The 57,671-nt window shown below is 52.2% G+C and carries 45 protein-coding genes (2 of these 45 running past the window's edge); 22 read left to right on the forward strand and 23 right to left on the reverse strand.

The features are described from left to right. The 4 genes from ACYVIY_RS20175 to pgi all read right to left on the reverse strand — a co-directional run. Nucleotides 1-621 carry the 5' portion of a hypothetical protein gene (locus ACYVIY_RS20175; protein ID WP_460978205.1) on the reverse strand. 285 nt of this gene lie to the left of the window's left edge, so the window shows 621 of its 906 coding nt (coding positions 1-621); its start codon is at nucleotides 619-621; its stop codon lies off the left edge, out of view. 172 nt (nucleotides 622-793) lie between these two features. Beyond that, a complete protein-coding gene (locus tag ACYVIY_RS20180; protein WP_460978206.1) occupies nucleotides 794-1,714 on the reverse strand; it encodes an outer membrane beta-barrel protein in 921 nt (306 codons plus the stop codon). Nucleotides 1,715-1,851: 137 nt separating this feature from the next. Then, nucleotides 1,852-2,718, reverse strand: a complete 867-nt coding sequence (locus ACYVIY_RS20185) for an outer membrane beta-barrel protein (protein WP_460978207.1) — start codon at nucleotides 2,716-2,718, stop codon at nucleotides 1,852-1,854. A 169-nt stretch (nucleotides 2,719-2,887) separates the two neighbouring features. Continuing rightward, nucleotides 2,888-4,543 carry a glucose-6-phosphate isomerase gene (gene pgi / locus ACYVIY_RS20190; protein WP_460978208.1) on the reverse strand — a complete coding sequence of 552 codons (1,656 nt, stop codon included), beginning with the start codon at nucleotides 4,541-4,543 and terminating at the stop codon, nucleotides 2,888-2,890. Between the two features lie 195 nt (nucleotides 4,544-4,738). On the opposite strand from pgi, the gene ACYVIY_RS20195 reads away from it, so the two are divergent. Further along, nucleotides 4,739-6,403 carry an ArnT family glycosyltransferase gene (locus ACYVIY_RS20195; RefSeq protein WP_460978209.1) on the forward strand — a complete coding sequence of 555 codons (1,665 nt, stop codon included), beginning with the start codon at nucleotides 4,739-4,741 and terminating at the stop codon, nucleotides 6,401-6,403. Nucleotides 6,404-6,432: 29 nt separating this feature from the next. On the opposite strand, the gene ACYVIY_RS20200 is transcribed toward ACYVIY_RS20195, so the two are convergent. Next, nucleotides 6,433-7,011, reverse strand: a complete 579-nt coding sequence (locus ACYVIY_RS20200; RefSeq protein ID WP_460978210.1) for a glycosyl-4,4'-diaponeurosporenoate acyltransferase CrtO family protein — start codon at nucleotides 7,009-7,011, stop codon at nucleotides 6,433-6,435. A 384-nt stretch (nucleotides 7,012-7,395) separates the two neighbouring features. On the opposite strand from ACYVIY_RS20200, the gene ACYVIY_RS20205 reads away from it, so the two are divergent. After that, nucleotides 7,396-9,771 (forward strand): PAS domain-containing protein, encoded by a 2,376-nt coding sequence (locus ACYVIY_RS20205; RefSeq protein WP_460978211.1) that lies wholly within the window; start codon nucleotides 7,396-7,398, stop codon nucleotides 9,769-9,771. A gap of 58 nt (nucleotides 9,772-9,829) precedes the next feature. Here ACYVIY_RS20205 and ACYVIY_RS20210 read toward each other — a convergent pair whose 3' ends face one another. Both ACYVIY_RS20210 and ACYVIY_RS20215 read right to left on the reverse strand, forming a co-directional pair. Beyond that, nucleotides 9,830-11,545: a GMC oxidoreductase gene (locus ACYVIY_RS20210; RefSeq protein WP_460978212.1), complete on the reverse strand. Its 1,716-nt coding sequence runs from the start codon at nucleotides 11,543-11,545 to the stop codon at nucleotides 9,830-9,832. A 168-nt stretch (nucleotides 11,546-11,713) separates the two neighbouring features. Next, nucleotides 11,714-13,033 carry a glycosyltransferase gene (locus ACYVIY_RS20215; protein ID WP_460978213.1) on the reverse strand — a complete coding sequence of 440 codons (1,320 nt, stop codon included), beginning with the start codon at nucleotides 13,031-13,033 and terminating at the stop codon, nucleotides 11,714-11,716. A gap of 211 nt (nucleotides 13,034-13,244) precedes the next feature. Here ACYVIY_RS20215 and ACYVIY_RS20220 point away from each other — a divergent pair, with 211 nt between their 5' ends. After that, nucleotides 13,245-13,679, forward strand: a complete 435-nt coding sequence (locus ACYVIY_RS20220) for a hypothetical protein (protein ID WP_460978214.1) — start codon at nucleotides 13,245-13,247, stop codon at nucleotides 13,677-13,679. Between the two features lie 77 nt (nucleotides 13,680-13,756). Here the strand turns inward: ACYVIY_RS20220 and ACYVIY_RS20225 are convergent, their stop codons facing one another. Then, on the reverse strand, nucleotides 13,757-14,167 hold the full coding sequence (locus ACYVIY_RS20225; protein ID WP_460978215.1) for a Dabb family protein: 411 nt from the start codon (nucleotides 14,165-14,167) through the stop codon (nucleotides 13,757-13,759). A 192-nt stretch (nucleotides 14,168-14,359) separates the two neighbouring features. On the opposite strand from ACYVIY_RS20225, the gene ACYVIY_RS20230 reads away from it, so the two are divergent. After that, nucleotides 14,360-15,694, forward strand: coding sequence for a GntP family permease (locus tag ACYVIY_RS20230; RefSeq protein WP_460978216.1), 1,335 nt, complete (start codon nucleotides 14,360-14,362; stop codon nucleotides 15,692-15,694). Nucleotides 15,695-15,818: 124 nt separating this feature from the next. Beyond that, nucleotides 15,819-16,301 (forward strand): ankyrin repeat domain-containing protein, encoded by a 483-nt coding sequence (locus tag ACYVIY_RS20235; protein WP_460978217.1) that lies wholly within the window; start codon nucleotides 15,819-15,821, stop codon nucleotides 16,299-16,301. A 191-nt stretch (nucleotides 16,302-16,492) separates the two neighbouring features. Here ACYVIY_RS20235 and ACYVIY_RS20240 read toward each other — a convergent pair whose 3' ends face one another. Then, nucleotides 16,493-17,740: a DUF819 family protein gene (locus ACYVIY_RS20240; RefSeq protein ID WP_460978218.1), complete on the reverse strand. Its 1,248-nt coding sequence runs from the start codon at nucleotides 17,738-17,740 to the stop codon at nucleotides 16,493-16,495. Nucleotides 17,741-17,934: 194 nt separating this feature from the next. Here ACYVIY_RS20240 and ACYVIY_RS20245 point away from each other — a divergent pair, with 194 nt between their 5' ends. Then, nucleotides 17,935-19,569, forward strand: a complete 1,635-nt coding sequence (locus ACYVIY_RS20245) for a Na+/H+ antiporter (RefSeq protein WP_460978219.1) — start codon at nucleotides 17,935-17,937, stop codon at nucleotides 19,567-19,569. Nucleotides 19,570-19,839: 270 nt separating this feature from the next. Here the strand turns inward: ACYVIY_RS20245 and ACYVIY_RS20250 are convergent, their stop codons facing one another. Continuing rightward, on the reverse strand, nucleotides 19,840-20,556 hold the full coding sequence (locus ACYVIY_RS20250) for an SDR family oxidoreductase (RefSeq protein WP_460978220.1): 717 nt from the start codon (nucleotides 20,554-20,556) through the stop codon (nucleotides 19,840-19,842). A 263-nt stretch (nucleotides 20,557-20,819) separates the two neighbouring features. Here ACYVIY_RS20250 and ACYVIY_RS20255 point away from each other — a divergent pair, with 263 nt between their 5' ends. Next, complete coding sequence (locus ACYVIY_RS20255; RefSeq protein ID WP_460978221.1) at nucleotides 20,820-22,043, forward strand: heparan-alpha-glucosaminide N-acetyltransferase domain-containing protein; 1,224 nt, start codon at nucleotides 20,820-20,822, stop codon at nucleotides 22,041-22,043. Nucleotides 22,044-22,135: 92 nt separating this feature from the next. Here ACYVIY_RS20255 and ACYVIY_RS20260 read toward each other — a convergent pair whose 3' ends face one another. From ACYVIY_RS20260 to ACYVIY_RS20275, 4 genes are all read right to left on the reverse strand, one after another. Beyond that, nucleotides 22,136-22,987: an endonuclease/exonuclease/phosphatase family protein gene (locus ACYVIY_RS20260; RefSeq protein ID WP_460978222.1), complete on the reverse strand. Its 852-nt coding sequence runs from the start codon at nucleotides 22,985-22,987 to the stop codon at nucleotides 22,136-22,138. A 126-nt stretch (nucleotides 22,988-23,113) separates the two neighbouring features. Then, the gene (locus ACYVIY_RS20265; protein WP_460978223.1) at nucleotides 23,114-23,764 is read right to left on the reverse strand and encodes a sensor histidine kinase; all 651 of its coding nucleotides are present in this window, start codon (nucleotides 23,762-23,764) and stop codon (nucleotides 23,114-23,116) included. Between the two features lie 15 nt (nucleotides 23,765-23,779). After that, nucleotides 23,780-25,759, reverse strand: a complete 1,980-nt coding sequence (locus ACYVIY_RS20270) for a PAS domain-containing protein (protein WP_460978224.1) — start codon at nucleotides 25,757-25,759, stop codon at nucleotides 23,780-23,782. 214 nt (nucleotides 25,760-25,973) lie between these two features. Continuing rightward, a complete protein-coding gene (locus ACYVIY_RS20275) occupies nucleotides 25,974-28,118 on the reverse strand; it encodes a M3 family metallopeptidase (protein WP_460978225.1) in 2,145 nt (714 codons plus the stop codon). A 332-nt stretch (nucleotides 28,119-28,450) separates the two neighbouring features. On the opposite strand from ACYVIY_RS20275, the gene ACYVIY_RS20280 reads away from it, so the two are divergent. From ACYVIY_RS20280 to ACYVIY_RS20320, 9 genes are all read left to right on the forward strand, one after another. After that, nucleotides 28,451-29,416, forward strand: a complete 966-nt coding sequence (locus tag ACYVIY_RS20280) for a YihY/virulence factor BrkB family protein (protein ID WP_460978290.1) — start codon at nucleotides 28,451-28,453, stop codon at nucleotides 29,414-29,416. 220 nt (nucleotides 29,417-29,636) lie between these two features. Next, nucleotides 29,637-31,220, forward strand: a complete 1,584-nt coding sequence (locus ACYVIY_RS20285) for a hybrid sensor histidine kinase/response regulator (RefSeq protein WP_460978226.1) — start codon at nucleotides 29,637-29,639, stop codon at nucleotides 31,218-31,220. Nucleotides 31,221-31,245: 25 nt separating this feature from the next. After that, complete coding sequence (locus tag ACYVIY_RS20290) at nucleotides 31,246-34,836, forward strand: response regulator (RefSeq protein WP_460978227.1); 3,591 nt, start codon at nucleotides 31,246-31,248, stop codon at nucleotides 34,834-34,836. Between the two features lie 50 nt (nucleotides 34,837-34,886). Continuing rightward, nucleotides 34,887-35,252: a response regulator gene (locus ACYVIY_RS20295; protein ID WP_460978228.1), complete on the forward strand. Its 366-nt coding sequence runs from the start codon at nucleotides 34,887-34,889 to the stop codon at nucleotides 35,250-35,252. A gap of 10 nt (nucleotides 35,253-35,262) precedes the next feature. Beyond that, complete coding sequence (locus ACYVIY_RS20300) at nucleotides 35,263-36,072, forward strand: CheR family methyltransferase (protein ID WP_460978229.1); 810 nt, start codon at nucleotides 35,263-35,265, stop codon at nucleotides 36,070-36,072. Continuing rightward, a complete protein-coding gene (locus ACYVIY_RS20305) occupies nucleotides 36,054-36,635 on the forward strand; it encodes a chemotaxis protein CheB (RefSeq protein ID WP_460978230.1) in 582 nt (193 codons plus the stop codon). Before ACYVIY_RS20300 ends, ACYVIY_RS20305 begins: the two co-directional genes overlap by 19 nt. 141 nt (nucleotides 36,636-36,776) lie before the next feature. Next, nucleotides 36,777-37,568: an NIPSNAP family protein gene (locus ACYVIY_RS20310; protein WP_460978231.1), complete on the forward strand. Its 792-nt coding sequence runs from the start codon at nucleotides 36,777-36,779 to the stop codon at nucleotides 37,566-37,568. A 204-nt stretch (nucleotides 37,569-37,772) separates the two neighbouring features. After that, a complete protein-coding gene (locus tag ACYVIY_RS20315; protein WP_460978232.1) occupies nucleotides 37,773-38,483 on the forward strand; it encodes a 3-keto-disaccharide hydrolase in 711 nt (236 codons plus the stop codon). A 246-nt stretch (nucleotides 38,484-38,729) separates the two neighbouring features. Continuing rightward, nucleotides 38,730-39,011, forward strand: coding sequence for a hypothetical protein (locus tag ACYVIY_RS20320; RefSeq protein ID WP_460978233.1), 282 nt, complete (start codon nucleotides 38,730-38,732; stop codon nucleotides 39,009-39,011). Between the two features lie 35 nt (nucleotides 39,012-39,046). On the opposite strand, the gene ACYVIY_RS20325 is transcribed toward ACYVIY_RS20320, so the two are convergent. The 3 genes from ACYVIY_RS20325 to ACYVIY_RS20335 all read right to left on the reverse strand — a co-directional run bounded on the left by ACYVIY_RS20325 (nucleotide 39,047) and on the right by ACYVIY_RS20335 (nucleotide 45,205). Further along, nucleotides 39,047-40,273, reverse strand: coding sequence for an exo-alpha-sialidase (locus tag ACYVIY_RS20325; protein ID WP_460978234.1), 1,227 nt, complete (start codon nucleotides 40,271-40,273; stop codon nucleotides 39,047-39,049). A gap of 199 nt (nucleotides 40,274-40,472) precedes the next feature. Next, the gene (locus ACYVIY_RS20330) at nucleotides 40,473-41,996 is read right to left on the reverse strand and encodes a RagB/SusD family nutrient uptake outer membrane protein (RefSeq protein WP_460978235.1); all 1,524 of its coding nucleotides are present in this window, start codon (nucleotides 41,994-41,996) and stop codon (nucleotides 40,473-40,475) included. An 89-nt stretch (nucleotides 41,997-42,085) separates the two neighbouring features. Then, nucleotides 42,086-45,205 (reverse strand): SusC/RagA family TonB-linked outer membrane protein, encoded by a 3,120-nt coding sequence (locus tag ACYVIY_RS20335; RefSeq protein WP_460978236.1) that lies wholly within the window; start codon nucleotides 45,203-45,205, stop codon nucleotides 42,086-42,088. 383 nt (nucleotides 45,206-45,588) lie between these two features. Here ACYVIY_RS20335 and ACYVIY_RS20340 point away from each other — a divergent pair, with 383 nt between their 5' ends. Both ACYVIY_RS20340 and ACYVIY_RS20345 read left to right on the forward strand, forming a co-directional pair. After that, on the forward strand, nucleotides 45,589-46,524 hold the full coding sequence (locus ACYVIY_RS20340) for a sterol desaturase family protein (protein ID WP_460978237.1): 936 nt from the start codon (nucleotides 45,589-45,591) through the stop codon (nucleotides 46,522-46,524). A 62-nt stretch (nucleotides 46,525-46,586) separates the two neighbouring features. After that, entirely contained in the window at nucleotides 46,587-47,342 is a 756-nt protein-coding gene (locus ACYVIY_RS20345) for a cupin domain-containing protein (RefSeq protein WP_460978238.1), read from the forward strand. 48 nt (nucleotides 47,343-47,390) lie between these two features. Here ACYVIY_RS20345 and ACYVIY_RS20350 read toward each other — a convergent pair whose 3' ends face one another. Together ACYVIY_RS20350 and ACYVIY_RS20355 are read right to left on the reverse strand one after the other, a co-directional pair. Next, nucleotides 47,391-48,044, reverse strand: a complete 654-nt coding sequence (locus ACYVIY_RS20350) for a hypothetical protein (protein WP_460978239.1) — start codon at nucleotides 48,042-48,044, stop codon at nucleotides 47,391-47,393. 124 nt (nucleotides 48,045-48,168) lie between these two features. Further along, a complete protein-coding gene (locus ACYVIY_RS20355; protein ID WP_460978240.1) occupies nucleotides 48,169-49,464 on the reverse strand; it encodes an alpha/beta hydrolase family protein in 1,296 nt (431 codons plus the stop codon). A gap of 193 nt (nucleotides 49,465-49,657) precedes the next feature. On the opposite strand from ACYVIY_RS20355, the gene ACYVIY_RS20360 reads away from it, so the two are divergent. Together ACYVIY_RS20360 and ACYVIY_RS20365 are read left to right on the forward strand one after the other, a co-directional pair. Further along, nucleotides 49,658-52,120 (forward strand): TonB-dependent receptor, encoded by a 2,463-nt coding sequence (locus ACYVIY_RS20360; RefSeq protein ID WP_460978241.1) that lies wholly within the window; start codon nucleotides 49,658-49,660, stop codon nucleotides 52,118-52,120. A 197-nt stretch (nucleotides 52,121-52,317) separates the two neighbouring features. Further along, the gene (locus tag ACYVIY_RS20365) at nucleotides 52,318-53,031 is read left to right on the forward strand and encodes a hypothetical protein (protein WP_460978242.1); all 714 of its coding nucleotides are present in this window, start codon (nucleotides 52,318-52,320) and stop codon (nucleotides 53,029-53,031) included. A gap of 96 nt (nucleotides 53,032-53,127) precedes the next feature. On the opposite strand, the gene ACYVIY_RS20370 is transcribed toward ACYVIY_RS20365, so the two are convergent. Both ACYVIY_RS20370 and ACYVIY_RS20375 read right to left on the reverse strand, forming a co-directional pair. Then, on the reverse strand, nucleotides 53,128-54,015 hold the full coding sequence (locus ACYVIY_RS20370; RefSeq protein ID WP_460978243.1) for an alpha/beta hydrolase: 888 nt from the start codon (nucleotides 54,013-54,015) through the stop codon (nucleotides 53,128-53,130). Nucleotides 54,016-54,407: 392 nt separating this feature from the next. Next, nucleotides 54,408-54,947 (reverse strand): carboxymuconolactone decarboxylase family protein, encoded by a 540-nt coding sequence (locus ACYVIY_RS20375; RefSeq protein ID WP_460978244.1) that lies wholly within the window; start codon nucleotides 54,945-54,947, stop codon nucleotides 54,408-54,410. Between the two features lie 185 nt (nucleotides 54,948-55,132). Between ACYVIY_RS20375 and ACYVIY_RS20380 the strand changes: the two genes are divergently transcribed. Then, nucleotides 55,133-56,008, forward strand: coding sequence for a helix-turn-helix domain-containing protein (locus ACYVIY_RS20380; protein WP_460978245.1), 876 nt, complete (start codon nucleotides 55,133-55,135; stop codon nucleotides 56,006-56,008). A gap of 38 nt (nucleotides 56,009-56,046) precedes the next feature. On the opposite strand, the gene ACYVIY_RS20385 is transcribed toward ACYVIY_RS20380, so the two are convergent. Together ACYVIY_RS20385 and ACYVIY_RS20390 are read right to left on the reverse strand one after the other, a co-directional pair. Continuing rightward, entirely contained in the window at nucleotides 56,047-56,436 is a 390-nt protein-coding gene (locus ACYVIY_RS20385; RefSeq protein WP_460978246.1) for a DUF983 domain-containing protein, read from the reverse strand. Nucleotides 56,437-56,677: 241 nt separating this feature from the next. Further along, nucleotides 56,678-57,292: a CGNR zinc finger domain-containing protein gene (locus tag ACYVIY_RS20390; protein WP_460978247.1), complete on the reverse strand. Its 615-nt coding sequence runs from the start codon at nucleotides 57,290-57,292 to the stop codon at nucleotides 56,678-56,680. 103 nt (nucleotides 57,293-57,395) lie between these two features. Between ACYVIY_RS20390 and ACYVIY_RS20395 the strand changes: the two genes are divergently transcribed. Further along, nucleotides 57,396-57,671: the 5' portion of an EamA family transporter gene (locus ACYVIY_RS20395; RefSeq protein ID WP_460978248.1), read on the forward strand. It continues 648 nt past the right edge of the window; only the first 276 of its 924 coding nucleotides appear in the window; it begins with the start codon at nucleotides 57,396-57,398; its stop codon lies beyond the right edge, outside the window.

Below are 57,671 nucleotides of genomic sequence, written 5' to 3' on the forward strand. Positions count from 1 at the left end.
CGGAATGTGCAGATACTGCTGATCGACATTCGACGTAATGTCTTTTACGCCATTGACCTGCCCATCACCCGCCCGGAAAAAATCAGAACTTGACGTTAAATACTCCGCACCGATCTGGCCATATACCCGGCCACCGCCCCGCACAAAAAAGCCTAGTTGGTAGCCGAGCCGCCCGGCGAGCGTATTGCCCTCTACATCTTCGCCCTCAAAGCGGGTTGAATTGGCTCCGGCGTATAAACCAAACGTAAAGTTTTTGTAGTTCTCCCGCCGTTCCCGGCGCTGCTCTACCTCCACGCTCCGTTGCCCGTCTTCAAAACCTTCATCATAAGCCTGGCTCAAATCGCGTTCATCATACATACGATCATTCCGGCGGCTGTTGCCCATTCGTTCTTCGTACCGATTGTCGTAGCGTCGGTTTTCTTCGCTTCGGAGCCTATATTCCCGGCGCTCATCGAAGCGGTCATCCATACGCCGATCGTCCCGGCGTTCTTCGCGACGTGACGGACGATTATCCCGATCATTACGGTCGTACCGGTCGTCGTACGAATTGGTTTGGCCAGATACGTAGCCAGTGCTGCCCAAACCCAGCAGGAAGAGGAGCGTTTTTAGTGATTTTTTCATAACGTGTTGCGTTGAGTAAACCGAATCCGGCATTCGCTTGTACAACCCTTCGCATACGACTAATGTTTGCGTATTTAACTCTAGAGCCTGTTTTTAGAAGTCAGTACCGCCACCAAACAAAAAAGCTGCCTTCGTTGGAAAGCAGCTCATAAGGTTGATTCACTGGTATGGTTTAGAATCGGAAACCCAGGTTCAGGGCTAACATATTACGTTTTGTATCAGCGCCCTTATCAAATACATTCGCAAAACCATGGTTGTACAGCGCATCGAGTGTCAGCGGTCCGAGGTTAATACCAGCGCCCACCAGACCATTCAGGATAGTCCGGTTCAGGTCATCTTTTCCTAAGTTGAAGTTGTTTTTACCAACCGCAACCAACGAAGCTAACTCAGCACCAGCCTGGATACGTAGACCCAGCGCGCTACCTACACGAACCCCTACATAAGCCGGAATCGCCAAGAAGTGCTGGTCGATCTGGCCGCGAACTTCACCAGCGGTTGGCGTGGTTTGGCCAGATCCGGTGCGTACTAAGTTCGACGTCGAATTCCGGTATTCCAGACCAATCTGTCCGAAGATCGTACCCCCTGTACGGCCGTATAAACCAGCCTGCCAGCCTGCACGGTAAGCGCCATCGGGAATGGGTTCGTTAACAAAACGCGAGAAGTTAACCCCGGCATAAATACCGAACTTACCTTCTTTACCCCAGGGCTGGTCACCATCATCGCGCCGGTTCGTTTGAGTCGACATACCACCGTTGTTATCGCTGGTAGTCATAGTAGTGGTGGTAGTCGTAGTGCCGTAAACGGGTGCCGCCGTACTGTTCGTCATCGTGCCATTAGTGGTACTATTACTATTGTCCATAGTGCCACTGCTGTTGGTCATTGCCCCGTTGCTCATCGTCGATCCATTATTCATGGTCGAACCGTTGTTCATGTTCGATGTTGTTGAGCGGTTCGAGCTGTCGGTGGTTACCGGCGACGCACTGTAGGTAGAATTGGTGGTCGTAGTCGATGTCGAGTACGAGTTGGTGGTTTGCGCATTCACGATGCCGAAACCACACAGGCCCAGGGCCAGAAGTGAAAGTTGCTTTTTCATAACGTTTATCATTTCATTGAGTTGTATAAAAAAAGGGCGTGACCGAAATCACACCCCAATAACAGGCCACTAGAGCACTTTGTTTTTAACTATTCCAATTTTGTCTGTAGCGACATCAGTTTAATACATTCAGCTTACTAGAACTTAAAGCCTACACTAGCGCTCAGAATCCGACGTTGCGAACCAGCAAAACCGGTTGAATTTACGGCGTTTATGCTATTACTAAAGCCATAATGGTACGTCAGATCGATCAGCAGCGGACCTATGTCAAAACCAAGCTGACCCAGTCCGTTGAACGTCCCACTTTTAATCTCTGCGTTCGTCAGATTAAAATCACCACTGTTGGCGCTGATGCGGTTTGCGTACTCAACACCCACCTGGAGCCGCACCGCCGAAATTCCCCGATCCGATTCAACTAGCTTGTAACCAATGTAAACCGGAATCTGTACGTACTGGATGTTGATCTGATCCCGAATGCTCTGGGCAGACTGGCCCGAACCAGCGGTGAAATAGTTGGAACTTGATGCAAAGTATTCAGCCCCTAACTGGCCATACAGCCGACCACCACCCCGTACGAAGAAGCCCGCCTGATAACCCAGTCGACCCGTCAGAGCGTCACTGTTGCCGTTCACGTCAAGCGCTTCGCCCTTAAACTTGGTCGTGTTTAAACCCGCGTAAATACCGAACACAAAATTTTTGTAATCCTTGGCGGCTTTAGCGGGCTTCGTGCTGGTGCTATACGTATCGGTGGTCGTCATCGTACTGGTCGTACCGGTACTGTTGGTCGAATACGTCCCCGATGAACCATTACTGTCTGATCCGGTCGACGGCGTGGTCGAATACGTACTGTTGCTGGTTGCGTTCGTGCTGTCGGTGGTTACCGGTGACGTATACGTTGGATTTGTAGCTGTACTGGTCGTCGAATACGAATTTGTCGTGGTTTGGCCATACGCTAGTGCCGCACTGAGCATGCAGACCGAGAGCATTGTAACTTGAGTTTTCATAACGTTTAAAAGGTATTCGTTGAGTTATAAAAAAATGGGGTGTATACGTCTCCGCATATACCCCATTAACAGGCCCTACCGGGCTTTGTTCAGCAATATTCTAATTATCCTATAAATTTACTATATTATTAAGGTTTTACCGTTTTTACCCTTGAATATTGGGGGTGGTTTACTGGTTTCGGAGTGCCTTAAAGGCGTTCATTAATCCATTGGTCGAACTATCGTGCGTATTCACATCGGCATCATCCTGTAGCTCCGGTAAAATTCGGCTCGCCAGTTGTTTGCCCAGTTCAACACCCCACTGGTCGAAGCTGAAAATGTTCCAGATAACGCCCTGCGTAAAAATTTTATGCTCATAGAGTGCAATCAGGCTGCCGAGCGTGCGGGGTGTCAGTTTTTTGAACAGAATGGAGTTAGTTGGCCGGTTGCCCGAAAACATTTTGAACGGAGCCAGCGCCTGTACGTCGGCTTCGCTTTTGCCGGATTTTCGCAGTTCTTCAGCGGCTTCTTCTTCGGTTTTGCCGTTCATCAGCGCTTCGGTCTGCGCGAAGAAATTGGCCATCAGAATTTTATGGTGCTCACCGATGGGCCGCTGGCTGATGGCAGGTGCCAGAAAGTCGCAGGGGATCAGCTTTGTTCCCTGGTGAATCAACTGATAGAACGCGTGTTGTCCGTTCGTACCGGGTTCACCCCAAATGATTGGTCCGGTCTGGTAATCAACCGGGTCGCCGTTGCGGTCGACCGATTTACCATTGCTTTCCATGTCACCCTGCTGGAAATAAGCCGCAAACCGATGCATGTATTGGTCGTACGGCAAAATGGCCTCCGTCTGTGCGCCGAAAAAATTGTTGTACCAGATACCAATGAGGGCCAGGATCACCGGCAAATTCTGCTCCAGGGGCGTATCGCGGAAGTGCTGGTCCATCGCGTGTCCACCGGCCAGCAGTTCCTCGAAGTTGTCGAAACCAATGTACAGGGCGATTGACAGACCAATGGCCGACCAGAGCGAGTAGCGTCCGCCTACCCAGTCCCAGAACCCAAACATATTTTCGGGATCGATGCCAAATTTCTCTACCTCCTTGCGATTGGTCGACAGGGCGGCAAAATGCTTGGCGATGTCCTCTTCCGAGCCACCGTTTTCCAGAAACCACTGCCGGGCGGTTTGAGCATTGGTCATGGTCTCCTGCGTCGTAAACGTCTTTGAGGCAATCAGGAACAGGGTCGTTTCGGGCTGAACCGTTTGCAGCGTTTCGTAAATATGCACCCCGTCTACGTTCGATACGAAGTGAACGCGCAGGCCGTCTTTTGCGTAGGGTTTCAGCGCTTCGGTCACCATGACCGGTCCCAGGTCAGAGCCGCCAATGCCAATATTCACGACGTCGGTAATGGCTTGACCGGTGTACCCTTTCCACTCGCCCGACCGCACCCGCTCCGAAAACGATTTCATTCGGTCCAGCACGGCGTTGACCTCCGGCATTACGTCCTCGCCATCGACCAGAATTGGCGTGTTCGATCGGTTACGCAACGCTACGTGCAGTACGGCCCGGTCTTCGGTCTGGTTGATTTTATCGCCCGAAAACATTTTTCCGATGGCGTCGGTCAAGCCAGCCTGCTCGGCCAATTGCAGCAGTAAGCCAAACGTTTCTTCGGTAATCCGATTCTTCGAGAAATCGAGCAGAATCTCGTCAAATCGGCGCGAAAACTTGGTGAACCGATCCGGATCTTCGGCAAATAAGTCGCGCAGGTGACGGTCTTTTAGGGCATCGTAATGCGCCTGAAGCTGCGCGTAGGCCGGCAGGTCGGTAAATCGATGAGTAGCGAGCATAAGCAGTTTTCGGTTAACGAATCTTGGGTTTTCGTTTAGTTCATAGCTCCAGCAAACCAGCCAGTGTCGGTAAACTGAAGACTCTCTTCGGTTGTCGGCGCGAATATCGCCAATCCCCCACAATCTTTTTTCCTCTATTTTTACGCCCCCGCACATAAACGTGTGCCAGGTCTGTCAGCGTTATCGTAGCCGCTAATGAATCAAAAATTATTTTATTCGTTACTATTCGCCGGTGTGGGCGCCTTATTGTTCATTCCCTTTCTGGGGGGCGTTCGCCTGTTCGACTGGGACGAAATCAATTTTGCGGAATGTTCGCGGGAGATGCTGCTGTTGCAGGACTACCTCCGCGTACACATCGACTTCAAACCGTTTTACGAAAAGCCGCCGTTTTTTTTCTGGTGCCAGTCGCTGATGATGAGCCTGTTCGGCACCAACGAGTTTGCGGCCCGGCTACCGAACGCCATCTGCGGCATCATTACGTTGATCTACCTGTATAACCTGGGCGCGAAACTGCACGGCCAGCGCTTTGGCGTTTTGTGGGCTTTGGCCTATTTAGGGTCCGTTACACCCCATCTGTACTTCCGGTCGGGCATCATCGACCCTTTTTTCAATTTGTTCATTTTTATTGGACTGGTCAATCTGATTTTTGCGTCCTGGAAACGCGAACGACTCAGCAGTACGTTACTGGTGCCAAAATCGGAATGGACGTATCTGGCGATTGGCGGATTTGTGCTGGGTCTGGGCATTCTGACCAAAGGGCCCGTGGCGTACCTGATCGTTTGTCTGGTGATGCTGGTGTACTGGATACTCAGCCGGTTTCGGTGGTTCATTACACCCCTGCAATTTATTCTGTTTTCGGCGGCTGCTTCGCTGGTGTCGCTGGCCTGGGGAGGGCTGGAAACGTACCTGCATGGTCCGGCCTTTGTGAATGAATTTTTGACGTATAACATCCGGCTGTTCAGCACGCCCGACGCGGGCCATGCCGGATTTACGGGCTACCACTTCATTGTGTTGCTCGTGGGTTGCTTTCCGGCGTCTATTTTCGCCCTGCGGGGATTCGGTGCGCTCTTTCTCGAACGTAACTACCAACGCGAGTTCCGGCGCTGGATGCTAATTTTGTTTTGGGTCGTGCTGATTCTGTTCAGCGTGGTACAGTCTAAAATTGTGCATTACTCGTCGCTCTGCTACTTCCCGGTAACGTATCTGGCGGCTCTGACGCTGCTCCAGTTAGAAGAGCGTAAACTTCCGTTTACTAACTGGTTCCGGGCGGGGTTACTCCTGGTCGGCGGAATCTACGTACTGGCCACGATTGGCCTGCCCATTCTGGCGCATCGGATGGACCTGGTCAAATCCGTTGCCGATCAGGACGCGTTTACGCAAGGTAATCTGAACGCCAACATCAACTGGACCGGCTGGGAGGTTTTGCCGGGCGTGTGGCTGCTGATTACGTTGATCCTGACGCTTTGGTGGTTCAGCAAACGAGAGACAAGCCAGGCGATGTTTGCGCTGTTCGGCGGCATGGCGGTGTTCATTACGCTGACGCTCTGGTTTTTTATTGGTCGGATCGAAGGCATTTCGCAGGATGCGGCCATGCGCTTCTTCGAGCGGGCACAGGGACAGGATGTATACGTAACGACCTACGGCTACCGGAGTTACGGGCCGTATTTCTACACGCAGAAACCGCCCGTCACCAACCCCAACTATTACAATATGGACTGGCTGCTCCGGGGCAAAATTGATAAAGATGTCTGGTTCATCAAGAAAGCCAGTGAACTGCACACGCCCCTCGATTCGCTGCCCGACATCAAGAAAACCGGCGAAGAAAATGGCTTTGTGTTCTACCGGCGCGCGGCTCGTTAGATCGCGTGTAGAGACGTTTCTTACGAGCGTCAGTTTTTAGTTACGTCTCTGGACAGCCGACGCTTTTTCAGCGACTCGAACCGCAAGCGATTGTATTGCTGCAGTAGAATTGGGTAGCCATTGTAAAGCGCATTGATACCCGTTAGAAGGAGCGCCCAGCCCCAAAAGCCGTTTGCAAGGGCGTATAGAGCGGTTAAGGCAAAAAACAGCAGGCAGATTAGGTGAAACCGTTCGTAAACAACTGATTTACTCAGGTGCGTTTTGATGGACACTGTTTGCCCAGACTTGTAGTCAGGGAACCGACGACGGATCAGCGCATTGACGAAATCGCCATCCTGCGTGTATTTCCGAATTACCCGAATACCTAGTTTATGATACGGCACAAGCGTACTTCCCAGCCGCAGCCGGTTGAAAAAAGAAGCGGGCAAAAAGCCTACTGTTAGGCTAATGAATAAGAATACGTATAGCCACCTCAGTTCCATAGCGACCACGCAGAAGTAAACCAGGGGGCCGAAGCTTAGTACCGACCAGAAGCCGTTGACCAGCTGATTATATAAAGTGGCCGTCCGGCGGATTTTAGTCCGTTCCTGATTCGTTTCTGAACGCATAGAGTAAAGTAATTTTTCGGCAGTGACTCAGCCCGGCGATCAGAAATGCGCGGGTTCAGCCTATAGCCATTTATCCGTTAAAAGTGAATAAAGGGTTCTGTCTATCTCAACAATCGCATTATTTTTACAGCGCAAAGAGTTGATATGGACCGGAATAGTCATCTGAATAATTTTGTCACCCATCAGGCGCGAAAAAACAACAGTAACTAATCAGCTGTTAGTTTTAGTGTTTCTTAGTCTGATATGCGGATCGAAATGGTCCTGTTCATTTGACGGCGGGCGGCAAGTTGAAGGCCACTGCTATATTTTACTCCCTCCGACTCTGGTTTTAGCCACCAATACCAACTTAATTCGTAGCCGTTCATCAACCAACTAATCTGATTAATGATTGACCCACCCATGCCCGTAACTGACAAAGCACTCACCGAGCGGCTAGACATCGACTTTGCTTTAAAAGCTGCGCGGCTTGGCGTTTGGGAGTTGGACCCGGTCACAAAGCTGGTCAAATGGGATGACCGATGCCGTGAGTTATTCGGGCTGACGCAAAACCGATTATTGACCTATGAAGAGGCCATTCGCTTTATTCACCCGGACGATGCAAGCCGGGTAGATGAAGCGGTTCAGCAGGTTCTTAGCCCTACATCGAACGGCCAGTATGACGTTACGTACCGAACCATTGGGGCCGACGATGGCGTATTGCGGTGGGTACGGTTTATTGGTCAGGGCTACTTCAACGAAGCCGGGGAAATATACAGGTTTTCGGGGGTAGCTCAGGACGTAACGAAGGATGTGGAATTGCAGCTGCATCTCAAAACCAACGAACAGCGGTTTCGAAGCCTGCTGGAAGAAGCTGCTATAGCGACCTGCCTGTTAACCGGGCCAGAAATGACCATTGCAGTTGCTAATGATATTATGCTTCAGTACTGGGGGAAAGGCCGGGATGTTGTCGGAAAAACCCATTCCGAAGTGCTGCCTGAGTTGAAAAACCAGCCGTTCGGCAGCCTGCTGGACAACGTCTATTCGACCGGTAACACGTACGAGGCCAAGGCTGCTGCCGCCAACCTGGAAGTTGACGGTTCGCTGCGAACGTACTATTTTGACTTTTCGTACAAAGCGTTGCGGAATACCGCCGGTTCGGTGTACGGCATTCTGGTCACCGCCATTGATGTAACGGAACAGGTACTGGCTCAGCAGCAGGTAGAAGCCAGTCAAATGCGTTTTGAGTTGATTGCCAAAGCCACCCACGACATTGTCTGGGACTGGAATCTGGAAACGAACGAAATCTGGTGGAACGAAGGCTACCAGACCCTGTTAGGCTACCGGAAAGAAGATATGTTACCGGGCGTTGAATCCTGGTCAAATTTCATCCACCCCCACGATCGGGAGCGGGTTGTGCAAAGTATTCACGCCATTATTGACCACGGTGGCGAGAACTGGGCCGATCAGTATCGCTTCCGGAAGGCCGATGGTACCTACGCGTATATGCTGGACCGTGGCTACACCATTCACCGGGACGGAAAACCGATTCGGATGGTCGGCTCTATGGTTGATCTGTCAAAGCAGAAACAGGTTGAAGACGAGCTAATTCATCAGAATGAGGTGCTTGAGGATATGGTCAACCAGTTCAAGTTCGTCACCGACTTTATGCCCCAGATGGTCTGGGCCACGTACCCCGATGGCACCCATGACTTTTTCAACCAGCAGTGGTACGAGTTTACCGGGCTAACCTACAACGAGTCGAAAGGCCAGGGCTGGGCTAAAGTGCTTCACCCCGACGACTGGAATCGGACAAAGCAGATTTGGGGGCATTCGCTGGCAACGGGTTCGCTCTATCAGATTGAGTACCGGATGCGTCGTCACGATGGGGTGTATCACTGGTTTCTGGCCCGTGCGCTTCCTCTGCGCAATGAGCAGGGGGCCATTGTGAAATGGTTCGGCACCTGCACCGATATCGACGATCAGAAAACGCAGGCCCAGACGCTGGAACAGATGGTTAACCAACGTACTGCGGAGCTAACGGCGGCTAATCAGGATTTGCAGCGCTCGAACAGCAATCTTCAGCAGTTTGCCTACGTAGCGTCGCATGATTTGCAGGAGCCACTCCGCAAGATCCAGTCGTTCGGCGACCTGCTTAAAAACGGCTACGCGGATCAGTTGGGCGACGGCGTTCGTTATCTGGAACGCATGCAGGTAGCCGCCCATCGCATGTCGACGCTGATTAAAGATCTGCTCATGTACTCTCGCATTTCGACCCGGCAGGATGCTTCCAAAGCGGTGTCGCTTGCGCAGGTACTCAGTATTACGCTGGCCGATCTGGAACTGTCGATTCAGGAGACCGGCGCGATCGTAGATATGGATCCGTTGCCAACCGTTCAGGGCGACGACTCACAGTTGGGTCAGCTATTTCTGAATTTACTAAGTAATGCGTTGAAGTTTCAACGGCCGGGCGTTCCCCCGGTTATCCGCATTCAAACCCACCTAGTATCGGCAGAGGACTTACCCCCTTCAGTAACCCCAGCACGACAGGTGCCAACGTATCACCGCATCGATATTGTGGATAATGGGATAGGGTTCGAGCCGAAGTATCTCGACCGTATTTTTCAGGTGTTCCAGCGGCTGCACAACTCGTCTCAGTTTGCCGGTACGGGTATCGGGTTAGCTATCTGCGAAAAGGTTGTGGCGAATCACGGCGGAGCCATAACCGCAATGAGCCAACCAGGCCAAGGCGCTACGTTCAGTATTTACTTACCCCATTCCTAGACGGCACGCTACGCCCCTAAATAGCTCAGGGTCAGCCAATATGATTCACCTGACAACACTACAGATTTCCCTTCTTCAGTTCCCGAACGGCATAGTCTGCCGCCCGCGCCGAAAGTGCCATGTACGTTAGCGACGGATTCTGGCAAGGTGATGAGGTCATACTTGCTCCATCGGTGCAGAATACATTCTTGACCACATGGTGCTGATTCCACTTGTTGAAGACTGAGCTCTTAGGATCGTGACCCATACGGGCCGTACCCATTTCGTGAATGCTCAAGCCTGGATGCGCCTGGCTATCGAACCCTTCTATATTCGAAAAACCGGCTTTCTCCAGCATTAGAACGGCCTGTTCTTTCGCATCGCTTCGCATCAGCGATTCGTTCTCGCGGTAATGCACATCCATTTTCAACACGGGCTGGCCCCATTTATCTGTAACAGCATCGGTCAGCGTTACCTTGTTGTCGTAGTAAGGCAGACATTCACCAAAAGCGTCGAGGGTGATTTTCCAGTCGCCAAACTGAGTTGCCTGCTCCTTGAAGTCTGCCCCGAAGCCGTCTGTTCCGTAGGCGTGTTCCCAGTTCTGCCGACCCGTATAGACTTCAAACCCGTATCCCCGAATAAACGGCTGCTTATCCTGCCCCACGTTCCGGAATCGGGGAATGTACAGCCCGGCCGGATGCCGGCCGTAGTAGACCTTGTCCAGATCATGTTTATAATCAGCCGTAGCGCCGACGTGGAAGTGATGATCCATCAGGTTATGACCCAACTGCCCACTATCGTCCATCCCGTTCGGAAACCGGTTCGATTTGGAGTTCATCAGGATGAACGTCGAACCCAGCGCCGACGCATTCAGAAAGATGATCTTCGCCTGAAACTCGTGCCATTGGCTGGTCTGCTCGTCAATGACCCGAACGCCTGTAGCCCGCCCTTTCCGCTCATCGTAAATAAGCGAGTTAACAATGGAGTGCGGCCGCACGGTTAATTTACCCGTTCGTCGGGCTGCGGGCAATGTAGCCGACTGCGTACTGAAATAAGCGCCATACGGGCAACCGCGCATGCAGAGATTGCGGAACTGGCATTTGGCGCGGCCCAGCGCCATCTGTTCTTTAGTCGGAGCCGTTAAGTGAGCCGCCCGCGCCGAAATCACTTTTCGGTCGGCATACTGTGCGTTTACGGTTTTCCGAAAATGCTGCTCAACGCAGTTATCGGGTAAAGCCGGTTGAAACTGCCCATCGGGTAAATGCGGCAGCCCGTCGCGGTCACCGGCAATACCGGCGAACTTTTCCACGTAGTCGTACCAGGGCGCTATGTCTTTGTACCGAATGGGCCAGTCGACGGCGATTCCCTCTCTGGCATTGGCCTCAAAGTCGAGGTCGGAGAAGCGAAACGAATACCGGCCCCACATCAGCGACTTTCCGCCTACCTGATAGCCCCGAATCCAGTCGAACGGTTTCTCTTCGACGTACGGGTTTTCCAGATCGTTCACGAAATGGTGGTGCGTAGCTTCGGTGATGGCAAAGCCGGTGCGGTTCTGGACGGGATAGTTTTTTAGCAGATCATCGGGCATCTGCTGGTTGCGATGGGGAAACTCCCAGGGTGCTTTCGTCGCTGTATGGTAGTCAGAGACGTGCTCAATCATCCGCCCCCGCTCCAGCAGTAATACGTTCAATCCCTTTTCACACAGCTCTTTAGCCGACCAGCCTCCGCTGATACCCGATCCGACAACAATGGCATCGTAACGTGTTGGGGGCGGAGTGTGCTGTGCGTCGGTCATTTCGTTTCGAGAGTCAATTGGTTAAAAAGAAACGAATTTAACCGATTCTGAGTGTTTATTCACCTCTTTCCTCTACCTCTGTGAAATGATTTTACCCCTTAAAAATCCACGTTCGCGCCGAAGCAGATTTTTAAAGGGTAAAGGACTGATGGTTAACGGAACAGCGCCTTACGCTACAGCGTCGAGTAGGGCCGTTTTACCTTGCTCCATCAGCAGGTTGTTGATATATTGTTCACACAACTCGTTCGGGTGGTATTCGCTGAACTCCTGGCTAAGCTGGGTTACGTTACGTTTGTACTGATTATGTTTCAGGACCTCTTCAACGGCTTTTCTGATCTGGGCAGGTTTTGGCGTTTCGGTTTTCAGGTTGACTCCCAGCTTGAAATAGCCGATACGGGCCGCAATTTCGTTTTTACCCTCGTGTACGCCCGCCACAACCATCGGCAGTCGGTTCTGAACACTTAACAACACCCCGCCATAGCCGCCGTTGGTTACAAATACGTCGACTTTGGGCATGATCGTGTTAAAGTCGATGAAGTCTTCGATCACTATGTTCGCCTGCGGATAACGAGCCCGGAGAGCTGCGGTGCCCGAACCACCAGTCGTTACGATCACTAACGTATCGGTGTCTTTATACGCTTCAAGCGTCGGTACGAGCAGCTTTTCCGCATCGCGCTCGATGGTGCCCTGCGTAACCAGAATCACTTTTTTGTATTGATTGAGTTTGGCCGGATACGCAAACGTTCGTTTTGCCCCCGAAGCGTACGGCAGTAACGGCCCAACAAAACGCACATTCAAACTCAGGTCGCTCCGTTCGTATTCAAAGCTTGGTGTTCCGCTTTGCAAATACACATCCGGAATACGTACGGCGATGTCGAAAATACTGTCCTGCTGCGGCTCAACCCCAAACTGGCCCACGACTTCATTGTACGTTTGCGTTGGTCCTTTCATAAGCTGGTTGGTAACAAACCGCAGAATGGATTGCTTCAGCCGCCCCAGTACGCTCTTATCCGGGGTTAAGCCCAAACCATTGGGCGGCAGATCGCGGGATGTCTGCGGAATCGGCATGATGCCCATTCCTACTACCGGTACGTTAAACACGTGCTTTACCACTTGCATAGCGCTGAAGCCAACATCGCTGACCATCATATCGAAGGCAAATTCCTTACGGATCGCCGTCAGGTCGGCCATGTAATTGGTAATTGGCAGCACAAATACATGCTTGATGTCAAAGCTGATCTTTCCGATTGCTCCTTTGATGGCAGCCCGTTCCGGAAACAGTTCCTCCAGGTTATCCTGGTTGATGACCTGCGCCTGCTGAAAGCGATACGTAGGAATACCAATTCGTTCGGCTTTGTCAGCATAGTCACCACCCGTGTACCAGCGGACATCGTAGCCTTGTTGTTTCAGGTGAACGGCCAGGCCCGTTAACGGATTGAAATGCCCGTCCATGGGCATGGTAGCGAACAGAATTTTGGGGGTGTTCATGAGTTTAGTTGTTCAAAGAGAAAGATTACGCAACGAAAGTAGCGGACGCGCCTAGGCTCTCTAGTAGCTGTCCCGATGAAGTGCGGCTTCCTGCTCTTGAACCGACAAAAGGAGCCAGTAGAACAACGTAGCGTCAGCCATCGTCGGGCGAGTGTGAGCTGACCGTTCAGGAGCATAAAAAACTTTGAACCAACCGGCTCGTTATGAGGGTATGAAAACACGATATGCCTCCTTCACTCCGTCAAATTCCCAATCGACGTTCAGCCCTGCGTGGGCGATCCGATTCACCATATGTATAGTTTTGATCAGCGTAAGCGCCTGTAGCCGAACCGCCCAAACCGGTCCGCAAAGCAAGCTCCGACTCGAAGTTGGCCAGATAAAAGAAGTGACGCTATCGGCTTCAGGGGACGGATCGACCCAGCTCGTTGGTACATCCGACAATCAGGAAGTGGTCGACGTAACGCGCAAGCAGCCCGGTCCGGAATCCACTGCAACTATCCAGACGGGCGATTCGGGACCCATTGTGTTCCTGATCAAAGGGGTGACCGTGGGAAAAGCCAACGTAACGTTTTCGGAGAAGAAAACTGGCGAAGAAGGCAGCGGTCAGGCAAAAAAAACCTACGTAGTAGAAGTACGTGCCAAATAGAAAGTGGTTGGTATTGGTAAACCAGTTTACCAATACCAACCACTGGCTGTAATCAACGTGAATGCTAGATGAGTTGCTTAGCGCTTGGGACCAATTGAGTCGTAGATAACGACTTTTTCCCACAGCGAGGCATAGTTATTCCGAAACTCGTCGTGGATTGGGTGCTTCTGATAGATCTCTTCATCAGCCGCACTGTCGAAGAAGCACAACCACGAAAATGTATAATTCCGCTCGATAACCGCGCGCGTGGTGCCGGCTGGCTTGCCAATATGCACCAGCTTGATCGTCGGCACTTTAGCCAGTTTGTTCAGCCCTTCCAATAGCTTGGCCTCGTCGGCTTTGTTGCCCGGATTTTTTAAATAGAATAAAACGTGGTGAACGAACAGTTCTTTGGATGCGCCCAGGGGCAGTGTGCCAACTGGCAGGCCAGCACCTAGTCCGGCTGCGACACTACGTTTAACGAACGCCCGGCGTGATTGCTCTTTCATATAGAATTGTGTACAGGTTGCTTAGGGCCACAAAAATGGATGACAGTTGCACACAAAGCAAATTTGGTTGACAATCAACCACGTTTACTCATTCACAATTCACTGTTTCTAACCGACGGCTGGCAGAAAATAACCGGCCTGTAGGTAGCGCTTAGCGGGGTTTGCCTTTACTGAACAATCCCTGCTCCTGCCATGCTTCTTATCGCCACCGTCTTAATTGCCATTCTGTTCATTGTCGTTAGCTCCACCGTTTTCAAGCTGCATCCGTTACTGGCCCTGCTGCTGGCCGCGTTTGGCGTTGGGTTAGCAGCTGGAATGCCTCCGGCTCAGATTGCCGACACGATTGGCAAAGGGTTTGGTGAATTGATGACCAAGATTGGCCTGATGGTTATTCTGGGCTGCATTATCGGTGCTATCCTCGACCGGTCCGGAGCGGCCCTAACCGTTGCGGATACAATCTTACGCGTGTTTGGCAACAAACAGCCCGCGCTGGCCATGTCGGTCATTGGTGCCATTGTCGGCATTCCGGTTTTCTGCGATTCAGGTTACATTATTCTGGCCCGGCTGGCGCAGGTGGTGGCCGAGCGCACAAAAACGGCCGTCGCAACGACTAGTCTGGCGCTGGCGGGTGGTTTGTTTGCGACGCATACCCTGGTTCCACCCACACCCGGCCCGGTTTCGGCCGCGGGTAATCTGGGCATCACAGAGTCGCTGGGGCTGGTGATCGGAATCGGGTTAGTGGTTAGCCTGCCCAACGTCCTGCTGAGCCAGTGGTTCGGTCGCCGTTTCGGAGCGGCCATTGTCGTTCAGCAGGAATCCCACCTCAAACCTGTTCCGAAAATCGAACAGCCGTCAACTGGCCTAGCCTTCAGCCCCATCGCCATCCCAATTCTGCTGATTACGCTAGCGTCTATCGTTAAAACCCTGTTTCCTGAGGCCACTACGGGCGTGGTGGCCGCCTTTATTACGCTCGGTAATCCGCTGGTGGCCCTACTGTTGGCTGTGTTCTGGTCGTATCTGCTGTTTCCGCACAACCGGGCCGAGCAGCTCCTGACCTGCGTTCGGGAAGGTGTAGCGCACTGCGGACCAACGCTGGTTCTGGTTGGAGCCGGTGGCGCGTTTGGCGCGGTGTTAAAAGCAACTCCCCTAACGGCGCTGGTCAGCGGCTGGCTTCAGCAAAGTCAGGTGTCGGGCTTAGGGTTTCTGGTACTCGCATTTGGTATTTCGGCCTTTTTCAAAACAGCGCAGGGATCAACAACGTCGGCGATGGTGCTTACAACCTCCATGCTGGCTCCGCTGCTGACCGCGGTAGGATTCACGCAGCCACTTGACGTTACGTTGGTGGTGATGGCGGTAGGCAGTGGAGCGATGGTCGTCTCCCACAGTAACGACGCGTACTTCTGGGTGGTGTCGCAGTTCAGCGGGATCGCCCCCGCCGATGCTTACCGAAGTCTGACGGTACTGACGGCCCTACAGGGGCTGGTTAGTTTGCTAACGACCCTGCTGCTGTACGTTATATTCGGTTAAAGGCGTCGGGTTTGGGCGGGGTTACCGTTACGTCCGTAAAAAACTGGGTTGGCGGCAAGAAACAATCCACGTTACATTGTTATGGTTGTAGTCACCATTTTTTTTACACAAACAGAACCCGTTCATGTCGTTTTCTTCCACTCAGCCCGAAGACTTATTTTTTGATGCCGCCCGCAAAGGCGATACGGCCTACATTCAGCAACTCATTGACGCCAACATCAACGTAAACATTCAGAACGGCAAAGGCTTCACGCCCTTGATTGTGGCAGCCTACGACGGTCATCTTGAGGCTACGAAAACGCTGCTGGATGCAGGAGCGGATGTCAATGTGCAGGATGTTAGCGGGAATACGGCGCTGATGGGCGTTTGTTTTAAAGGATACGCCGAGATTGCCCGGCTGCTGATCGAACGCGGGGCTGATCTCAACCTCCAGAATGGAAACGGTGGCACGGCCCTCATGTTTGCTACTTTATTCGGCCGCAATCAGCTCGTTAAGATCATGCTCGATGCGGGTGCCGACGTGTCGGTTCGTGATGTCCGGGGCTTAACCGCCCGTGATCTGGCCATACAGCAAGGCAACGAAGAAGCTTTAACCCTGTTCCCTTGAGTTGCTCTAGTCAATTGGCTGCCGCATAGCCCTATAACGACGTACCGCTTCGACTTCGCTCAGAGTGATATTGACTACTAGGTGTCTACTTAAATTATAACTCGGTAAGCTGTCTCACGGAGCAGAGTTGAAACGGTTCGCACGAAGTAGCGAGACGTAGCGCCAGTCTCTTATACATACTTCACACTCCGTTATTCAATCAGTTGCATCAGCCAGCCGCAGGCGATACCCCCGTAAGTTCCCAATACGTGGCTGAGTACGGCCAGTAATACGCCTACGGGAGCAAGTGATGGGTGAAAAACGCTCGCTACGGCCGGAGCCGTTGCCACACCGCCAATGTTGGCCTGACTGCCTACAGCCACGAAAAAATACGGTGCACGTATGGCTCGGGCGGCCACAAACATAATCAAGACGTGAATGAGCATCCAGATGATGGCGACAAACAGCAGGCCGATGTTGCCGCTAAGCGCCGTTACGTCCAGCCGCATCCCGATGGTCATAATCAGGAAGTAAATGAACAAGGTAGCGAAGTCGGTGGTGCCTAGTTTTTCGAAGTTCCGAACGCGGGTAAACGAGAGCAGGATGCCTAAGGTCGTCGATACGAGCACGATCCATAAAAAATTAGACAGAAAGGGTTGTAGCCCGTTAGCCTCCAGGAACGACTGGTAACGCGTCAGAAAAGAAACGATACCAGCGGCTGCAGCATGGGCAACGGCGGCCCCACCAAACCCTAACGCCAGTATGCTCGTAATATCGCTTAACGTAGCTGGTTTGTCGATTTGCTGGTGGTACGCTTTCACGCGCTGCTTTACGTCTTCAATACTGGATGTGTCGGCTTTCAGAAACGAATCAATGCGGGTTGTGAACGCAGCGCCGTAGATCAGACAGGCCGTCCAGGTGTTCGCCACAACGGCATCGATCACCAGCACGATGGTAAACAAAGATTCGCTGCTGCCATAGATCTCTTTCAGGACTAACTGGCTGCTGCTGCCGCCAATCCAACTACCCGACAACGTAACGAGCCCTTTCCAGTACTGCTGGTCAATAGCCTGCTGGTGGAAATTATCGGAACATTGCTCCACCACCCAAAGAGCAATCGGCCCGCCAATAATGACCCCAAACGTACCGGCCAGAAACACAATCAGCGCTTTGGAACCGAGCTTCCAGATGGAACGCAGATCGGCGGTAGAGGTGAGCATGACTAGCGCGGCTGGCAGCAGATACTGCGACGCAACGGTATACAGCTTCGAATCTTCGCCCGATACGAGATTAAAACTGTTCAATAGTGCCGGGAAGATGTAGCACAAAAGCAGGGCCGGTACTACGGTATAAAACTTCTGCCAGAACGGATTTGGCGATTTGGCGGTCTGAAAAATGAGCGCCAGCAAAACCAGTAAAATGCCCAGAATAATGGCGTCATGCGTAATCAGTGGTTCCACAGGTCAGGACGATAAAGGAGACGATACGTTAAGAGCGACTGGCAGTCAACGGCCTCGTTTCCGCCAAGCGCGCGCGCCATTGTCTGGCAAGCTAAACCAAATCGATTAAGTTTTATGAACAGCAGGCTTATTGGGCCGTTATTGATACAGGGATACTCGTTAAGGCTCATCTTGTTCCCTTGTTACGTCTGTGTATGGCAAATCTTGAAACCATCATTTTTATTCTGGCTATATTAATTGGTCTCTCTGCCGTAGCCGATAAAATTAAATTACCCTACCCAATTCTTTTAGTAGGAGCGGGTCTAGTTATTGGGTTTGTTCCGTTCCTGCCCAACCTGGCGCTGGAGCCCGATATTGTGTTCCTGCTCTTCCTGCCCCCACTGTTGTATGATGCAGCCGCCAAAACATCGTGGCAGGAGTTTACTACGTCGATCCGAACCATCAGCACACTGGCCGTTACGCTGGTCTTTTTTACGGCTACGGCGGTGGCTATTGTGGCCCACTATCTGGTTCCGGGCTTTAGCTGGCCACTGGCGTTTGTGCTCGGGGCCATTGTTTCCCCACCCGATGCGGTTGCCGCCACCAGTATCATCAAAGGTTTAGGGCTTAATAAACGCGTCATAGCCATACTAGAGGGTGAAAGTCTGCTCAACGATGCGTCGGCCCTGATCGCCTACCGGTATGCCGTAGCCGCCGTTACAACGGGCAGCTTTGTGCTCTGGAAAGCCGGACTGCAATTTTTGCTCGTTGCCGGGGGTGGCCTGGTTATCGGTATCGTTACGGGTTTGCTCTTTGTGGCGATCTTCCGCCGGATCGACGATACGTTGGTTGAAACCAGCCTGACGTTCCTGGCCCCCTTCGTGGCGTATTTAACCGCCGAACACGTTCACACGTCTGGCGTACTGGCGGTGGTCAGTACGGGACTGGTCATTACGCGGAAGACCCCGGAGGTGCTGTCGTACCAGTCCCGCATTCATACCAGAGCGGTTTGGGATACGTTGATTTTCATCATGAATGGGCTGGTGTTCATCCTGATTGGTTTACAACTGCCAGGAATCGTAGCCGACCTGCACGCCTATACTACGTGGGAGTTAATTTATTACAGCCTGGCTATCAGCGCTATTACAATCATCGTTCGCATCTTATGGGTATTTTTGAGTGCATATTACCCCTCGCTGTTACGGCCAGCGGCCAAGCCTAAAGATGTTTCTCGAGGAGAACCCGATGAAGAAGTCAATTGGAAGAATGTGTTGATTGTGGCCTGGACTGGCACACGCGGGGTCGTGTCGCTGGCTACCGCGCTGGCGCTGCCCTTAACCTTGCCGCAGGGCGGAGTCTTTCCGAACCGACCGTTGATTCTCTTTCTGGCGTTCAGTGTGATTTTCGTGACGCTGGTGTTGCAAGGCTTAAGCTTACCCCTTCTGGTACGTTTGCTGGGTGTAGAGCCCCAGGACAATACGCAGCAAGAAGAGCGTGAACTTCAGTTGAAGCTCGCTAATGAGGTACTTTGCTTTATCGAACAAGACTTCCCTATTGAGCTATCTCCGAATCTGCACCGCATGCTTATCCGGCGTTATGAGCTACTGGTCACCGAATTAACGCGGGCACTGGAGGCTACTCCAGCCATAAAGCCAGTCGCCGAAGAGAGTACGTTTCCGCTTAGCCAGCTCATGGCCGCTCAACTGGCCATCAGTAATTTCCAGCAGGGGTTGATCGTAAAAATGTACCGGGAAGGCGAGTTCAGCGACGAAGCGTTGCGGGCTGCGGAGCAGAGCCTTGATCTGGAAAAAGCCCGGCTAGACGCGTTGCAGCTTATCACCCGCGAATAAGGCGTAGGCTGCGTTAGCACATGTACCGGATCGACAAGTAAGCAAGCTAAAACCTTCTTTTAGAGTTGATTAGCAGTCGCTAACGCCTGGCTACTATTACTCCATAGGCTGTATCCTCACAGCCCGGTCGACCGGATGGTTTGGGCATTGCTGACGCACACGAGGGCTGTGCCCTCACAGCCCTCGGAGGAAATTGCTGACGGAGAGCGTCAGCAACACAAAAAAGGGCCGCGACGACGCGGCCCTAAACCAAGAGGCTAAAAGATACACCTATCTTCCACCAGGTCGGGTTGGACGCACTTCAATTTTGCTGGGCAGCGTCCGCGGATTCATTTTGAGCAGGTCGTACACCATCTCGCCGATGTCCTGCGGCTGAATCTTCCAGGCGTCTTTCTCGCTCGGCTGATTGTCCGCAAACTCGGTGGCAACCGAACCGGGCATAATGGTCGACACTTTAATGCCTTCGCTACGTAGGTCGAGCATGATGGCCTGCGTAAAGCCAACCAGGCCAAACTTACTGGCGTTATAGGCCGAGCCTTTCTCGAAGAAGTTCGTGCCAGCCAGACTGGCGATTGTAATGAAGTAGCCTTGTGTTTGCTTCAACGCATCCAGCGTAGCTTTAGCCGTATTAAACACCCCCGTCAGGTTGATGTCGATGGTTTCGTGCCACTGTTCGGGCGTCATATCCTGAATGGGCGCAAAATGACCAACCCCCGCGTTGGCAATAACGTAATCGAGTCGGCCCCACTTCTGCAGGATAGCATCGACAACCCGCTGCTGCGACGCCAAATCCCGCACATCGGCCGCTACGCCCAGCGCATGATCAGGATTGATTTCATTGAGTTTATTCGCAGCCAACTCGGCTGCCACCGACGAGCGACTGGTAATCGCCACGTTAACCCCTTGTTTGATGAGCACTTCGGCAATGCCGTAACCGATACCTTTTGAGCCGCCTGTAATCAGCGCCGTTCTGATGTGATCTGCCATACGTACGATAACTGAATTGATACACTAATGTCTGTTGAAGACTTCGGCGATAACACGGCGAGGCTACTGAAAGTTTGAAGAGACGGGTCCGACGAGCCCCGTAGGAACCTTTGTTTATACCTTTACAGGCTGTAACTGGGAGTAGACCTGTGCGGTGATCGCGCTTTTAAACGTATCGAACTGTAAGCGTTTACCTGGGCAGCCAGACCCGCAATCAGTCTGTACACCTGTTTGAAAAAACTTTAGAAACGAACTGCTTTAAAATGATCAGCGCAGGAACCCTTGACGCAACCAAAACCACCGGAGAGCTGGCGCTACGACGCGTTTTCTCCATCGATGTCTTTCGGGCATTGACCATGCTGCTGATGATTTTCGTGAATGATCTGTGGACGCTGTCGGGCATTCCGGCCTGGCTCGAACACGCAAAGGCCGATCAGGACTTTCTGGGTTTCTCGGATACGATATTTCCTTGTTTTCTGTTCATCGTGGGCATGTCGATTCCCTTTGCCACTCGTCAACGTATCGCCAAAGGAGAATCGCGAATTCAGATTGCCCGCCACATTGTGGTACGTTCTCTGGCGCTGCTGGTTATGGGCATTTTTACCGTTAACGTTCCTGATCTGAATCAACAAGCCACCGGACTGCGCAGCGAATGGTTTCAGATTCTGATGGTAACGGGTTTCTTTCTAATCTGGAATGTGTACCCTAAACGTACCGATTCAACGAAGTGGATTTTCAGCGGTCTACAGCTTGCGGGGGTGGCACTGTTGCTGTTTTTAGCGATCAAATTCAAAGGCACCGGCTCTGACCATACGGGGCCGATGACGCCCCAGTGGTGGGGCATTCTGGGGCTTATCGGCTGGACGTACCTGGCCTGCGCCCTGATCTATTTATTCACTTACAAACAGCCGGCTCTGTTAGTAGTTTCCTGGGTTTTCTTTACGCTGGTCAGCGTCGCGGGCCATGCGGGTTGGCTGCACGCTATCTGGCCAGACGGTCCCCGCGATTGGATATTGGGGAATGGTGCTTTTCACGCGTTCGCCTTTGCGGGCATACTCGCTACGCTTCTGCTCACTCGCTACAATACCCAAAAATTGCCGGTGGTTTATATCGGCCTCGGCATCCTGCTGATCCTGGCGGGGCTGATCTCTCGAAACTTCTTTATTATCTCTAAAATTCAGGCAACGCCAACCTGGGTGTTTCTATGCTCAGGCATTGCCTTTGTTGTCTACGCTGGTGTTTACTATCTGGTTGACCTTAAGGGGAAAGCAAACTGGTTTAGCCTCATCAGACCGGCGGGTACCAGCACGCTCACTTGCTACCTGATTCCGTACGTCTATTACAGCGTTGCTGATTTATCGGGCGTTTCGCTCCCGCAATCGCTGACGGTTGGAGTTGTAGGCCTGCTTAAGTCGCTCCTGTTCGCCTTCCTGGTTATTGGCATAACGGCCGTTCTGGGCAAGCTGCGAATCAAGCTGAAAATTTAACGTAACAGCCTGGAAACAAAATTACTGCCGGTATTGAGATGTAACCTATTGCATCTCAATACCGGCAGTAATCATTACGTCAGGAAACGCCCCTACTTAATTACCGCCTTCACCACAACCGGCTGATGATCGGATGGATAACGTTGCTCTTTTGAGTCGGTTAGGGCTGCGTATTTTAGGACGTCGATGCCTTTGCTGACGAAGATGTAGTCGATGCGGTTATTCATGGGCGCATCAAACTTGAAACTATTGAATGTGCCCACGGGTCCGTACGGCGGCATGGCGGTAACTTTATAGGCATCGTTCAGAATGGTCTGCATCGTCTGGACCTGCTCGGTTTCCGGTGTAGAATTTAAGTCGCCTACGCAAACGACGGGCGCATTTTTTGCAATCTCTTTGATCTTCTGCACCATCAGCTTGCCCGACTGCCGACGCGCTTCGACGCCCTGGTGGTCGAAATGCACGCTGAAGAAGTAAAATTCTTTATTCGTCGTCCGGTCTTTAAACTTAGCCCACGAACAGATGCGGTTGCAGCAGGTAGCATCCCACCCTTTGCCGGGTTTGTCGGGGGTTTCGCTGAGCCAGAAGTCACCCGACTGTAGTACGGAGAAGCGATCTTTTTTGTAAAAAATGGCCGAGTGTTCACCCGCTTCTTTGCCATCGTCCCGACCTTTTCCGATCCGGGCAAATTCGGTCATCTCGCTCAAATCGTTCAGTTGGCCGATCAAGCCCTCCTGCGTTCCAAAGATGTCAAACTCGTGGTAGCGGATCAGACTCTTTACGTTTTCTTTCCGATTTGGCCAGGCGTTCACGCCATCATTCGGCGTATTATACCGTAAATTGTACGTAGCGATGTTGATGGGCGCAGTTTTCTGGGCAAACGCCTGATAAGCCATTGATACGCTGAAAAGCAGGAGAAATAACGAAATTCGCTTGGTAAGCATGGGATTATTGGGAGGTATGTAGCCTTATGTAAAGGCCGGGATACGGCTGAATTACTTACCAGAATTTCCTAGCTGGGTTTTGCTCTTTCTGCTGAATGAGGCTGGTAATTGGCCGAAATCAATACGTTAGTTGATTGGCAGGAATATTGTAAACCTGGCCCCCTGGCCGGGCTGGCTCTGCGCGGTGATGTACCCCTTATGATTTTCAACAATTTTCTTACAGATCGCCAGCCCCATACCTGTACCGCTATACCTGGAGCGACTGTGTAGCCGCTGGAACATCTGGAAGATTCGATCAACATCGTTCTGGTCGAAGCCGATGCCGTTATCAGCGATCACTAACTCGTGAAACGATAGCTGTTGCCCCGCGATCGGCAGGCCAACGGTCTCACTTCCTTTCGTTTGTTTATAGCCAATGCTAATCGTTGGAAGAACACCCGGTTGTGTGAATTTCAAGGCGTTCGACAAGAGGTTCTGAAACAGTTGACGTAACTGCATGGCATCCCCCGCAATGGTCGGCAGTGGGGTAATAGACAGGCTGGCCTTTTTCTGTTGAATGCTGACCTCCAGATCAGAAAGCACCTCGTCCAGAATTCTGTTTAAGTTTTGGGGCGCAAACGTCCGCTCGGACGTAGCCAGGCGGGAGTAGGCCAGCAAATCCCGGATGAACGTATCCATCCGAGTCGCAGCCGACTGCATCCGTTTGAGTAGATCGGTGCCTTCTTCGCCCAACTTGTCGGCGTAGGTATTCACTAGCATGTCGCCGAACGAGCGCACTTTACGTAACGGTTCCTACAAGTCGTGCGAGGCTACGTAGGCAAACTGCTGCAACTGTTCATTCGATTCGCTTAGCGCGGCATTGTTCTCTTCCAGTTGTCGCTGATACTGCCACAACGCCGTTATATCGGTGGTGATAATGAGCACACCCTGCCGGAAGGGCGAAATGTCATAGTCGTACGAGATACCCTGTTCCGGATAATCGACCTGCTGCCGCACCGAATGCCGCTTGCTGACGACCTCGACCATGGCTTTGAATACGCTACGTTCCTTGCTCTGTGGCAACAGCTGACCAATCGTACTCGTTTTCAGCTCTTCAGCAGTAATGGGTCGGCCGAGCAACTTGGAAAACAGGGATAACGTGATCGGGTTGAACAAGCCAATTCGGAAATCGGCAATTTCCCCCCGCTCGTCAGCAACCGCTTCAAACACGAGAATACTGTTCGGCGAACTGTTCAGAACGCCCGTTATCAGTTCGGTCTGGCGCTCTCCGTTCAACTGTGCGAGTTTAATACCGGTAATATCCAGATACGTAACAATGACTCCGTCTTCAAATGGAGTTACGGAAATGTCATACCAAACGCTGCCCGTATCGTTAGACCACTCGAAACGGTCCGATTGTTTGGTTTGAGCCGTGACCGCGTAGCGCCTGAAAAGGCCGTTGGTTATCTGATGGGGCATTAACGCCGACAACGTTTTGCCTTCAATTGCCTGCGGAGTTTGACGAAGTGTCTGCGCCAGTGTCTGGTTAACCTTCTCGATACTAAAGTCGATAAGCTGCCCCTCCGGATTGTAGATCGATTTCATCCAGCACACGCCCGTCAGCGAGTTGTCGAGAACGGTTTGCAGCAAATGTGCCTGCCGCTGTTCGGCTAGCTGCGCTTCCTTGTGGGCTGTAATGTCCAGTGTCGTCAAAACAAAGCCGTTTCCGTGGGGAACAACCCGGCAATCGAACCAGACGGTGGCTCCGTCATGATCGTAGGCCAACTCAAACTGGTCGCTTTTGCCCGTTTCCGCAACGGCGGCATACCGATCAAATAAGCCGTTGGTCCGCATGGCCGGGTACATCTCCAGAAAGCGCTTACCCACTGTCGATTCAAGCGGCCGGAACGACCGGTACTTTTCCAGTTCATTACCCGTGCTAATCAGAAAATCGACAATCTTACCCGTTTCGTCCCGGATCGATTCGTAGTACCGAACCGCAGCGGGCGAACTTTTCATAACGCTTTCGAGCAGCGATGCGGTCTTCTGCCCCCCGGTAACATCCCGAAAGCAAACCAGCAATCCATCGTTATATTTAACAATAGAAACGTCGATCCAGATGTCCTGAGGAGCCAGATGCAGCAGTTGCTGGTGGGCTTTGCCCGTGGTAACGACCTCAACGTACTGGTGAAACAACGGGTGTTCCTGCGCATACGGATAACGCTCGATAAGAGAACGAGTCAGGATGTCCTCCCGACTTTGATACGTCAGATCAGCGCCAACCCGATTGCAGAAAGTCGCCTGAAAATCCGTAATCTCGTGATGTTCATTACGTATGGCCCGGAATTGAATTAAGCCGGTTGGCATGGCCTCCAGCACCTCTTCCAGCGGATTACCCGGTTCAGCCAAGTGTTTGATTGGCTCAACGGAAAGTACCAGTCTTTGCTCATCGACACAGACGAGCTGGCAATCGTAGACCGGCACCGAGTCAGTCGATAAAAACGGATGAATTAGTTGAAACCGGGATGCAGCTTTGGTACCATGCACCTCCCGGAGCTGCTGAATGAGATATGGCGAATTGAACGGAATCGGTAATTGTTCTACGTAGGCGCCAACCAGCGGAGACGGCCCTCCCTCCACAAACTGTTCGAACGCGGCATTGGCCTGTTTAACCCGAAACGAAGGCATAGGCAACTGAACAGACTCCAGCACCAGCATACCACTCGTTGACAAACTGAGTAACGTTGCAATGAGCGCGCTTTCCTGCGTTTGACTCGGGTTCACAAGGTTCATAGGGTTACTTAACGGACGTCTACCAGAAAATGGTCATTCCAAAACCAACCTCAAAGTAAGTAATTTTCGCTAAGAACTACGCTATCGGCTCATACGTTTTTAGGTACCCCTATAGCACAATTTGATTAACGAACGTTCAACAGAAAACCCCTCACTTGCCAACTTGAAAAAGTTTGACAAACGAGGGGTTTAATTATGATAGCGGTATGACCTGTTACACGTCTTTCAGCAGGCCTCTCCGACGTAACAAGGGTTTGATGTCGGGCTCAGCCCCCCGGAAATTCCGGTACAGCTTCATCGGCTCATCGGTACCTCCGCGCTCAAGCACATTCTTGCGGAACGATTGAGCCGACTTGGCATCAAACAAGCCTTTCTGCTTGAATACTTCAAAAGCGTCGGCATCCAATACCGCCGACCAGATGTAGCTGTAGTAACCCGCCGAGTAGCCGCCCGCAAATACGTGCTGAAAATACGTACTGCGGTAACGCGGTGGAATCTGGTCAATCAACCCAATTTTATCCATCGCCTGCTTCTCAAACGCGAGCACATCAGTCGGCGTCTGGCCGGGTTTCAGCGTGTGATACGCCATATCAAGCAGCGAAGCCGCCAGGTACTCCGTCGTTTCGAACCCCTGATTGAAGAGGCTACTCTTTTTGATTTTATCGATCAAGGCGTCCGGAATTGCCGCTCCTGTCTGGTAATGCTTCGCGAACAGACGTAGCATTTCGGGTTCAACGGCCCAGTTTTCCATGATCTGCGAAGGCAATTCTACAAAATCGCGGGGCACCGACGTACCCGACTGGCTGCCGTACTTTACGTTGGAAAGCAAACCGTGCAGGGCGTGGCCAAACTCGTGGAAGAACGTACTGGTTTCATCGAGCGTGAGTAACGCCGGTGCTCCACCCGACGGCCGGGAGAAGTTGCAGACAATGGACACGACCGGCGTGATGGTCTTGCCGTTCTCGACCTCCTGCCGCCGGTAGCTGGTCATCCAGGCGCCACCGCGTTTGCTGGCCCGTGGGTGAAAATCCATGTACATAATGCCTACGTGCCGTCCATCGGCTTCTTTCACTTCATACACCGTGGCTTCTTCGTGGTAAACCGGTACGTCGGTACGTCGTTCAAAGCGCAGGCCATATAGTTTATTGCAGAGGGTAAAAATGCCTTCCCGTACGTTCTCCAGCGAGAAATAAGGTTTCAGTTCCTGTTCATCCAGAGCGAATTTCTCTTTGCGCAGCTTTTCGGCATAATAGCGCCAATCCCAACTGGCCAGCTTCTCTCCTTTACCGGCAGCGGGGTCTTTGTCCATAATAGCTTGTAGTTCGGTCGCTTCCTGCTTCGTTACGGGTACGGTAGCTGACCAGAGCTGATTCAGCAGTTCGCTCACCTTGGCCGGGGTCTGGGCCATGCTTTCTTCCAGGACGTAAGCTGCGTGGTTTTCGTAGCCCAGCAACTGCGCTTTTTCGGCCCGTAAGGCAACCATTTTCGCCATGATCTCTTTGTTATCGCGCGCGTCGTTGTGGTTACCCCGTTCGAGATACGCCTTGAAAATCTTTTCCCGCAGCGACCGGTTGTCGGCGTATTGCAGGAACGGCATAATACTTGGGTTCTGGAGCGTAAAGACCCACTTCTTAACCGTCGTACCGTCCGCCAGATTGCGTTTTTTGGCTTCGTCGGCCGCCGTAGCAATCAACGAAGCAGGCAAACCGCTCAACTCTTCGGGCTTATCGATAACCAGCGCGTAGGCGTTGTTTTCAGCCAGCAGATTTTGGCCAAACTTAAGCGTAAGCACCGACAGCTCGCCGTTGATTTTCCGCAGCCGATCTTGCTTGTCAGCCGGGAGGGCGGCCCCGTTCCGGACGAAATTTTTGTAGGTTTTTTCGAGCAGCCGCTGCTGATCGCCACTTAGTCTAAGTTTAGAGCGCTGCCCATACACGGCTTTTACGCGCTGGAACAGAACCGGATTCAGCGAGATGTCGTCACTGTGTTTGGCCAGCTTGGGCGCTACGGTCTGCGCAATTTTCTGAAGCGCGTCGTTGGTGTTGGCCCCGTTCAGGTTCGACAGAACCGTATTGACCCGGCGCAGCAGATCGCCACTCGCTTCCAGCGCTTCGATGGTATTGGCGAAGGTAGGTGCCTGCGTCTGCTGGGTGATGGCCGTAATTTCGGACGCCTGCTGTTTCATACCTTCCTCAATGGCGGGTTCGAAATGCTCCGGCTTGATCTTGTCAAAAGCAGGCACACCGAACGGCGTATTGTACGGACTAAAAAACGGATTATCCGAGGTTGGCGGCTCGGCCACCGGCACAAATGCAGTCATAAACACAGCAATGAATAAAAGAACCAGCGTGGTTTTCATTGAACGTAGTTGGTTGAAGAATAAGCCTCAAAGATACCGATTTTAAAAGATTTGACCTGCAGGGAATTGACCCATATTCCGTCAGAGTCCAGCCGTTGCCAGCGTCGGCCGGAATCCCTTTCGCTAAGATTTAGATAAACCCAACGGCAATACGTAGTCTGACGAGTTATTCTGTATTGACAATGGCGCGTCACATACGGGCAAAACCCGTGCTGCTGGCCGATGAGCCGGAATGGAACGTACCCGAATCAGTCCAGATAACAAAATCTGTTCGTCCATTCATCAAGCGCCATCGACCGGCCGACGCCGTTTACGTACTCAACAGGAAGACTATGACGACCGATAAGATTAAACACTTTTTCGCCAATGCCTGGGTAGTTCTTAAAGATGCCTTCAACGGTTTTATGGACGACCGCTGCCTTAAATTGAGTGCGGCTCTGGCTTACTACACGGTTTTCTCACTGGCTCCCTTGCTGGTGCTCATTATATCGCTGACGAGCATTTTTCTGGGCGAGGAAGCCATTCAGGGGCAAATTTTTTCGCAGATCAACGGTCTGGTAGGTAACGAAGCGGCCAAGCAGATTCAGGATATGATTAAGAATGTTGGGCTATCGGGCCAGACAAACACGGCCCTGGTCATCGGTATTGTAACGCTGCTGCTGGGTGCGACCAGCCTGTTTGTGGAGATCCAGGATTCGGTAAACATGATCTGGCGCGTGAAAGCCAAACCTAAACGGGGATGGATCAAAATTCTGAAAGATCGGCTTCTTTCCTCATCGCTGATCATTAGCCTGGGCTTTCTCTTGCTGGTATCGCTCATTATCAATGGCATTATACTGGCGCTGAGCGACGTATTGACCCGTTACATTCCGGGCTTAGGCGTTATATTAATCAGCGGAATCAACTTCATCATTAGCACTGTCATTGTCGCCATTCTGTTCGGTACGATTTTCAAAGTGCTGCCCGACGCTAAAATTGCCTGGAAAGACGTCCGCTGGGGTGCCCTCTTCACGGCCCTGCTCTTTATGTTGGGTCGCTACCTCATCGGTTTGTACATTGAGACTACCAGCACTAGTTCCACCTACGGAGCAGCCGGTTCACTGATCGTTATCCTGACCTGGATTTACTACACAGCCGCCATTTTGTATTTCGGTGCGGAATTTACGCTGGCCTATGCCAACCATTTCGGGGTTAAGATTGAACCTGCCTCATATGCCGTTTATGTGGAGCAAACTGAGCGGGAACGCGAAGTAGGTGCAATTCCAACCCAGCAGAAAGTAGAGCAAAGCCGTCAGTAACTGGCAGCGACTGGTACCGGCCGTTTGTCTGTCGGTACCAGCTCTTCTGAGCCAGCATTCTGGCAATAATTTGCAACCACCCTCCTCAGCGGGTTATATTCACGCACTATTTTCGGGAAGGCTGGGTGAGCGTATTCATGTACGGCCCCGTCTGCCTGTATGCTACCAGGAATAGAACTGCTTTAGGTCTGTTCCCCGACTGACTAACTCAATACCTTAAATGATCCTTATTGTTGATGACAGGCCTGAAAATATTCTTCCCCTAAAGAAAATACTTGAGCTTCATCGCTTTACCGTCGATACGGCCCAGTCGGGTGAAGAAGCCCTGAAGAAAGTGCTGAAAACGGCCTATTCCGTTATCATTCTCGACGTTCAGATGCCCGGCATGGATGGGTTTGAGGTGGCGACGGCTCTTGGCGGATTCAGCCGAACGAAAGATACGTCCATCATATTTCTGTCGGCCGTTAATACCGAAAAGAAGTTTATCACCAAAGGCTATACGTCGGGCGGCATCGATTACCTGACCAAGCCGGTCGATCCGGATATCCTGGTTTTAAAAGTCAAAACCCTGCACCGTCTTTACGAACAGCAGCAGGAGTTACGCGCTACCCAGGATTCCCTCCGAAAAGAAATTGAGGTTCGGAAACAGGCGCAGGAAGATCTGGCAGCGCGTATGCAGGAGTTGCAGACCGTGCTGGGTTCACTGCCGCAGATTGCCTTCATCACAACCCCCGATGGCAGCCTCGATTACGTCAATGAATACTGGTTTCGGTATTCCCCGGATGCTACCCAGCTACCCGCCACTCACCCCGACGATCCGTTACCGACGACCTGGGCTGCGTTGTTTACGGCCAGTACCGAGTTTTCGCGGGAGGTGCGTTTGAAAGAGCTTGCCACTGGTTATTACGTACACCACCTGTTGCGGGTTGTGCCCGTCCGGCAGGACGACCGGCTGATTCGCTGGATCGGTACGTTTACAGATATACACGCCCAGAAAGAGGCCGCCCAACTGCTGGAACAGCAGGTTTCTCTGCGCACCACTGAACTCCTCACCAAAAACGCCGAGCTGGAACGTACCAATCACGAACTTCAGCAGTTTACGTGGGTCGTGTCGCACGATCTGAAAGAGCCCCTCCGCAAAATTCAGTTGCTGAACGACACGATCAAGGAGAAATTCCTTAAAGACAATCCCGAAGCGGTGTCTTACCTCGACCGGTCGATTCGGTCGTCGGCCCGGATGTCGGCGCTGATCAACGATTTGTTGGCGTACTCGCAGCTTTCGGCTCCCGAACCGTTCAAACCGACCGACCTGAATGCCTTGCTGGATGAACTGCTGCTCGATTTCGATGACGTAATTGCCCGGACGGGAGCAGTCGTAACGATCCATCCCCTGCCCATTCTAGATACCATCCCGTCGCGCATTCGGCAGGTGTTCCAGAACCTGATCAGCAACGCCCTTAAGTTCGCCAAACCCGACGTACCGCCGGTGATTATCATTCAGGCCGAACGGATCGCCACCAGCGACATCGACGGCTCACCCGAACCGACCGGACCGTACTGCCGCATTACCGTGAGTGACAATGGCATTGGTTTCGACGAGAAATTTCTGGGGCGCATCTTCGTTATTTTCCAGCGGTTACACAACCGCACCAGCTACGAAGGCACCGGTATTGGCCTGGCCATTGCCAAAAAGAATATTAATAAACACAACGGCCTTATCTCGGCCCGCAGCCGCCCCGGTGAGGGAGCCAGTTTCATTCTGGTCTTACCCATGGTGCAGGCCGATCAGCCAGTAGCTCATTAACGACATTCGTATTTCGCCGTTTCCTATGCCTAAAACTACCAATACCGTCATCCGGCAACTTCAGGTTGTTTTCACGCTTTCAACACTGCTGCTCCTGGTGAGCCTCATGGCTTCGTTTTACAGCATCCAGAAGCTCATCAACAATTCGGAACTGGTTAACCATACCAATGAGGTGCTGATCGAAGCGGAAAACATCATTTCGCAGATGAAAGACGCGGAAACCGGCCAGCGTGGCTATCTGGTTACGCTCGATCCGACGTTTCTGAGTCCCTATAACGGGGCGTACGAACGAATAACGGACAGTTACAACAAACTGGCCGATCTCACTAAAGACAACCCCGACCAGCAGGCGAGTCTGGCCCAGGTGAAGGCGCTGTACGAGGCCAAAACCACGCAGATGGAACGGGTTATTGCCCTGACCCGCCGTGACAAAGTGTTTGCCCGCGATACCATCGCGCGCCATACCGAAATGGTTAAGGGCAAAAAAGTGATGGACGACCTACGCGCAGTCATCAACCGGATAAAATCGGAAGAGTCGCAAGTACTGGCTAATCACCTGGCCCAGCAACAGACCTATATTACCTATACGCCCCTGCTTCTGGTTATTGCGGCCTTCATTTCCATGCTGATCACGGCGATGACTTATATCCGCATCAAACAGGATCTGGACAGGCGACTGGCCGAGCAACAGCTCGCCGAAGCAAGATACCAAGAAACGACCGAGCGCATTGCGGTCATGGAAGACATTACGCAGGAGATTGCGGGGGGCGATTACTCGGTTCGAAGTGAGGATACGCAGGACGATGAACTGGGACGTATTGGCAAGGCGCTGAATATGATGGCCGCAGCCCTGGAACAAACATTCACCGATTTGCAGAACAAGAACTGGCTGCAAGCCGGTAGCGTCAGCCTGAGCGGTGCCATTCGGGGTAAGCGCAATTTAGATCAGTTGGCCACCAGCCTTATTCATACGCTTGCGGATTACATCAAAGCGCCGATGGGAACGATGTATGTGCTTGACAATGGGGCCTATAAACTGATGGGTAACTTTGCCGCCCAGAACGCTCCAAATACCATCAAACCAGGCGATGGATTGATCGGACAGGTGATCGAACGCAAAAAATTACTGGTTGTGGAGGACCTCCCTGCCGATTACGTTCGGGTAGCGTCATCCTTAGGGGATGCCCGACCCGCTTCGTTACTTATCGTCCCCTTACTCTACGCCGATACGTGTGTAGGTGCCATTGAGTTAGGTTTGTTCCGAAAACCGACCACGCTGGAAGTTGAGGTGCTGCAACAGAATCTGGAAGCGATTGCGATCGGCGTAAATGGGGCGCTGGATTACATAAAGCTGCAAAATTTCCTGGAAGAGACTCAGGCGCAGGCCGAAGAATTGCAGTCTCAGCATTCGGAATTGGAAAACCTGAACGCCGAACTGGAGATGCAGACCCAGAAACTACAGGCGTCGGAAGAAGAGCTACGGGTGCAGCAGGAAGAACTTCAGCAAACCAACGCCGAACTGGAAGAACGGGGCATGCTGCTGGAAGAACGTAATGAAGAAATTCAGAAGAAAGCGGCTGAGCTGGAGCTGTCGACCCGCTATAAATCGGAGTTCCTGGCCAACATGTCGCACGAGCTGCGGACCCCACTCAACTCGATTCTCTTACTGAGCCGATTGCTCGCCGAAAACAACGACGAAAACCTGACGGGCGAACAAGTCGAATACGCCCAGGTCATTCAGTCGTCGGGGAATGGGTTGCTTGGCCTGATCGACGAAATTCTGGACCTGTCGAAGATTGAAGCCGGGCAGATGAAACTCGAAACGCAGGACGTACCGGTTCAGGAGATTACCGACGAACTTCAGGCGCTGTTCAGCCTGGTGGCCAAAGAAAAAGGGTTAGACTTTTCCATTCAGGTTGAACCCGACGTACCGGCCATTATCGAAACGGATAAAATGCGGTTGGGGCAGATTCTGAAGAACCTCATCAGCAATGCCCTCAAGTTCACCTCGGCGGGTAACGTAACGCTCACCATTCGTCGGCAATCGCCAGCGGCCAACCGGCTGTGCTTCGTGGTGAAAGACACCGGTATCGGCATTCCGCCCGAAAAGCAGCGGCTCATCTTCGAAGCCTTTCAGCAGGCCGATGGCTCTACTAAACGAAAATACGGCGGAACCGGGCTCGGCTTATCGATCAGCCGGGAGCTGGTGAAACTGCTCGGGGGCGAGATTAAGCTGACCAGTGTGGTTAACGAAGGCAGTGAATTTACAGTGCATCTACCCATTTCGGGTACCCTCCCTCCCCTGGCGGTACTCTCCCCTACAACGTTTACCCACCCCCAACCCGAAGTACCCGCTCAGGCCCCCAAAGACAGCACCTACATCAGTACGGTGATTCCGGAGGCCATTCCCGACGACCGGAACAGTATTACTGAGGGCGACAAAACGATCCTGATCGTTGAAGACGATACCAACTTCGCCAAATCTCTGCTGGACTACGCCCGCAAGAAAGGGTACAAAGGCATCGTATCGGTTCGGGGAGACGAAGGCTTAAAGCTGGCGGCTATCTACAAGCCACTGGGTATTCTGCTGGATATACAATTGCCAGTTATGAGCGGCTGGGAAGTGATGGATGCCCTAAAGGCCGATCCACAAACGCGACCCATTCCGGTACACATCATGTCGTCGCACAAGATGAAAAACGAAAGCCGGCTGAAAGGGGCTATTGATTTCGTGGATAAGCCTATGGCTTTCGAACAGATGCAGGAGGTGTTCAAAAAGCTGGAATACGTCGTCAAGCGCGACGCTAAGAAGGTCCTGATTATCGAAGACAACCCGAAACACGCCAAAGCGCTGGCTTACTTCCTGGAAACGTTTAACGTCAATTCTGAATTAAAAAGCAGTATTAATGAAGGCGTAGACGCCCTGAAACGGAAAGAAGTCGACTGCGTGATTCTGGACATGGGTATTCCAGACCATAAAGCCTACGAAACGCTGGAAGAAGCCAAGAAAAATCCCGGCCTGGAAAACCTGCCGATTATCATTTTCACGGGGAAGAGCCTGTCCTTATCGGAAGAGCTGCGCATCAAGAAATACGCCGACTCGATCATTGTTAAAACGGCCCATTCGTACCAGCGTATGCTCGATGAGGTGTCGCTGTTCCTGCATCTGGTGGATGGTGCCAACCAGCCCGAAGCCGCGCGGGAAGCCAAAAAGCTGGGTGCTCTGACGCAGGTGTTGGAAAACAAAACCATTCTGGTTGCCGACGATGACGTACGTAACATTTTCTCCCTGTCCAAAGCGCTGGAGCGTTACAATATGACCGTTGTAGCTGCGCTGGATGGCAAAGAAGCCCTGCAGCGGCTGGAAGAAAACCCCGCCATTGACGTGGTGCTGCTGGATATGATGATGCCGCAACTGGATGGCTACGAAACCGCCCGGAAAATTCGGGAGCACTATCAGTGGCGCAACCTGCCCGTTATTGCCGTTACGGCGAAAGCCATGACCGGCGACCGCGAGAAGTGCATCCAGGCGGGTGCATCAGATTACATTACCAAACCCGTCGACATCGATCAGCTCATCTCGCTGCTGCGGGTGTGGCTCTACGACCGCTCCTAACGTAGCGTCGTCTAAACCTGTATATTCCTCTACTTCTAACTGCCAGTACGATGCAAAAAAAACGGGTGCTGATTATTGATGACGATGCCAAAAACATCTTCGCCCTGACGGCTACGTTAAAGGCAAAATCATTCGACTGCCTTTCGCGCTCGAATGCTCAGGAGGCCCTCGACCTGCTCCAGACCGATGAAGTCGTCGATGCCATTCTGATCGACATGATGATGCCCGAAATGGATGGCTACGAAGCCATTCCGCGCATCAAGGCGCTCGCCAACCGGGCCGACACCCCCATTTTCTCCGTAACGGCGCAGGCGATGGTGGGCGACCGGGAAAAGTGCCTGCAGGCGGGGGCCACCGAATACATCGCAAAGCCGATCGACGTTGATCGGCTTCTGGCATTACTATCGCACATTTGACAACTTAATTATGATTACGGACGAGGAGGTTGAGCTGTTACTGAACGATCTGCTTGAGCTATACGGCTATGATTTTACGAACTATTCACGGGCTTCAGTGAAGCGACGGATCAGTCGTCTGTGGATGCTCGACAAGTTTCCTAGTTTTGCCGAACTCCGTTACCGCCTTAAGTCTGATGCCAGTTACCTGAAGCGGTTCGTGGAAGAACTGACGGTGAACGTAACCGAAATGTTTCGCGACCCGCTGTTCTATAAATCCCTTCGCAACGATGTATTGAGTACGCTCACGGCGAAGCCATTTATCCGGATCTGGCATGCGGGCTGCTCAACGGGCGAAGAAGTGTACTCGATGGCGATTCTGCTCAAAGAAGCGAATCTGCTCCATAAATCGCTGCTGTACGCCACCGATCTGAATCCCGAAGTACTGGAAACGGCGCGCCAGGGCATTTTTGCGCTCGGCTCCATGAAGCAGTACTCCGAAAACTACATTGCCTCCGGTGGCACCAGCGAGTTTTCCAGCTACTACACGGCCCAGTACGGCTACGTAAAATTCAGCGAAGAGCTTGGTGAAAAAATGATTTTTTCCACCCATAATCTGGTCTCCGACCGGTCGTTCAACGAATTTGATCTTATCGTTTGCCGGAATGTCCTGATCTATTTCGATAAAGTCCTTCAGCAGCATGTATTCAACTTGTTCGACGAGAGTCTGGCTTCCCTGGGCTATCTGGCCCTGGGTTCGAAAGAAACACTTAAGTTTTCGACGATTCAGCCCAATTATAAACAGGTAGCCAACGAAAAAATATGGCGAAAGATTACGTAAGCCGCCGGGCGCAGGTTGTCGTTATTGGCGGATCGACGGGCAGTATCGAGGTCTTGCTTAAGCTGCTGCCTGCCTTGCCGTCGCCCCTGCCGGTGGCGATTATTGTAGTGGTGCACCGAAAAAACACGGCCGACTCTACCCTCGCTACGTTGCTGGCGACCAAAACAGCGATTCCGCTCAAAGAGGTTGACGACAAAGACCCCGTTACCCCAGGAACGATTTATTTAGCCCCGGCGGATTACCACCTGCTGATTGAACCGAACGGGCTGCTCACGTTGGATGACTCCGAAAAAATCCACTACAGTCGGCCCTCGATCGACGTAACCTTCGAGTCGGCGGCTGATGTGTACGGGCGTGGGCTGGTCGGCGTATTGCTATCGGGCGCGAACGCCGATGGCGTCAGCGGACTACATGCCATCAAGCGGGCGGGCGGGCAGATCATAGCGCAGGACCCCAGCACGGCCCTGGCTGGATTTATGCCCCAACAGGCCATTCGGCAACTCCCCATTGATCACGTGTTCACCGTGGATGAGCTGATCCGCTTCATGAATACGCTTTCCTGAATTCTTTGTTTCAGGCAACCTGGACAGGATACAGCTACCATACGGGGCCGATGCCTCATCTTCGCCAGAATTCGCTTCGTGCAGGGGTAGTTTTCACCGATTACATGGTTTCATGATTACAATTTTCTTTTAACAATACACATGAGTTACACGCGTAAACCAACCACCCGATTTACCCTCGGTCTGCTATCGGCTTTACTGATCGTCGGTATGCAGGCATTCAGCTTCGCACCCAAACGCGAGTTTTATCAACTCAAAATTTACCACCTGAAAGACAACACGCAGAAAGATCGGCTGGAGACGTACCTCCGACAGGCGTATCTGCCCGCCCTGCACCGCGCGGGCGTCAGTAAGGTTGGCGTGTTCCGGCCCGCTACCGAAGCCGCCGACTCGCTAGTGTATGTCCTGATTCCGTTTAAATCGGTAGATCAGTTCATGTCGCTTTCCGAAACCCTGACGAAGGATAAGCAATACGTAACGGCGGCTAAGGACTACATCGACGCCGAATACAACAACCCGTTCTACAAGCGATTCGACTCGGTGCTGATGGAAGCCTTTGCGGGGATGCCTGCATTACAAATGCCCGCGCTGCAAGCCAAGCCCGCCGAACGGATCTACGAACTGCGTAACTACGAAGCGGCCACCGAGAAGCTGCACGAGAATAAGATCAGCCAGTTCAATAACGGCGAGCTGGACATTTTCAAACGCCTGGGCTTCAACACGATCTTCTGCGGTCAGGTTAAGGCGGGAGCCAAACTACCTAGCCTAATGTATATGACCTCGTTCGAGAGTAAAGCAGCCCGCGATGAGCACTGGAAAGCATTCAGCGCTGACCCAGGCTGGAAAGAGTTCAACGCCCGGCCTGAATACGCGCACAACTTCCTGCGCGCCGACATTTACCTGCTCCATCCAACCGATTATTCAGAGATTTAGTAGTCGCGAAACCAGTACGTCTTGCCCCGTTGCTGTATTGCTACAGCAACGGGGCAATTGTGTTTAAAGATGAGAACGCTACGTATCAACAGCGGTACTACATATTCGTTTCATTAGAAAATCTACCCCGGTATCTTATTCAGTAAGAACCGCAGATAAAGAATAGCTACTCTGCGCCCGGATAAATTACAGCACTCGATACCCATGACCAAGACAATAACAACAACCTGGCTGGCAGGCACCGGTTTTCTGGTACTACTGGGACTCAGTCAAACCTCGATGCGGTTTCCGCTGGCTCAATCTCCAACCACGCAAGCCCCCAAGACTACTGGCTGGCGGCAATTGTTTAACGGTAAAGACTTGACCGGCTGGAAACACGTGGGCGATGGGCGCATGTCGGTGGAGAAGGGGTTGATTCGCGGTCACGATGGGATGGGGCTGCTGTACTGGTCAAAAGAAAAATTCAGCAATTGCACTATACGGGTGGTGTACCGGATGCAAAAGCAGAATAGCAATTCAGGCGTTTTTATTCGCATTCCCGTCGAGCCCCGCGAAGCCTGGATGCCCGTTCATTATGGGTATGAAGTACAGATCGACAACCACCCGGAAACCTCTAAAGAAGATGAGTACCACGTAACGGGAACGCTCTATTCGCTGACCAAGCCACTGGCGAAGCCCGGCAAACCCGGCCCCGAGTGGAACACGATGGAGATCACGCTGGACGGCACCCGCACCCTGGTTTCGGTGAACGGGCAAAAAGTGACGGACTATCGGGAAGGGGCAGCAGTGCCAGCCCGCAAGTTTGATTTCGAGCCGTACCGGGGTCTAAGGCCCGTCTCAGGCTATATCGGTTTGCAGAATCACGGCCCCGACGATGTCGTTTACTTTAAAGAAGTCTCGGTAAAGCCGTTGTAAGAGCCTCAATCAGACAAGTAAAGCTGCCCGCACTGGATTACAAGCCAGGTTTATCAAACAGTCTGGTAACCATCGCCAGATGACGCTCTTACCTTCATTGGGCACGTATAAAAGTGATGGAACGGTCACAAGTATTCGTAGCGATTCCTGTTACTTAGCAGCCTCATTAGCCCGGCCATTCTTAGGAGAAGTTAGTTAGCCATCAGCCAACCAACTTCTCCTAAGACGGGACAAAACAAGTTGGCTATGTTGATACTTATAATCCTTCTGGGCGTACTGGGTATAGGTCTGGTCTGTTTTGTGGCAGGTCAGATTTGGGAACATCATAACACCAAACGACTGCTTCAGGTACCCAATCCATCGAGTCGACGAGTCCGGAGCCGCCGACGTATCGAACGAGACCTGAACCAGCTCCATTCGCTGTATGAGCAGGGCTTGATTTCAGAAGAGAAATACCTGTTTCTGGCCGATCAGCTAATCGATCAGTTAGCTGCCCTGTTAGACCTCGAACCCGCATCGGTTCACTAAAAAACCAGAAGCTTACGAGCGTTACGTCCTCGCAGCTACTTTGTAATGTGGCCTTCTTTCCAGTAGATTTCGCTGTGCCCATCGGCGAAGTTACGGGTCGTAATCAGCACCGGGGTCGTATCATTCTTCAAAAAAAGCGAGCTGTAATACGCCCCTTCGTTCGTCGGTAGGTTCGGCCAGGGGTACGAGATGTTCGTAAAGTTTTTGGCGACACTGTTCCCGACCAACACCAGCATGGTGTTCTTACGCCAGTCGCTGCTGATTGAACGCCCACCCGCGTCCTGCGTCGACAGGAGGGTTTGCCCACCCGAGAGCTGAACCAGATAAGGAGCGCCCCCCCAGATCCGCTCGGATGTAGCTAGCCAGCGACGCTGGTTAGTGGGTGTGCCCAGCCCCGCATACTGCCACTTTGCCGACAGCGAGGACCACAAAATCCAGGGCGACTGCGTGTTATTGACCGACTCAATCGGAAACACAATGCCTTTGTTATCCTTCAGGACCAGCGGCACAGCCATCCCATCGCGCATGCGATCGGTATAGGCTACGTGCGCGGGCTGTGACCAGGTCTGGCCGTTGTCGGTAGAGTGAACCATTAGAATTTCCTGCTGCGGACTGGCACTCGGCCACCAGGCCGCTTCACTGGAGTAAAACAGTTCAATGTCACCGTCGGGCAGTTGAATCATGCCCGGCTCCCACGAACGACCCGTTGCTACGATACGCGGAGCGCCGAACGTCCAGCCTCGGTCTTTGCTGATACGAATTTGAATGTTGCCGTGTACATTATCGTCGGGATTACCCCGGCCCGTATAGGCCAGCATAACATCGCCGTTCTGCATAACCAGGATCTCGGGGTTGGCAAAACCGTAATAGTTCGGGTCATTATCGGCCATGACGATCTCGGCCGCCGACCAGGTGTTTCCGCCGTCTACGCTACGTCGAATGGCAATATTATCCCAGTAATTCTGAGCGTCGCCACAGTGATACGTAAGCAGCAACGTATCGCCCTTTACGCGGTGCACACGTCCGTACTCAGCAAAATAAACATCGTGCGAAAGCTTTTTGGCGGTGTTATCCCACGTAATGGTAAGGGCAGGCTGGGCGTTGTCGGCGGGCGGCTGATCGTCGGGGGCCACCGTTGATGTCGGCGGGTTAACCGGGGTCGGTGTTACGCTCGGCTCGTTCTTGCACGACACGAAGCCGATCAGGCCAATCAATACGACCAGACTACTTTGTTTCAGGCGGTTTATAACTAAAATATTCATCAATGAAGTCTGCTTATGAAAAGGCAAAATACGTCAGGTGTCACAATCGGCAGCTAGCATTTTCAGTCAACCGATTCAGGGTAAACTCGTTATAAAGAGAACAAAAAATAAGCCTAAATCGAGCCCGTATTTGGCTAAATAAGCAAAAGCGCCGACCCGGTGTTTACGGAATTCGGCGCTTTTTCACCCTTGTTATGTTCTAATAACTTGGATTCTGCCCCAGATTTGGGTTCAGGTCCCGGTCCTGCTGCGGAATGGGCAACAACTCGCTCCGGCCGACCACAAACGTCGAGAAAGCCGGGTCGCGATTAACCAGTTGCGGACCCAAATCCCCCCAGCGGGCCAGGTCGTTCCAGCGCCAGCCCTCGCCCGACAATTCTGTGACGCGTTCGTGCTTGAGCTGGTTGAGGAACTGAGCCTGCGTCAGGCCGGGCTTTGCCGTTGATAAGGGAGCCAGCCCAGCCCGCTGCCGCACCTGATCGACAAACGGATACGCTTGTGTAGTTCGGCCCACCGCGTTCAGCGCTTCGGCGTACATCAGCAACACGTCGGCATAGCGGATGTAGCGCCAGTTATTGGGGGAGCGATAGCCTTCTTCGTTTTTCCAGTGGTCATTCTGGAACTTACGGAACCACACCCGCTTGTTATCGGCACCGTAGCGTTGCAGAAAAGTCTGTCCGTAAATCTGTGTAAACGCCGGACCACGCACATCCGTTGAATCAAACAAAAAGGATGCTTCCAGTCGTGGATCACGCGTACCCGCCGTGGTCGGCTCGTTGAACTCGTACACGGGCCAACGATTTGCTTCGCCATCGGACCAGCCAATGCCCGGAGGGCCGAAGAACTGGGCAAGGGACGTACCGTAGTTCTGGTTGGGCGTTTCGGTATCGTCGTCGGTATATTCAGCCGGGTTGATCTGAAACTGCCACTCGAATACCGACTCGCGGTTATTTTCCGTCGTAATCAAAAAGTTTTCGCGGTAGTTCGGCACCAGCGCATAGACACTACGTCCCTCCCCTTCGGCTAGCCACTGCAAGGGCGTCAGCGCTTCGGTGTATTTTCGTTGCTGTAGCTGCGCTCTGGCTAACAAAGCATAAGCGGCTCCTTTGGTAGCCCGGCCCAGGTAAGCTCCGGTATACGTAGTAGGCAAAGCGGCCGCAGCTTCGGTGAGGTCCCGCTCAATCTGGGCCCAAACCTGCGCAATGGTGGCCGATCCGGGTTTATCGCCCAACGAGGCTGTTTCCAGAATCAGCGGTACGTTTCCGAACAGAGTCACTAAATGAAAATAATACATGGCCCGCAGAAACTTGGCTTCGCCGACGTACCGCGCCTTCAGGGCTTCGTCCATCTGAATCCCGGGCACATTGTTAACAACCTGATTTGCCCGGTTAACGCCGATGTAATTGTCGTTCCAGACCGCGTAGGCATTACCGTAATTATAGTCCGTAATCAGGAACTGGTCCATGTTGTTAACAATATCCGTTGCCGGGCTCTGGCTACGTCCTTCATCCGAACGGATGATGTAATAAAACGGCATCCACCGCGAGATACCACCCCGGTGCGTAGTGCTGTACACCGAGTTAACCCCCGCCAGGGCATCAGCCGCCGTTCGCCAGTAGACCTGAGCGGTAACCTGATTTGGGTTGACAATATTTAGGTTTCGATCGCAGCCCGCCAGTGTTATAGCCCCGACCAGCATGAGCAGCATATATTTATTTTTCATAATAGAAAGTCATTATATGTCGTTTGTTGAGCCCTTGCCCGTTATTCACGCTGCCCTACGACAGAGCAACCCGAATAACAGACGACTACCTAGAAATCGCAGTTTAAACCGAGCGAAATGACGCGGGGCGATGGCCAGTGGCCGTTGTCGACACCCCGCTCCTGAATATTGGCCCCCGTTACGTCGGGGTCAAGTCCCGTATACTTTGTGATGGTGAACAGCGTCTGTCCACTGACGTACACACGGGCACCGCGTATTTTGAGCCGGTTTGCAAACGCTTTCGGTAGCGAGTAGCCGATTTCAACGTTACGCAGCCGTACGTACGATGCATTTTCGAGCCACCGATCCGTATAAGGCAGGTTGTTGGAGATAATTCCCTGATCGCCTGCTTCCAGACCCAGGCGAGGGTCACTGGCGCCGGTATTAGTTGGTGACCACGGATTAACGTCGCTCCGGAAATTGGTCAGTTGGTAACTGTCCAGAATGCGCCGAACATCGTTGTACACGGTATAGCCAAATACGCCCAGGAACTGTACGTTCAGCGAGAACTGCTTATACGATGCGTTGAACTGAGCCCCCGTCTGCAACTTCGGCCAGGGCGACGTAACAAACTGCCGGTCGTTGACATCAATTCGGCCGTCGTTGTTCGCATCGATATAGCGGATATCGCCGGGCTTTGCAAACGGCTGAACCAGTGAGCCATCGGGACCCCGGTAGTTGTTGATCTCTTCCTGATTCTGGAACAAGCCGTTCGTTTTCAGCACAAACCACTGCCCCACCGGATTACCCACCTGCGAGCGTGTGTTGCCGCTGACGATGTAGTTGATGTCCTGTCCCTGGTTACCCACGTTTTCGACCCGGTTCTTGATCGTAGTGAAGTTCCCCGATACGTCCCACTTGAACTCTTTCCGGTTATCGCTGCGGTACGTCGCCGAAAACTCAATACCCCGGTTGCGGATAGAAGCCGTATTGACGTAGGGATTGCCGCGTAGGTTACCCAAATAGCCCGGCACAGTCAGGTTCAGGATGGCATTCGACGAAAGCGAGTTGTACACGTTGATGTCGGCAAAAATACGGTTGTTCAGAAAGCTGGCCGTTATGCCGATGTTCTGCTGAATCCGCTCTTCCCACCGCAGGTCGGGATTAGCCAACTGCGCCTGATACGCGCCTACATTGGCGGTTTGGTCGGGTCCAAAAATAGCGCGCGGGTTGCTGTTGATAAAGGCCGTGTACGGGAACGAACCCAGCGTTGGTACCACAATGCCCAGCTTGCCGTAGGATGCGTTCAGCTTCAACTCCGATATCCAGTCGACATCAAAGAATTTCTCCTGACTGATGCGCCAGGCGGCCGCTACCGACGGAAAAAATCCGGTTCGGTTGTTCGGTCCAAAGCGCGAATCCTGGTCAACGCGGCCCGTCAGCGTCAGCAGGTAACGATCGTTGTACGTATAGTTTATCCGACCGAGGTACCCCAGAATCCGGTAATATTCGGGCGTTCCACCCGCCGAGTTAGAAACCCCGGTTGCTGCGCCGATTGTCGTAAAATACTGCCCACCCGCGTAGCCCAGGTCCGTACGGGAACCGGTTGTTACGTCGCGTCGTGAGGTCTGCTGACTGACACCGACTACACCGTTAATGTTGTGCTGTCCAAACGTCTTGTTGAAATTCAGCGTGTGTTCAAACAACAGACTAGTATAGCGCGACCGGTCTTCGCTTACCGAACTGGGTACGACGGCGGCATTGTACTGATACACGCCAATCAGGCGCAGATTCTGCGTATAGTCGAAGCTCGCGTCCAAACCGGCGTTGAAGCGATACGATAACCAGTCGGCAAATTTGAATTCGATGAATCCATTGCCTACCAATCGGGCGAAGTTACTCCGGTTGCTGGCCAGATTTCGGGCCGCCACGGGGTTAAACGCGTAGCTCGGCGCGTTCGGATACGAGCCGATTCCGTAGCCTTCGGGGTTCGTTGGGCTGACAAAGCTGGGGTCCTGCACCGGAATGACGGGCAGGTTGTAGGCCATGTCATAAATGGGGTTCGTTCCGACTGGCTGATTGTTTACGTTAGAACTCGTCAGCACCAGATTTTCGCCGACCGTAAAGCGCCCCAATTCGCTCCGGGTGTTGATGCGCAGGCTGGCCCGGTTGAAATCGCTGCCGATGACGTAGCCGGTGTTGTTGAAATAACTGCCCGAAATCAGGTACTGCCCAGTTTTGGTACCACCCGACAGGCTCAGGTTGTAATCCTGCAAACTACCCATCCGGAGTACCTGGTCCTGCCAGTCAGTATTGATGTTCGGGTTGAACGTAGCCTGAGCTACGCTGGGTGGTACAGGCTGACCTGCGTTCTGGTACTGCTGCCGTTGCAGAGCCGCAAAGCCCGCGGCCTCCATCACGTCCCAGCGCCGGTAGGCCTGCTGAACCCCGAACTTACCCGAAAACGACACCCGCGCGGGCCCTTCCTTGCCTTGCTTGGTGGTGATGATCACAACGCCATTGGCCGCCCGAGACCCGTAAATAGCTGCAGCGGATGCATCTTTCAGAATCTGAATGGATTCAACATCGTCCGTATTAATGGTTGGGTTGGCATCGGCAATCATGCCGTCAATTACGTAGAGCGGTTCGGTGTTCAGGAAGCTGGCAACTCCCCGAATCTGGATGGATGCCTGCTGCCCCGGTACACCCGTGTTGCGAACCGTCACCCCCGGCGACAGCCCCTGGATGGACTCGGGTAACGACTGCGCCGTTACGCGGTTGGCCTGTGCGGGATTAATGACGTCGTTAGCCCCTGTTACGTCCCGCTTCCGCACCGTCTGGTACCCAATCACGACCACTTCGTTCAACTCCGTGGCCGCCGGAGCCAGCGATACGTCGATGGTACTGCGGTTGTTGATGGCAACGTCCTGAGACGTATACCCGATGAAGGAAAACGTTAACGTGCCGGTGTTAGTGGGTACAGATAACGTGTATACGCCATCGGCATTGGTGGTGGTACCGGTGCTCGTTCCTTTCAGCACGATGGTTACGCCCGGTAATGGATTGCTTTTATCAACAACCCGACCCGTGATCGTTGAGGCTGCGGATTGGGCCTGAGCAGGCGATGAATGGAATCCGTAAAGTGTAAGCAATGCGACGGCCGTTAGCAGAAGCCGCCAGGCAGGCCAACGTACCTGACGGTGAGTCGGGAACAATAAACTGTTTTTCATACATGAGAACGATTGATGAAAAGTCGCTATCTTATCTGCCAGCCGCCAGTTCAATACGTTGCCAGAGAAACCTGTATGTTGAAATACTCCAACTGGGCAAAGCGATAGTTCCATTGGTAACCATTCTTTAAGCCGCTTAGTCTATCGGTTTAAGAAATAATTAAGGAAATGGTGTTATTTCGACCTATCGGAGCCATCGGAAGCCAACGGCAGCTTATTTTTGGGCGTTCTTACGTGGGCTCACCGTCATGGCAACCCGCGCTGATCAGTAACGTTGACCTCATCCGGCGAGGTCAGAACAGTCTTTTCCAACGGGCAGGCTACGGGTTAACCGGTTTCGATTCGTAACGGAAACCCGGGAAGCTTGCAAAACGATTGATATTATGAACGAAAGCCTTTTTGGTGCGCCCCCCATCCGCTGGGAACAGCTTGAACTCGTCGAAAAAACGGCTCCCAACTTAATTTTGTGGGCCGTTCCCGCCATGATTCTTTTTACAGCCCTTGAAATGGCTTGTGCATATTTTCAGGAACGAGACATTTATGACAAGCATGAAACCATTGGGTCTGTTTTGGTCGGTCTGGGTTCGCTGGTATTAGGGGCAGGCTTAAAGCTTGGACTCCTCTACGGGGTGGTCTGGCTCTACAACCAACTCCCCTGGCGGATGGCGCTGCAATGGTGGACGCTGATTCCCTGCTACCTGATTTTAGATTTCTTCAGTTACTGGGCGCACCGGATTTCGCACGAGCAGCGGTTCTGGTGGGCTACCCACGTCGTTCACCACTCCGGCGAGCACTATAATCTGGCCGTCTCGTTCCGGCTCAGCTGGCTCCAGAATCTAAAGATCATCTTCTTCGTACCCGTCGCCCTAGTGGGTTTTCATCCGGTTATCTTCTTTACGACCAATCAGATCGCCGTTCTCTTTCAGTTCTGGGTACATACAGAATACATCGGCAAACTCCCCCGCTGGATCGAGTATCTGGTGGCGACGCCCTCAAACCACCGGGTTCATCACGGTTCGCAGGAGAAATACATCGACAAAAACTACGGCGCTACGTTCATTTTCTGGGACCGGCTATTTGGTACGTATCAACCCGAGGAAGAACGGCCTATTTACGGCATCACCACGAATATTGGCCAGAAAGCCAATCCTTTCCACATTAATTTCCATGAGTTTGCCGATCTCATTCGGGATGTAAAAGGTGCTCGGGGACTTCGTCAAAAGCTGTTTTATATCTTCGGCAGTCCGGTTGAAATCGCCCGGCTCAAGCAGCAGAAAGTAGCCGCCGAAGCGGAAGCCAACCTGGTGCAGGAAAGCTAGACAAACAGACAAGTATCGGCCTGTTGATTGCTGCTTTATAAGGGTAGATAACGCCGTTTACTATGCGACTCGCCTTGCTTTTACCTGTAGTAACGCTGGTTCTCCTGGAGCAGCCTATTACGTCCAACGTTTACGTGTGGAAAGAGTCCCCAGTGGCCAAAAAGGCCATGTCTGAACAGCGGGCCATTCTGGAAGGTAGCACCGTCGATTTTCGGCATATCGAGATTCACGCGACGACGCTACCAGCTCACCAAGCTCACCATCCGGGCCACAAGCACGACGATGAAGAATTGATTATCGTTAAAGAAGGCGAACTGACGGTAACGATTGAAGGCAAAACAAAGGTCCTGGGCACTGGCAGCGTTGCCCTGATGATGCCCTGCGACGAACACGGCTTCGAGAACAAAGGTGCTTCGCCCGCTACGTACTATGTCATGCGGTACGCGTCAAAAGCTCCAGTTGACCTGGAACGGGGCCGTAAGGCGGGTGGATCGTTCTGGATTGACTGGAAGGAGGTGGCTTTCCAACCCCACGACAAAGGCGGTATCCGGCGCATGTTCGACCGGGCAACAGCCATGACCCGCCGGTTCGAAATGCACGTCACGACGCTAAATCAGGGATTGTGGAGTCACCCGCCCCATACGCATCGGGCCGCCGAAATCCTCTTGATGGTCAATAATTCCGCCCAGGAAAGCATCGATGGCCGTATGCATACGGCCACGGTTGGCGATTTGATTTTCCTCGAATCGAACGTACCACACGCTATTCAGAACACCAGTCAAGGCAGTTGCACGTACTACGCATTTCAATTCGAATAGCTGGTCATAAGCAGGCGGCTCGCACCGAGTCAGCCTGAACCAGACGTTCTATAGCTGTTGACAGAGCTGGTTGTAGGCCGTTACCATATCGCCAAAAAATTGCCAGTCGCGACGCCGGGCAACCGGATAATTCCGGATAAACTCCGGACAGTCGCCGAAGAGCGTTTCGTGAACTGCTTCCATATCGCCACGCTTCGCAATCATCGACTCGCTGTTGTTTTTCAGCACTACGTAGCTCAGTTCCTGGGTAGCACCGATTGTGAAGTTGCCGAACGAATATTCGACGGTTTTCTTCCAGCCCGATACATCAAAATACAGTACAATATTCCCTCCGTATGGCAGTAACCGCTCCAGCAGCATTGGCTTACCACCCCGGCGCGGATTGGGCACCCGCTCAAAAACAATCATCTCCCGCTCACGCGGAATACTACCCGTCGAATACGCGAAGTTAGGAATCCGTTGGGCCATCATCCGCAGCTCATCGCCTTTCAGCTTTATCTTCTTATCATCAGCGGTTCGGATGACGACACTCGCCGGAGAATCGTTAACGAATGACCCTACCCGAACCTGCCCATCGATGGTGTCGTTCTGCATGGTCACTACGTATCCGTCTGTCCACATGGTAATGGCTCCCAATGGACTGTACTGACCGAAACAAATTATGCTACTGAACAAGGCGATACCGAAAAGAATGGCTTTCATGGCTATGACGCACGAATGATTGATGCGGTAAAGCTAACCCGTACCCAACTCGGTTCAGACTGGGTTCGGGATGAACTGAGAAAAACGCTGTATGAAGTGCAGCATCATCCGTTGTTCGTGCCCCTTATGGCTTGGCGTGTCGCATTTCTAAGCCTACCGACGTGCGTGGTTTAAAACCAGTCCACGGGCCTTCCGCATCGGTTTCTTTCAACTCGAAATATTTCCCATAGTCGAGTCCTTTCAGGTGGATACCCAAAAATGCAGTCACAAAATGCTGGTTGATGTTGTTGATCCGGCGTTCATTCCAGGTTGGTTCAGCGTACCGCATATACTCGTTCAAGGGCGTTCCCGGCTTCAATGACTCGGCGGGTGGCGGATTCGGGGCTGTGTTATGCCGGGCGTTGACGTAGGTAAGCAGGTATCGGTCGGCGTTAACGGCTCCGTCGTAGATGGCCTTTATCCCTTTTTCGTAGCCCGATATATCGTCTTTACTACCCGCTACGAACAAGGTCGGCCGGGTAAGCCCAGCCAGTCCGCCAGCATCCCACATACCCCGCTCCATACCCCAGGGCGCGAAGGCAATCACCGCCTTAATGCGTGGGTCCTGCGACGATTTGTATTCCGACGCCCCCGTCGAGCGAACTTTCAGTGCGGTGCTGCCACCGGCCATTTGGCCGAAAAGCTTCACAGCCTGCTCACTATAGCCTGCCCCTGTAGCATTGAGAACGCCGTAGCCACCCATCGAATAACCAATCAGCGCCGTTTTATTCGCGTCCAGCAAACCCGCCAGAAACGACTTACTATCTCTTTTGCTTAACCGCGCCATCTCGTTCAACACAAACAGATCATCCAGTCCCCGGTTCAGTAAGGTGCTCGGAAACGCGGCCGCATCGCGATAGGTCGACTCAGTATGGTCGATAGAAACCACTACGTATCCCTTCGAAGCCAGGTTTTCGGTCAGGTAGGTAAACATCAGCCGCGAACCGGGATAACCATGCGACACAATGACCAACGGGTATGCTTCCTTGCCCGGTTCGGGTTCAGCATCGCGCAGAGCCCTGCCCGCAAACGTGTATGGGATCAACGGCCGCTTGGGATCATTGGCAACGCCCATCACGTCGTCGTACTGGACAAGTTCAGTCTTTCCAGCCGGAATACGGGCTGGATACCAGATTTCAACGGTCAGCGGCCGGTCATAAAGCGGTTCTTTGCCATCTTTGGCGTGCAATACATCGACTTGACCCGGATGGACCAGGTTCAATGTGCGTACGCCTACTTTTTGATTACCCCGCGCAGCCAGTTCCGGGGCATCGGGCAAGGCATCACCGAACAAAAACGATTCTTGAGCCTCCGCTAATGAAGCCGAGCTTATCAATAAGGCAATCAGGAGGAAGCGGACTAAATGTACGGGTAGGTGCATAGGGTATGGTACAAACGGAGGTAACGCGGAGCGAATAACGGAGGTCGCGCTGGCATTTGCAATCCTGCCGAATCAAGTTGACGTGACCTGAGCGTACCGAGTTCAGGTTACAAAATTGCCAAAACCTGCGCCTAGGATTGAGTAAAACAGAGCGTCATATGCTTTTCTCTCCAAGAATACTCTCAACAGCCTGATGCGATCAACCCTTACGTTCTCTAGTTTTTTTCAAGTCCTTTCTTCACTCTTTACCGGTCTTCTGCTTACAGCTTTTCTTGTTTTCGGTACGTCTGTACAGGCGCAGGATGGCGGCAAGCTCAAACTACGTGGTAAAGTGCTGGATGCTCAAACCAATACGCCCCTGGTGTATGCCAACGTCCGGCTGTTCAGGCAAGCCGACAGTTCATTTGTGACCGGAGCTATTACGAACGAAACCGGTGAGTTTGCCCTCGACGCTACGTCTGGAAACTACTACGCTCTGCTGGAATTTATCGGCTATAAATCGCATCGAACGGCCGCCATTCAGCTAGCAAACGAGAACGCTCCGCACGATCTGGGCAGCTTTAAACTGGCCGCGTCGACAAATACCCTGAGCGAAGTAGTTGTCCAGGCCGAAAAGAGTACGATGGAACTGGCGTTGGATAAGAAGATTTTCAACGTGGGTAAAGACCTGGCTAACAAAGGCGGTACGGCCGTCGACATTCTACAGAACGTACCGTCGGTCGCTGTCGATGGCGAAGGCAATGTCAGTCTGCGGGGCAGTGGCAGCGTCCGCATCCTGATCGATGGCAAACCGTCTGGGCTGGTCAGTCTGAAAGGATCGAGCGGGTTGCAGCAGTTGCAGGGCAGCAGTATTGAACGTATCGAAGTGATCACGAATCCATCGGCCCGCTACGAAGCCGAAGGCATGGGCGGCATTATTAACATCGTCCTGAAAAAAGAGCGGAAAGAAGGCTTTAACGGCTCGTTCGACGTAATAACGGGGTACCCAAGTAATTTCGGTGCGGCCGCCAACGTCAACTACCGCCGGAAAAACCTTAACTTCTTTGTCAATTACACCGCTTCGTTTCGCAATACGCCCGGCCGCAGTACCCAGTATCAGGAGCTGTACCGCAACGATTCGACGTTCATTACGCGCCAGATGTCAACCAACAACCTGAAGGGCTTGAACAACAGCGCCCGGGCCGGTCTCGATTATTTCTTTAACGACAAAAACATCCTGACGGCCGCCTACACCTGGCGCATCAGCAAAGGCAAACGATTTGCCGACATTCAGTACCTCGACTATCAATCGAACGTAAACAACCTGCGCAGCATTACGAACCGCACGCAGGACGAAACCGAAACCGAGCCGAATTCGGAATATGCCTTGACGTACAAACGAACCTTTGCCCGGGAAGGCCATGAACTGACGGCGGATGTGCGCTATCTGGATAACTGGGAAAGCTCCGACCAATTTTTCAATCAGCAAACCTTCCTGCCCGATGGAAGCACCACGCCCATCTCCCGGCTTTTGCAGCGTTCGCTCAATGACGAAACTGAAAAACAGTTTCTGGTGCAGATCGACTACGTAAAGCCGTTCGCAAAGGACGGTAAGTTTGAGGCTGGCCTCCGGAGCAGTTCGCGCGACATGACCAACGACTATTCCGTAACAGAACAGGGCGTAAACGGTGGCTGGCGTCCGCTCGATGGCCTGACCAACAATTTCTTATACGAAGAGCGAATTCACGCAGTCTATGCCATTCTGGGTAATAAAACGCGGAAATTCTCGTATCAGGCCGGTTTAAGGGGCGAATTGACAAGCGTAACCACGACACTTAAACAAACCAACGATGTCAACCCGCGGCAGTACGCCAATCTGTTCCCCAGCGTACACGCTACGTACGATTTGCCCCGCCAACATGCCATACAGGTTAGCTTCAGCCGACGGGTTCGTCGGCCGCAGTACAACGATTTAAGCCCGTTCATGACGTTCAGCGACAGCCGCAACTTCTTCAGCGGGAACCCGGACCTGAACCCTGAATTCACAAATTCGTTCGATCTTGGGCACGTCAAATACGTCGGCAAGGGCTCGATCAGCTCATCCATCTATTATCGTCATACAACCGGCAAGATCATCCGAATCCGGCGCGTCGACGATTCCGGTAATTCAAATACCCGACCTGAAAACCTGGCTATCGAAAACTCGTATGGCGCAGAATTCACGAGCTCATACGCGCTTTACCAATGGTGGAAGTTAGACGGCAGCGTTAATTTCTTCCGGGCCATCACCAACGGCAGTAACCTCGATGCCAGCTACCAGAGTGATACGTATAGCTGGTTCGTCAGGACGAACTCGCGCTTTACCCTTTGGAAAACGACTGACCTTCAGATGCGGGCCAATTACGAGGCTCCGCAGCAGACTCCGCAGGGACGACGCAAAGCCATTGCTACGCTGGACCTGGCCATCAGCCGCGACATCCTGAATAAAAATGGTACGCTGACCTTAAATGTGCTGGACGTATTCAACTCACGCCGGTACCGGTCCATTACCGAAGGCGCAAACTTTTACACCGAAAACAGCTCCCAGGGCCGAATGCGGCAAATCAACTTAACTTTTAATTACCGGCTCCGGCAGGCTAAGAAGAAGATGAAAGACGCAAGCGAAGGTGAGTTTTAACGTACTATTTGTAGAGCCGATTTGAGATGATCCAGGCCTTTATTCTAAATCATTCATCGGCCGAATCCGCTTGTTCATCCGGATCAATCTCTAGTTGGGCATATTACATTAACCGTCGCGAATTATAGCCAGTAACTTAGGCATAAATCATAGTATGCCTTTGCATGAAACAATTCTCTATTCTATCCTGTCTGTTGATGAGCTCGCTTGCAGTACATGCTCAGGTTGACACGATCAACACCACTAGCCACAAACTGAACCTGTCGGCCTTCAAAGAAGGGAAACAGACCTATGCCGTTTTCTTTGAAGATAGCACCGGCAAGCGGTTAGGTTCAGCCGATCTCTGGGATCGCTCAATCCGCTTTTCGACTAATGCCGCAGGCCAGAAACTGTATCAGTTCCGTTGGGATTGGTACCGGAAAGACACCCTGATTGCGCAGGTGGCCGCAACGGGCCTAACCGCTAACCTAGCTCCGCTTACGCATAACGCGAATTACGGCAAACGGGGTGGGCGGAATTTTGTGTTCAACGGCACAACGGTCACCATTCCGGATGCCAGCCGACGTAACGCGAAAGACAGTACGTTCAGGGTTGTCATGAATCCACCCGCTTTTGAATTTCCGATGGATTTAGAAATTCTCCCCTTGTTGCCGTTCAAAAAAGTTGGTCAGCAGTTTGCCGTTGCGTTTTACGAACCGGGAAGTCCGGCGTCAAATTATTACAAATTAACCGTTGAGGGCAAGGAGAACTTACTTATCAGCGGAAACACGAAAATCACTTGCTGGCTTCTCAAAATTGACTATGGCCAGCAGTCTTACGCTACGTTCTGGATTGCCGATCAGTCGAGAGAGGTGCTCAAGATGCGCGAGTATTTCAGAGGCCGATACCGGTATAAAGTCAAGCTGTATTGATTGGTTGATTACAGTTAGATCAAGCTATGACTTTGTCATTCTGATCGTAGAGAGGAATGGCAAAATTGACTCCGGCAATCTTATCAAATTTAAAAATTACCCACCTTTCACCAACTTCAACAGATCGCGGTAGATGAGGTTGTTTTTCCAGAATAACTGCGTCACCATCGCGATGTGTTTTTTGCCGGGGATGACCTTGTACTCATGCTGAACTCCTAGTTGCTGTAACTTCTGGCGGAAACGCTGGCTACTGCTGGCAATACTCGGATATGTGCGCTCACCCACGAACAGCAGCATCGGCGGACTACCGGCTCTGACGTGATACAGGGCCGACACCGCTTGCCAAACGGTCGGCTGCTTTCCGAACGGAACCAGATACTGCTCATCGTTGGCGTACTCCATTTTCTTCAGGTAGTCGAACATGTCCAGACCAGCCGGATCATCCAGAATGGCCCCTTTTACGGGATTGTGAGCAAGGCCATATTGAGCAAACAATTGATTTTGTACAGCCAGCATAGCGGCTAAACCGCCACCTGCTGAATGGCCCATCACAAAAATGCGATTTGGATCACCGCCGTATTCATTGATGTGTTTCGTCACCCAGATCACCGCGCGGGCGCAATCCGTCAGCATGGCTGGCACCTGCACACCCGGCGACAGTCGATAGTTGATAATGACAGCCACAACACCTTGTTTGGCCAGTCTGCGCCCAATAAAGCTGTATATGTTTTTGTTACCGCTATCCCAATTGCCACCGTGAATGAACAGGACGACGGGCAGTGCCCCAGCGGTTCGCGCTTTGGGTGCGTATACATCCAGTACGTGCCGATCCGGGTTAAAATCGGGCTCATCAGATGCTACGTACGTAAGGTCTTTCAGACGTCGGCTTGGGTGAGCGACAGCATATTCATTGATGGACAAGAGCAGTATAGCCAGCACAAGCACAACGGCTGGAATCTGCCATAACAATCGAAGCAGGAGCATACAATCAGTTGACTAACGTAGTAACTTATTCTTTAAGATTAGTTAGCTACTCATAGTAAACACCTACGTGCCGAAGATCATTCTGGTTCATTCTTATTCAACAAGTGATATATAAACCAGCCTTGCTATTCGTGAGATACAGCAGACTCGTTTGAGTTCGCCGTTTGACGAGGAGGTTCAATTGAGGCTATTGGATCAGCCTGCGGAGTTGCTAATGCGTCCAGCACTGTTTCATCCCACATGGTATCACCACACTCTTCCCGTACAAACGGGAGATTGTCATCAGATTCGTTCGGATTCATGACCTTGATCGATTAAATTAAATATCAACTTTCATCTATGTTCCTTTAGGGAGTCTATAGCCTGACTGCCTACTAGTCAAGCGTCAATTGCTACCCTAAAGCAGGAGCGGCCGGAAAATCAACCGGAATATCCGTAAGCGCGTAAACGTAATTCGTGAATATACGTACCGTTACTAAACCCACGAGCTCCATCAACGCGCCTTCGTTGTAGCCAACCGCAAAGAATTGCTCAACCAGCGTCGGATCGGCATGGCCCTGATTCTGGGCGATAGACTGCGCTACTTGCACAATGGCCTGTAGTTTAGGATCGGCGACATCAGCCCTACGGATTGCCACTGTATCGTCTAAGCTAAACCCACGAGCTTTAGCCGCCATAGTGTGAGCGGCCAGGCAATAGTTACAGCCATTAACCTGCGAAACGACCAGAGCGATAGCTTCACGCTCTTTACCTGTAAACAGGCCGTGATTAAGCTGATCCTCAAATTGCAGAAAAGCATGGAGAGCGGTTGCCGAATGCCCCATCGTGGCGTATAAGTTGGGGACTTTACCTAATCGTTTTTGTAGTTGATCGAACAAGGGTTGTGCGGCCTCGTTTACCTGTTCCCTGGTGGGTACCTGAATGCTTCTCATCTCTCTGTTACTGATTTGTATTGCCGTAAAGCTACTGGCTCGCTTGTCACTAACAGCGGACAAATCAGCTCATTCATGGCATTGATTTTCCATGTATCGGCTGATATTTAAACTCAGCTACCCTTTGCTTCCTGCGAAGCATTATCTTGCAGCCGTCCGCTACGTCCCCGATTGATACGTTACTCATGAAAGAAAAGGCGTTACCAGTCCTTCATATCGATGATTTTGAGCAAGCCCCGAAGCACTACCCCGACGTGTATGTTCAGCTGTTTCGGGAGCACGTAGCGCAGTACCAGTTTATTCAGACGCCCCATCGTCACGACTTTTACCTGCTGGCCATATTCACGAAAGGACAGGGTACGCATACAGTTGATTTTGTGGATTATCCTATTCAGCCTGGGAGCGTCTTTTTTATGTCACCCGCTCAGGTGCACACCTGGACGTACTCGGACGACGCAGACGGGTATCTTATTTTCTTCAACCCCGCCTTTTATCTGGTCGATTTCCCCGCCCGGAAGCTTGGTGACTTTCCGCTTTTTCACTCGATCAGCACCCCGCCCGTCGAGTACTTGTCCCCCTCAGAAGCGGCTGGTATCGAAGAGCTATTTATCAGAGTTTATCAGGAATCGATCGGCGACGGGTACCGCCGGGAAGATATTATCCGGTCTTACCTGAACATCCTGCTGGTGAAACTAAGTGGATTTCGACTGGCCAGTTACCCCGCTTCCCGCTCGGCTCATGCGCAAAGTCAGATCCGACAACTGGAGCTGCTGGTAGAGAAACACTACGTAGAGCACAGGACCGTACGGGACTACGCCGAGATGATGTCGTTGTCGGAAAAGCAGTTGTATACGATCTGCCAGACGGCCGTAGGCAAACCGCTGCAAAAAATTATTCAGGAACGACTGATTCTGGAAGCCAAGCGTCTGCTAGTGCACACTGACCTGTCAGTTGCTCAGGTGGCTGATCGGCTCAATTTCGGGGATCACTCGTACTTTAACCGGTTCTTTCGCAAAGAAGCCGACGTAACGCCCGAGCAGTTTCGTCGCACCTATCAGTAAGCGCGACGAAACCTATATTGTAGGTTGGTTCGCACTGCTTAAATCGCCTTGGGTGATTTTACCAGTTGCACATCCGGTTTAACGAAAATGGTCAGCCAGGTGCGACGGGCCATCCGGAAGAAGAACGGCGTCAGCAGGAACAGCGTTGGGATCAGCCCCATCAGGTAGTAATCCAGATCAATGTTGAGCCAGACAACGACAACGAAAAAGGTCGCTAACGTCCAGATGGTGAAGAAGGCGTAACTAACAAACATCGACGCCCAGTAAAAGCCGGGTTCGGGCATGAAGTTGAGATCACAGTGCGAGCAACGCGCGTGCATATCATCGAAATGCCGGGTGAAGGCGCTATTTTTCACGAAGAAATCGCCTTGATGACAACGAGGACATTTATTGTAAATAACGCTATATAATCGACTGTTCGTTTCCATATCAATGAATCGGTTTAGACGGCAGACACCCCGGCTGAGGATGAGCTGAGCAATTGACTTTTACTCAACAAAGATACGTTAACTGCTCCCCTAAGGCGCGGACAAATCTGCCTATTTATGGTATAAAACGCGCCAACTTGATACGTCTGTCCACAAACAACTTGATAATACGTAGTGAGCGTATGCCGGTAAAAAACAAAGCAGGTCCGTTCCTATCGGCTGCTCAACGGTACAAGGTCGCTTACGCCTGTTTCTTTCGCTGGTAGTAGCGCCGGGCCTTTACGTGGGTGCCGCAACTCTGCATGTCGCACCATTTCCGGCGGTGATTCTTGGTTGTATCCAGGAAAAACCAGGCACAGGCTCCGCACTGTTTAACCAGCGTTTGGTCTTGGGTTGTCAATAATTCATGGGCCGACAGGCTAAAGATCCAGACCACCTTCGCCAGCTCTGTCCGGGGATGCGCCCAATCTAAAGCCAGCTTGTCGGCTTGCCGGGAAAACCCTCGCTGAATCAATGCTTCGTTGATATGTCCGTTGAAGGACTTCAGGGTTGAAGCCGGTACTTCGTCTAATTTCCCCTTTGCTAGAGCGGCAAATAGAGTAAGCATCGATTGCCGGACCTGACGCGCTTTAAGCAAAACACGTTCTGCCTGCTCAGGATCCTTCTGAGCCAATTGCTCCAGGGCGTCAAGCGTGTCCGCATTCAATAGCGATAACCGGCGGGTGAAAATAAGTAAATCGTTGTACTGATGCAGCCGCTCCACAGGCTCATCAAACTCAAGCGCCGTGTTCACAAAATCAAGACACGCGGCCCCGCCAGTCAGGTCCATTTCGGCGATCGTACTGACTTTTGTCATAGGTTAAGCGTAGCTAAAGTTTATAACCGGTAAAACAAGTTTAGCTGGTTATAGTTTCGTAGTATAAATTCACACTATCAAAAGTCAGTTTAAAGGTAATAAAATGAATACAACAACCGTCTCACGCGTATGGCTGGTGCTGGCGTTTATAGCCATCTACTTTGTTTGGGGAACTACCTATCTGGCCAACTTATTCGCGCTCAAAGCCATCCCCCCTTTCATCATATCGGCGATACGCTATCTCATAGCTGGCTTGTTATTGGCTACGCTGGCTTATGGCAAACGCCAGGCGTTTCCGGAACGGCAAGAGATTCGGGATCTGGCCATCAGTGGTATTCTTATGCTGGTTGGGGGTTCAGGGCTGGTGGTAGTAGCAGAG

The organism is Spirosoma knui (assembly GCF_054780635.1).

Bases quoted from the DNA above. Each gene is read 5' to 3' on its own strand.
- ACYVIY_RS20385 (WP_460978246.1), bottom strand. From the start codon at position 56,436: ATGGAAACGAACAGTCGATTATATAGCGTTATTTACAATAAATGTCCT.
- ACYVIY_RS20370 (WP_460978243.1), bottom strand. From the start codon at position 54,015: ATGCTCCTGCTTCGATTGTTATGGCAGATTCCAGCCGTTGTGCTTGTG.
- ACYVIY_RS20285 (WP_460978226.1), top strand. From the start codon at position 29,637: ATGATCCTTATTGTTGATGACAGGCCTGAAAATATTCTTCCCCTAAAG.
- ACYVIY_RS20340 (WP_460978237.1), top strand. From the start codon at position 45,589: ATGAACGAAAGCCTTTTTGGTGCGCCCCCCATCCGCTGGGAACAGCTT.
- ACYVIY_RS20280 (WP_460978290.1), top strand. From the start codon at position 28,451: ATGACGACCGATAAGATTAAACACTTTTTCGCCAATGCCTGGGTAGTT.
- ACYVIY_RS20335 (WP_460978236.1), bottom strand. From the start codon at position 45,205: ATGAAAAACAGTTTATTGTTCCCGACTCACCGTCAGGTACGTTGGCCT.
- ACYVIY_RS20195 (WP_460978209.1), top strand. From the start codon at position 4,739: ATGAATCAAAAATTATTTTATTCGTTACTATTCGCCGGTGTGGGCGCC.
- ACYVIY_RS20315 (WP_460978232.1), top strand. From the start codon at position 37,773: ATGACCAAGACAATAACAACAACCTGGCTGGCAGGCACCGGTTTTCTG.
- ACYVIY_RS20345 (WP_460978238.1), top strand. From the start codon at position 46,587: ATGCGACTCGCCTTGCTTTTACCTGTAGTAACGCTGGTTCTCCTGGAG.
- ACYVIY_RS20305 (WP_460978230.1), top strand. From the start codon at position 36,054: ATGGCGAAAGATTACGTAAGCCGCCGGGCGCAGGTTGTCGTTATTGGC.
- ACYVIY_RS20330 (WP_460978235.1), bottom strand. From the start codon at position 41,996: ATGAAAAATAAATATATGCTGCTCATGCTGGTCGGGGCTATAACACTG.
- ACYVIY_RS20325 (WP_460978234.1), bottom strand. From the start codon at position 40,273: ATGAATATTTTAGTTATAAACCGCCTGAAACAAAGTAGTCTGGTCGTA.
- ACYVIY_RS20295 (WP_460978228.1), top strand. From the start codon at position 34,887: ATGCAAAAAAAACGGGTGCTGATTATTGATGACGATGCCAAAAACATC.
- ACYVIY_RS20320 (WP_460978233.1), top strand. From the start codon at position 38,730: ATGTTGATACTTATAATCCTTCTGGGCGTACTGGGTATAGGTCTGGTC.
- ACYVIY_RS20245 (WP_460978219.1), top strand. From the start codon at position 17,935: ATGGCAAATCTTGAAACCATCATTTTTATTCTGGCTATATTAATTGGT.
- ACYVIY_RS20250 (WP_460978220.1), bottom strand. From the start codon at position 20,556: ATGGCAGATCACATCAGAACGGCGCTGATTACAGGCGGCTCAAAAGGT.
- ACYVIY_RS20360 (WP_460978241.1), top strand. From the start codon at position 49,658: ATGCGATCAACCCTTACGTTCTCTAGTTTTTTTCAAGTCCTTTCTTCA.
- pgi (WP_460978208.1), bottom strand. From the start codon at position 4,543: ATGCTCGCTACTCATCGATTTACCGACCTGCCGGCCTACGCGCAGCTT.
- ACYVIY_RS20235 (WP_460978217.1), top strand. From the start codon at position 15,819: ATGTCGTTTTCTTCCACTCAGCCCGAAGACTTATTTTTTGATGCCGCC.
- ACYVIY_RS20390 (WP_460978247.1), bottom strand. From the start codon at position 57,292: ATGACAAAAGTCAGTACGATCGCCGAAATGGACCTGACTGGCGGGGCC.
- ACYVIY_RS20365 (WP_460978242.1), top strand. From the start codon at position 52,318: ATGAGCTCGCTTGCAGTACATGCTCAGGTTGACACGATCAACACCACT.
- ACYVIY_RS20270 (WP_460978224.1), bottom strand. From the start codon at position 25,759: ATGAACCTTGTGAACCCGAGTCAAACGCAGGAAAGCGCGCTCATTGCA.
- ACYVIY_RS20200 (WP_460978210.1), bottom strand. From the start codon at position 7,011: ATGCGTTCAGAAACGAATCAGGAACGGACTAAAATCCGCCGGACGGCC.
- ACYVIY_RS20350 (WP_460978239.1), bottom strand. From the start codon at position 48,044: ATGAAAGCCATTCTTTTCGGTATCGCCTTGTTCAGTAGCATAATTTGT.
- ACYVIY_RS20255 (WP_460978221.1), top strand. From the start codon at position 20,820: ATGATCAGCGCAGGAACCCTTGACGCAACCAAAACCACCGGAGAGCTG.
- ACYVIY_RS20185 (WP_460978207.1), bottom strand. From the start codon at position 2,718: ATGAAAACTCAAGTTACAATGCTCTCGGTCTGCATGCTCAGTGCGGCA.
- ACYVIY_RS20300 (WP_460978229.1), top strand. From the start codon at position 35,263: ATGATTACGGACGAGGAGGTTGAGCTGTTACTGAACGATCTGCTTGAG.
- ACYVIY_RS20290 (WP_460978227.1), top strand. From the start codon at position 31,246: ATGCCTAAAACTACCAATACCGTCATCCGGCAACTTCAGGTTGTTTTC.
- ACYVIY_RS20375 (WP_460978244.1), bottom strand. From the start codon at position 54,947: ATGAGAAGCATTCAGGTACCCACCAGGGAACAGGTAAACGAGGCCGCA.
- ACYVIY_RS20380 (WP_460978245.1), top strand. From the start codon at position 55,133: ATGAAAGAAAAGGCGTTACCAGTCCTTCATATCGATGATTTTGAGCAA.
- ACYVIY_RS20225 (WP_460978215.1), bottom strand. From the start codon at position 14,167: ATGAAAGAGCAATCACGCCGGGCGTTCGTTAAACGTAGTGTCGCAGCC.
- ACYVIY_RS20180 (WP_460978206.1), bottom strand. From the start codon at position 1,714: ATGAAAAAGCAACTTTCACTTCTGGCCCTGGGCCTGTGTGGTTTCGGC.
- ACYVIY_RS20230 (WP_460978216.1), top strand. From the start codon at position 14,360: ATGCTTCTTATCGCCACCGTCTTAATTGCCATTCTGTTCATTGTCGTT.
- ACYVIY_RS20220 (WP_460978214.1), top strand. From the start codon at position 13,245: ATGAAAACACGATATGCCTCCTTCACTCCGTCAAATTCCCAATCGACG.
- ACYVIY_RS20210 (WP_460978212.1), bottom strand. From the start codon at position 11,545: ATGACCGACGCACAGCACACTCCGCCCCCAACACGTTACGATGCCATT.
- ACYVIY_RS20310 (WP_460978231.1), top strand. From the start codon at position 36,777: ATGAGTTACACGCGTAAACCAACCACCCGATTTACCCTCGGTCTGCTA.
- ACYVIY_RS20355 (WP_460978240.1), bottom strand. From the start codon at position 49,464: ATGCACCTACCCGTACATTTAGTCCGCTTCCTCCTGATTGCCTTATTG.
- ACYVIY_RS20275 (WP_460978225.1), bottom strand. From the start codon at position 28,118: ATGAAAACCACGCTGGTTCTTTTATTCATTGCTGTGTTTATGACTGCA.
- ACYVIY_RS20205 (WP_460978211.1), top strand. From the start codon at position 7,396: ATGATTGACCCACCCATGCCCGTAACTGACAAAGCACTCACCGAGCGG.
- ACYVIY_RS20215 (WP_460978213.1), bottom strand. From the start codon at position 13,033: ATGAACACCCCCAAAATTCTGTTCGCTACCATGCCCATGGACGGGCAT.
- ACYVIY_RS20260 (WP_460978222.1), bottom strand. From the start codon at position 22,987: ATGCTTACCAAGCGAATTTCGTTATTTCTCCTGCTTTTCAGCGTATCA.